This window comes from Promicromonospora iranensis, assembly GCF_028994775.1.
GTDB lineage: Bacteria > Actinomycetota > Actinomycetes > Actinomycetales > Cellulomonadaceae > Promicromonospora > Promicromonospora iranensis_A.
In genome coordinates, this window is record NZ_JAJQMN010000007.1 from 167,275 (window position 1) to 223,317 (window position 56,043).

A 56,043-nucleotide genomic window follows, 5' to 3' on the forward strand; every position below is an offset into this window, starting at 1 on the left:
TCAGGGGGAGGGGTGCAACATATTCGAGATTGATGCATACTGGACACCGACTGGTCGGTCGGTGCCGACCGCCAGCACCGGATCGACAAGTACCGACCAACCAGATCGACGACGATCGGAGGACCGATGACGCTCGCACCCGAGTCGCCCCAGACGGACACGCTGGAGGCTGACTTCTACTCGTTCCAGGACCTGCTCACCCCGGCCGAGCAGAAGAAGGCACTGGCTGTCCGCGAGTTCATGGAGCGCGAGGTGCGCCCCATCGCCGACGACTACTGGGAGCGCGCCGAGTGCCCGGTGCACCTGTTCAAGCCCTACGCACAGCTCGGCACCATCGGCTCGGGCTGGGCCGAGACGCAGGGCGAGGAGACCTCCGCCGTGTTCCGCGGCTGGATCGGCATGGAGACGGCGCGCGTCGACTCGTCCTTCTGCACCTTCATCGGTGTCTCGGGCGGCCTGGCGATGACGTCGATCGGTGTCGGCGGAACGGCCGAGCAGCGCGCGAAGTGGCTGCCGCCCATGGCGAGCGGTGACCTCATCGGCGCGTTCGCGCTCACCGAGCCGCTGGCCGGCTCCGACACCGCCAAGGGCCTGCGCACCACCGCCACCCGCACCGGCGACACCTGGGTGCTCAACGGCGCCAAGCGCTGGATCGGCAACGCCACGTTCGCCGACGTCGTGGTGGTCTGGGCCAAGGACACGGCCGACGACCAGGTCAAGGGCTTCCTGGTGCGCAAGGGCACACCGGGCTTCACCGCCACCAAGATCGAGCGCAAGCAGTCCCTGCGCATCGTGCAGAACGCGGACATCGTGCTCGAGGACGTGCGCGTGCACGAGGCCGACCGGCTGCAGCACATCAACAGCTTCCGCGACCTGGCCAAGGTGCTGCGGATCACCCGCGACGGCGTCTCCTGGCAGGCGCTGGGCACCATGGTCGGCGCGTACGAGGCCGCCGTGGCGTACACCAAGCAGCGCGAGCAGTTCGGCAACCCCATCGCCAGCTATCAGCTGATCCAGGACAAGCTGGCCACCGCGTACGCCAACGTGACCGCGGGTTTCGCCATGTGCGTGCGCGTGGCCCAGCTCCAGGACAAGGGCATCCAGACCGACGCCCACGCCGCGATGGCCAAGGCGTTCGTCACCACGCGCATGCGGGAGACCGTCGCGCTGTGCCGCGAGGCGTGCGGTGGCAACGGCATCACGCTCGACCACGGCGTGGCCCGGTTCTTCGCCGACGCCGAGGCCGTGTACACGTTCGAGGGCACCAAGGACATGAACCAGCTCATCGTGGGCCGTGCGATCACCGGCCACGCCGCGTTCGTCTGAGCCCGGACCGTTCTACGGTCGTATCGCAGCACCGTCGCATCGCAGCACCGTCGCATCGCAGCACCGTCGCACCAGAGCTCAAGGAGGAGCACATGACCGAGGCCTACATCGTCGCGACCGCACGATCGCCCATCGGACGCGCCCACAAAGGGTCGCTGAAGGACGTCCGCCCCGACGACCTCGCCGCCATGATGGTCGCCGCGGCCGTCGAGCAGGTGCCGGGCCTGGACCCGGCACGGATCGACGACCTGCTGCTGGGTTGCGGGCTGCCCGGCGGCAAGCAGGGCATGAACATGGCGCGCATCGTGGCCGTGCTGTGCGGCTGGGACACCGTGCCCGGCGCCACCGTCACGCGCTACTGCAGCTCCAGCCTGCAGACCACCCGCATGGCGTTCCACGCCATCAAGGCGGGCGAGGGCGACGTCTTCGTGTCCGCGGGCGTGGAGTCGGTGAGCTCGATGGCCACCGGCTCGAGCGACTACATCCCGGGCGTCGACCTGAACAACCCCGTCTTCGCCGACGCCCTGGCGCGCACCGAGAAGCGGGCCGGAGCCGGAGCCGGGCTGTGGACCGACCCGCGCCTGGAGGGCGTGCTGCCCGACCCGTACATCAGCATGGGTCAGACGGCGGAGAACGTGGTGGCCCTGCGCAACATCACCCGCGCGGACCAGGACGAGTTCGCCGCCCGCAGCCAGCAGCGCGCGGAGGCCGCCATCGCGGCGGGCTTCTGGGCCAAGGACATCACGCCGGTCACCCTCGCGGACGGCACCGTCGTCTCCGCCGACGACGGCCCGCGCGCCGGCACCACCGTGGAGACGCTCGCCACGCTCGAGCCGGTGTTCCGCCCCGACGGCACGGTCACGGCGGGCAACGCCTGCCCCCTGAACGACGGCGCCGCCGCGCTCGTGATCGTCTCCGGCCGGGTCGTGGACGAGCTGGGCCTGCAGCCGCTCGCCCGCATCGTGTCCACGGGTGTCAGCGGCCTGTCGCCCGAGGTCATGGGTCTCGGCCCCGTCGACGCCAGCCGGCAGGCGCTGCGCCGTGCCGGCCTGACGGTCGACGACATGGACCTCGTGGAGATCAACGAGGCCTTCGCGGCCCAGGTGATCCCCTCGGCGCGCGAGCTCGGCATCGACGAGGAGAGGCTGAACGTCAACGGCGGTGCGATCGCCGTCGGGCACCCGTTCGGGATGACCGGGGCGCGCATCACCTCGACCCTCATCAACGGGCTCGCGGACACCGGAGGCCAGTACGGTCTGGAGACGATGTGCGTGGGTGGCGGCCAGGGCATGGCCATGGTGCTGGAGAAGCTCTGACCCGTGCGGGCGCAGGCTCGCGAGACCTGAGAGGAGCATTCGTGCGGATCACCGGTGCGGTGCTGGAGCGCTGCGGCGCGCCCGCGCCCTACGTGGAGTCCCGGCCGGTCACGGTCGGGACGCTGGAGCTCGGGCCACCGGAGGCGGGTGAGGTCCTGGTCCGGATCGAGGCGGCGGGGCTGTGCCACTCCGACCTGTCGGTGGTGGACGGCAACCGTGTGCGGCCGGTGCCGATGCTGCTCGGCCACGAGGCGGCCGGCATCGTCGAGGTCGCCGGCCCGGGTGCGCGGCTCGCCGTCGGGCAGCGCGTGGTGATGACGTTCCTGCCGCGCTGTGGGCAGTGCGCCGAGTGCGCCACCGACGGGCGCCTGCCCTGCTCGGTGGGGTCGGCGGCCAACGGGGCGGGGACGCTCGTGGGCGGCGGACGGCGGCTGTCGCGTGCTGCTCCGTCCGGCGCTGCTCCGTCCGGCGCTGCTCCGTCCGGCGAGGTCCAGGACGTGCACCACCACCTCGGGGTGAGCGCGTTCGCGAGCCACGCCGTGGTGTCCGAGACCTCCGTGGTACCCGTGGACGACGACGTCCCGCCCGACATCGCCGCCCTGCTCGGCTGTGCCGTCCTGACCGGCGGCGGAGCCGTCGTCAACGCGGGGCGACCCGCACCGGGTGACCGTGTGGCCGTCGTGGGCCTGGGTGGCGTCGGCATGGCGGCGCTCCTGGTGGCCGTCGCGCTCGGGCACGAGGTGATCGGCGTCGACGCGGTGCCCGCCAAGCTGGAGCTGGCTCGCGAGCTGGGCGCGGCGACCGCCGTCGGGCCGCAGGAGGCTGCCGAGCAGGGGCTGCGCGCGCCCGTCGTGGTCGAGGCGGCTGGCTCGGCCCGTGCCTTCGAGACGGCGTACGGGATCACCGCACCGGGCGGCACCACCGTCACCGTGGGGCTGCCCCACCCCGACGCCCGGGCGAGCATCTCGCCGCTCAGCCTCACCGCGGAGGCGCGCACGGTGGTGGGCTCCTACCTCGGGTCGGCTGTGCCGAGCCGCGACATCCCGCGCTACGTGGAGCTGTGGCGGGCCGGGCGGCTGCCCCTGGACCGGCTCGTCTCCGACCGCATCACCCTGGACGATCTGCCCGCCGCGCTCGACCGCCTCGCCTCCGGCGCGGCGCTGCGGCAGCTCGTGACCTTCTGACTTGACGTTCTCATTCGCAACGAGAGGAAACACCTCATGACCCGCACTGCCATCGTCACCGGAGCTGCCCGCGGCATCGGCGCCGCCACCGCCCGCCGGCTGGCGCGGGACGGCTACGCCGTCGCCGTCCTGGACCTCCTGGAGGACCAGGCCAAGGCCACCGCCGAGGCCATCGTGGCCGACGGCGGCCGCGCGCTCGCCGTGGGCGTCGACGTCGCCGACGAGGAGTCGGTAGCCGCCGCCGTCGCGCGCGTCACCGCGGAGCTGGGCGCGCCCACCGTGCTGGTGAACAACGCCGGCATCCTGCGCGACAACCTGCTGTTCAAGATGTCCGTCAGCGACTGGGACGCCGTGCTGAACGTGCACCTGCGGGGAGCGTTCCTGATGACCCGGGCCGTGCAGGCGCACATGGTGGAGGCCAAGTTCGGCCGCATCGTGAACCTCTCCTCGACCTCCGCCCTCGGCAACCGGGGCCAGGCCAACTACTCGGCCGCCAAGGCGGGCATGCAGGGCTTCACCAAGACGCTGGCGATCGAGCTCGGCAAGTTCGGTGTCACCGCGAACGCCGTCGCCCCCGGCGTGATCGAGACCGACATGATCCGCGAGACCGCCGAGCGCATCGGCATGCCGCTGGCCGACTACCTCGGCCTGGCCGCCAAGGACGTCCCCGTGGGGCGCGTGGGCCAGCCCGAGGACATCGCGGGCGCCGTGTCGTTCTTCTGCTCGGAGCAGTCCGGGTTCGTGTCGGGCCAGGTGCTGTACGTGGCAGGCGGGCCGAAGGCATGAGCGACGTCATCACCGTCGAGTCGCCGGCAGCCCTCGCGGACGCCGTGGGCCGGACGGCCACCGGCGAGTGGTTCGAGGTCACCCAGGAGCGGATCGCCGCGTTCGCCGATGCCACCGAGGACCACCAGTGGATCCACCTCGACGCCGAGAAGGCGGCCGCCGGACCGTTCGGTTCCACGGTGGCGCACGGGTACCTCACCCTGTCGCTGCTGCCCCACCTCGCGGCCTCGCTCGTCTCGGTCGGCGGCATCGCGATGGTGATGAACTACGGCCTGGACCGGCTGCGGTTCCTGTCCCCGGTGCCGGCGGGCTCGCGCGTGCGGGCCGTCACCGAGATCCTCTCCGCAGAGCCGACGTCGAACGGCGTGCGTCTCGCCTCGAAGGTCACCGTGGAGATCGAGGGCGCCGAGAAGCCGGCGCTGGTCGCGCACACGCTGTCGCTCTACGTCCCGGAGGGCTGAGCGGGGTCCCGGAGGCCATCCCAGCCGTCTTTTCGAGGTCTAAGTTTCTCCGCTCTGAACCGATTCAGAACGGAGAAACTTAGACCTCGAAGAGGTTGGGGGGTGCCCTCTTCGGGGGTCCGGGTGGCGGGCCAGGTCGCAGTGTTGCGAGGTCGATGGTTTGACAGGCGCGCCTCGCGAGATGTGTACTGGTGTTCTATCGAACAGGCGTTCGATGAGGTGCTCGACCATCCGGTCACCACCGGCAGACACCATCGCTGGAGGGTCATGACCGTTGTAACAGTCTCCTCGAAGACCAACACCGGCGCTGACGTCGACAGCACAGACACTCGGCATGCGCGGGCGCTCGCGGCACTACGGTCCGCCGAGGTGCGCACCGGTGTGCGCAGGCAGGCCACCGGGTCGTCCGCTGGGTCATCTGCCCGGTTGTCCGCTGAGTCGTCCGTTGAGTCGTCCGCGGGGTCGTCCGCCGGGTCCTTTGCCGGACCGTCCGGCGGGTCGTCCGGCGGGTCGTCCGCGGGGTCGTCCGGCGGGTCCTTTGCCGGACCGTCCCACGGGCAGCCCCGGCTGCAGGTCCGGGCACTGCGGGGCGGGCTCGCGACCGGCTCGAGGGCCCAACCTACGACTGAGCCCACGACTCCCACGGCTGAGCCCACGACGGTCTCTGCTCGGGGCAGCCTCGCTGCTGGCAGCCCCACGACTGGCGGGTCCGTGGCCGGCGGCCCGGGCGAGGGCCCTCGTGTCCTGCCCGTGGTCCCGCACCTCGCAGCCCTCCTGCCTGACGGCGGCCTGCGCACCGGCACCACCGTCGGGGTCCGGGGCTCGACGTCGCTCCTGCTCACCCTGCTCGCCGAGGCTTCCCGCGACGGGGCCTGGACGGTGCTGGTCGGATACCCGGCCGCCGGGATGGCCGCGGCTGCCGACGCCGGGTGCGACCTGACGCGCACCCTGGTGGTGCCGCTGCCGGCCAGCTCGGGTGTGGACGCGCCCGCTGTGCTCGCTGCGTTGATCGACGGCATGGACGTGGTGGTGATCGGACCGGAGGTCGCGCTGCTGGAGCAGGACCGCCGCCGTCTGACGATCCGCGCCCGCGACCGGGGAACCGTGCTGGTAGCGGCTCTACCCACCCCTGTGTCGAGTGCTGGTTCATCGAGCGTTCGGCGAGAGACGGGGGATGCCGGCTGGGCCGGGGCGCACGTGGTGCTGGAGGTGACCGAGGGGGCCTGGGCGGGGACCGATCACGGGGCGGGCTGGCTGCGGCGTCGGACCCTGTGGGTGCGGCGTACCGGGCGGGGGAGCGCGGCGCGACCCCTGCACCTGAACGTCGAGGTGCCGGTGTGCCGGGTCGGCGGAGAGGCGGCCGGCAGAGAAGTGGTCGGCGCAGGCGCGGACGGAGAAGGATTTGAGCTGTCCGGCGAGCAGAGCTCCGGGACGAGGGCGCCGGGCGAGGGCTCCGCGAGCCGTCCGCAGCTGGAGCTTGTCGGATGACCGACCGTTCCGGCCCTGCGACGGCAGGAGAGGCGACCCGCACCGCCTGCCTCTGGGTGCCCGACTGGCCGGTCGTCGCGGCCCTCGTCGTTGCCGGTCTGGGCCCGGAGACGCCCGCGGCCGTGACGGGCGGGCCCGGCGGCCGGATCATCGCGGTGTCGGCCCCCGCCCGCAGTGCCGGGGTGCGCCGCGGCATGCGTCGTCGCGAGGCGCAGGGGCGCTGCCCCGACCTGCAGCTCTGGCCCGCCGACGACGCCCGCGACGCCCGTGAGTTCGAGCCGGTCGCGATGGCCGCCGAGACCGTGGTCTCCGGGCTGGAGATCGCCCGCCCCGGCGTGCTCCTGCTGCCGTCGGGTGGTGCGGCGCGGTACCACGGCTCCGAGCGCGACCTGGCCCGTGAGCTGACCGAGCAGGTCGCCGTCCGCACCGGTCACGAGTGCCAGGTCGGGGTAGCCGATGGGTTCCTGGCCGCGGTGCTCGCCGCCCGCGAGGACGCCGTCGTGCCGCCGGGCGCCTCGCGGGACTACCTCGCGTCCCGCCCGGCGGCCGTGCTCGTGCACGCCCGGCCAGGGGACCGGGCACTGACCGAGCTGGTCGACCTGTGGCGTCGCCTCGGCGTGCACACCCTGGCCGAGCTCGCCGCCCTGCCCGACGCCGCCGTCGCCGCCCGCTTCGGCGACCTCGGTGTCTGGGCGCAGCGCCTCGCCAGGGGGCAGGACGTGCGGCCTCCCGCCCGGCGTCGGCTCGAGGAGGACCTGACCGTCGCCGAGGAGCTGGACCCGCCGGCACACCGGGTCGACGTCGCGACCTTCGCCGCCCGCCGCCTGGCCGAACGGCTGCACGACGACCTGAGCCGGCGCGGCCTGGCCTGCGGGCGGCTGCGGATCACCGCGCGCGCCGTGGACCCGGTCACCGGCGAGGCCCGCACGCTGGAGCGCCTGTGGCGCACCGACGACACGCTCGGCGGGCTGTCGGCCGCCCGGATCACCGACCGGGTGCGCTGGCAGCTCGAGGGCTGGCTCACGGCGTCGTCCCTCGGGGAGGGTGTCGCACCGGCCCCGATCGCGGGCCTGGCTCTGGCCGCGGAGGAGGTGGCACCCGCCGGGGCGCTGCAGCCGCGCCTGTGGGGACCGGGCGCGGGCGAGGACCTGCGCGCTCACCGTGCCGTCGAGCGCGTGCAGGCCCTGCTCGGCGGCGACGCCGTGCTCACCGTCCGGCTCCAGGGCGGCCGTGACCCTCGAGACCGTGTCCAGCTCGTCCCCTTCGGCGAGCAGGTCCCGCCGGAGCGTGACCCCGACCGGCCCTGGCCGGGCGCCCTGCCGCCCCCGGCGCCGTCCGTCGTGCTGCCGGAGCCAGTCCCCGCGCACGTGCTCGACGGCGAAGGCCGCCCCGTGGTCGTCGACGTCCGGCTGGGGGTGAGCGGTGACCCGGCGCGCGTCGTCGTGCCCGGGGAGGGGACGTGGAGCGGGCTCGACGCCGCCGTCGTCGACTGGGCGGGGCCGTGGCCGGTCGCCGAGCGGTGGTGGACGCCCCAGGGCAAGCGCCGCGTCTTCCTGCAGGTGGTGGCGGACGGCGTGGCGGCCCCCGCGCTGGGCCTGCTGCTGTCGTCGTCGGCGGGGGAATGGTCGCTGGAGGCGCTCTATGACTAGCGTGCCGTACTCCGAGCTGCACGCCCACTCCGCGTTCAGCTTCCTGGACGGGGCCTCGCACCCCGAGGAGCTCGCGGCCGAGGGCGCGCGTCTCGGGCTGACGTCGCTCGCGATCACCGACCACGACGGGCTGTACGGGGTGGTGCGGTTCTCCGAGGCGGCGAAGAAGGTCGGCCTGAAGACCTCGTTCGGGGCGGAGCTGCACCTGCCGGTGGGCTCGACCGACGGGAGGGGCGCGCCCGTGCTCGACCCGCCCACCGGGACCCCCGACCCCCGCGCCACGCACCTGCTCGTGCTCGCGCGCGGCGAGCACGGTTACCGCAACCTGTCGAGGGCTATCGGCGCCGCGCACCTCGACGCGGGGGTCAAGGGCGCCGCGAGCTACACCCTGGAAGGACTCGGCGAGGAGTCGGGCGGCGAGTGGCTGGTCCTGACGGGCTGCCGCAAGGGCGCCGTCCGCCAGGCCCTCCAACCCTCGTTGAGTGCTGGGTATTTGCGCCCTCAAAACGTTTCGACAGCACAAATACCCAGCACTCAACGGGGCGGGGGGAATCGTACGGATCGGCTCGCCGGCGCGCGGTACGAGGTTGAGCGGCTGGTTGATGTTTTTGGGCGGGACAACGTCGCCGTCGAGATCACCGCCACCGGTGACCCGCGCGACGCCGACCTGCACGACGCGCTCGCCCTGCTGGCCGCCGACGCGCGACTGCCGCTGGTCGCCACCACCGCGGCGCACTACGCGCGCCCCCGGGACGCCGACCTGGCGGGCGCCCTCGCCGCCGTCCGGGCCCGGTCGAGCCTGGACGACCTGGACGGCTGGCTGCCCGGCGCCCCCACCGCCCACCTGCGCAGCGGGACAGAGATGGCGCGCCTGCACCACAGGCACCCGCAGGCCGTGCCGACGGCGGCCGCGCTGGGGGAGGAGTGCGCGTTCGACCTCAAGCTCATCGCCCCTGAGCTGCCGCCCTACGAGGTTCCGGACGGGCACGACGAGACGACCTGGCTGCGCGAGCTCACCTACCAGGGCGCCGAACGGCGTTACGGCCCGCGGGAGGGCAACAGGAAGGCCTGGCGGCAGATCGACCACGAGCTGAAGGTCATCACCGATCTGAACTTTCCCGGGTACTTCCTGGTGGTCTACGACCTGGTGGACTTCTGCCGGCGCAACGGGATCCTCGCGCAGGGACGCGGTAGCGCCGCCAACTCGGCAGTCTGCTACGCGCTGGGCATCACGGCGGTCGACGCCGTCAAGCACGGGCTGCTGTTCGAGCGGTTCCTCGCGCCCGAGCGGGACGGGCCCCCGGACATCGACGTCGACATCGAGTCGGTACGCCGCGAGGAGGTGATCCAGCACGTCTACGAGAAGTTCGGGCGCACGCACGCGGCACAGGTCGCGAACGTCATCTCCTACCGGCCACGCTCCGCGGTGCGTGACGCAGCCCGCGCGCTCGGCTACGACATCGGGCAGCAGGACGCGTGGTCCAAGTCCATCGAGCGCTGGGGAGCGCTCAAGCCGAAGGCGGCCTCGGCGCCGTCGGACGTGCCGGACGTGCCACCGGACGTGCCGCAGAACAAGACCGCGGCCAAGGACGCCCAGGTCGCAGCGCTGTGGGGACCGCGGGAAGCGCGACCGCACGTCGACCATGCCGGGCCGGTCGGGAGCCCCGGCGTCTTCGTCGACGTGCTCGGCGAGGAGCCGCGGGCGCCGGGTGAGCCCCGCCCGACCCGGGCCGACGACACCCACGACGTCGTGCCGTTCCGCACGCCGCCGTCGGCCGCGGAGGAGGGGGAGATCCCCGACGACGTGCTCGACCTCGCCGACCGGATGCTCCGCCTGCCCCGCCACCTGGGCATCCACTCGGGCGGCATGGTCATGTGCGACCGCCCGGTGATCGAGGTCTGCCCCGTGGAGTGGGCCCGTATGGAGGGCCGCACCGTGCTGCAGTGGGACAAGGAGGACTGCGCGGACGCCGGGCTGGTGAAGTTCGACCTGCTGGGCCTGGGCATGCTGACCGCCATCCGGTACGCGTTCGAGTTCATCGAGGAGCACACCGGGGAACGGTTCGAGCTGCACAGCCTGCCGGAGGACGATCCGCTCGTGTACGACCTGCTGTGCGCCGCCGACACCGTCGGCGTGTTCCAGGTGGAGTCCCGTGCCCAGATGGCGACGCTGCCGCGCCTGCAGCCGCGGGAGTTCTACGACATCGTCGTGGAGGTAGCGCTCATCCGGCCCGGCCCCATCCAGGGCGGGTCGGTGCACCCGTACATCGAGCGGGCCCGCGGGCGGCAGAAGGTGGAATACCTGCACCCGCTGCTCGAGAAGTCCCTGAGCCGCACCAAGGGCGTGCCGCTGTTCCAGGAACAGCTCATGCAGATGGCGATCGACGTCGCGGGGTTCACGCCCAAGGAGTCCGACGAGCTGCGGCGCGCCATGGGGTCCAAGCGGTCCCAGGAGCGCATGGAGGCGCTGCGTGACCGCCTCTACGCGGGGATGACGAAGAACAAGATCCCGCCCACGGCACAGGAGAAGATCTTCGAGAAGCTCAGGGCCTTCGCCGACTTCGGCTTCCCCGAGTCGCACGCCTACTCCTTCGCGTACCTCGTGTACACGAGCTCGTGGCTCAAGGTGCACCACCCTGCGGCGTTCTACGCCGGGCTGCTCGCGGCGCAGCCCATGGGGTTCTACTCGCCGCAGTCCCTGGCCGCCGACGCCCGCCGGCACGGCGTGCGCGTGCTGCGGCCCTCGGTGACGCGGTCGCGGGTACTCTCGTCGGTCGAGCGGGTGCCCTCCCCGCCGGTCGAGCCCGCATCCCCGCCGGTCGAACCTGTCGAGACCCGGCAACCCGACGAGTCCGTCCCGTCCGTGGCAGAGCTCGTCCGGGCCGACCCGGCGCTCGCGGTCCGCATGGGCCTGGAGTCCGTGCGCGGCATCGGGAAGGACAAGGCGGAGGAGATCGTCGCGGCACGGGTCTCGACAGGCTCGGCCACCGATGGCTCGACCGCCGGTTTCCGGGACCTGCGGGACCTCGTCCGGCGCGTCGAGCTCTCGACGGCACAGCTCGAGGCGCTCGCCACGGCAGGTGCGCTCGAATCGCTCGGGATCGATCGACGGGAGGGCCTGTGGGCAGCGGGCGCGCTGGGCCAGGAGGGGCCGACGACGCTGCCCGGCGTCAGCGTCGGCGTCGAGGCCCCGATGCTGCCGGGGATGTCCGAGATCGAGCTGACCCAGGCCGACGCGTGGGCCACCGGCGTCACACCCGACTCGTACCCGACGCAGCACGTCCGGCCCGGGCTGGAGGCGGCAGGGGTGCTCACCGTGGCACAGGCGATCGCTACCGAGCCGGGGCGGCGGATCGCCGTCGGCGGGGTGGTGACGCACCGGCAGCGGCCGGGTACCGCCGGGGGAGTGACCTTCCTGTCCCTGGAGGACGAGACGGGACTGCTCAACGTGATCTGCAGCGTCGGGCTGTGGCAGCGGTTCCGGAAGGTCGCGCGGTCGGCGCAGGCCATGGTGGTGCGGGGCCGGATCGAGGCGGCCGACGGCGCCGTGAATCTCGTGGCGGAGCACCTGTCCACGCTGGGCCTGACCGTCCCGGCACGGTCGCGGGACTTCCAGTAGGTGCGAGGAACGCCTGGCAGACTGCGCAGTCTGCGCAGACTGCCGAGGCGGGCGGACCACACGGTCCGCCCGCCCCGGATCTGGAGCCGTGCCTGGTTACGTGACTGGTTACGGGGTGTGGATGTCGGGCCAGGGGTAGCTGGTGACCTCGCTGCCGATGTGGAAGCTCGGGTGCGGCGGCTGGTTGTAGCCGGTGTTCTGCCAGGCGATCGCCACGCGGTACTGCACGTCGTGCATCAGTGTCGCGATGCGCAGGTTCGTCCTGTGCGGTGTGGCATAGATGCGCAGCGCGGAGGAGTCACTGGTCCGCCAGACCACCTCTTCGCGCCAGTCGCCGAACAGGTCGGCCGAGAGCGCCGGGGTCGACTTGGTGCCGTTGTTCGACGCCACGCCCGACCCGGTCAACGCCGTCCCGGAGGGGTAGTCGGTGATCCGGGTGCCGTCGAGCAGCTCGCGCTCGCCGTCGCCGTCCCACCAGGCCAGGAAGTTCGCCGAGGCAGGCTTGGCGCCGATGGAGCTTCCTGCGGCGTTCCGCAGGTCCGACACGTTCGAGGACCAGAACTCGCCCCCGGGATTGGTGGTCGTGACGTTCGCGGCGACGCCACGGCCGTTGTCACCGCTGGGGCTGGTCTGGAACAGGACCGTGCCGTTGGACCCGATGAGGCTGGACGACGGGTCGCTGCTGCTCTCGTGCACCATGAACACCTCCTGACCCGCACGGCTGGGCACGAAGTCCGAGACGTGGAGCGCGTCGCCGTGGCCCATCCGGGAGTTCCACAGCGCGTTGCCGTCCGAACCGACCACCATCGCCCCGTAGACGACGTCCTGGCGTCCGTCGCCGTTCAGGTCGGCGATGGACAGGCTGTGCGCGCCCTGGCCGCGATACTGCGAACCCTTGACGTCGGAGTCGAAGATCCACCGGGTCGAGAGGTTCTGACCGTCGAAGTCCACGGCCCAGATCACCGAGCGCGTGTAGTAGCCGCGCGCGAAGATCATCGACGGCGTGGCACCGTCCAGGTAGGCGGTGCCGGCCAGGAAGCGGTCGACCCGGTTGCCGTAGCTGTCGCCCCAGCTCGACACGTTGCCGCGCGGGGGCTGGTAGTTGACCGTGTCGATCGCGCCGCCGGTGCGACCGTCGAAGATGGTCAGGTACTCGGGTCCCGTCAGGATGTAGCCGTCGCCGTTGCGGTGGTCGGCACTGGCATTGCCGATGACGACGCCCCGGCCGTCGCGCGTGCCGTCGGCGGTCTTCATGGCGATCTCCGCGTCGCCGTCACCGTCGTAGTCGTACACCTGGAACTGGGTGTAGTGCGCCCCCGACCGGATGTTGCGCCCCAGGTCGATCCGCCACAGGCGGGTTCCCTGGAGCGTGTAGGCGTCGATGAAGGTGTTGTCGGTGACGCCGGCCTGCGCGTTGTCCTTGGCGTTGGCGGGGTACCACTTGACGACGTACTCGTAGTCACCGTCGCCGTCCAGGTCGGCGACGCTGGTGTCGTTGGCCTCGTGACTGCTCGTGGGCCGGCTGATCGGGACGTCGAGGTAGCCGCCGGAGCCGAACCTGGCCTCGGCACCCGAGCGCGTCCCCTCGGAGCCGCCGGTGACGGCCGCGACCGTGTAGGTCCCGCTGCCGCTGCTGTCGAGGTAGTTCGTGGCGCCGGTGATCGGCGACGAGTTGAGCTTCTGCCCGTCGCGGTAGACGTTGAAGGCCACGTTCTGGTCGTCGGTGCCCAGCAGTCGCCAGCTGACAAGGTTGCCGCTCCCCGAAGGCACGACGGTCACGCCTCGGGTGAGCGCCTCGACCTCGTAGGCGCCGTCGCCGCCGGGGCCTCCGGTGTCGCCGGTCGTGACGTCCAGGTAGTCGATGTTCGCCAGACCGGCCGCACCGGTGGCCCGCAGGCGGACGGTGTTGACCCCCGGGCTGAGCTGAGCGGTGACGGTCTCGGTCACCCAGCTCGTCCAGGCACCGGTGGCACCGAACTGCGCGGTCCGCACCGAGGTGCCGTTCACGACGACCTCGCCCGGCCTGCTGTCCGTTCCGCCGTTGGCATAGCCGAACGCCAGGGTCGCCGGGCCCGCCGCGGCGGCATCGACCCTGAACTCGAGCGCAGCGCCGACGGCATTGTCGGTGTTGCAGAACCCGCTGCCCGAGTGCCCCGCGTGGTTGGACTCGACCACGCCGTTGCAGACGGCCGGCGCGCTCTCGGCCTCGTGGCGGATCGAGTCGGCGGAGGCGGTGTTCAGCGCCACGACGCTGGATGCGACGACGGCGAGACCGGAGAGCCCGGCCACCAGCGCCACCCTTGTTCTTCCTCTTCTTCGCGTTGACATTGTTTCGCTCCTCTTTGAGCTGGCTCGGCCGTCGGGGAACGGCCGAGGGTCTGGCGAGGCGCGACGACGGCAAACGGGCTCCATCGCCACGATGTCATCGAACACCGAATTGAATCGTTCAAATCGGTGCGGACGACGGTACGGTAAGCGTTTGCCCGGTGTCAAAGGATTGCGCGGACCTAAACGATTAACGGGTCGGGAGAGATGAGCCGTCGGTCGACCTCGCCCGCACGGCGGCACGGGCGCCGTCCCGGCAGGTGCCGGTGGCGGCGTCCCTCACCACAATGGGGTGCATGCCCCAACCAGATCGCCGAAGCCTGTACTCGACGGTGCGCAAGGTCCTGCGCACCGATCCGTCGGAGGGTCCCGAGACCGAGGTCCAGCCCGCCGTCGACGACACGATGGTGATCCGTGCACTGGACCTGGCGATGCGTATCGGTGAGTCGATGTTCGCCGTCGGGGCGTCCGCCCACGAGGTCACCCTGGCGGTCACGCGCGTGGCCGGCGCCTACCAGCTCCAGGGGGTGCACGTGGACGTGACCTACACGTCGATCGCCCTGTCGTACCAGCGCAGCGGCGAGGGCTGGCCGCACACGCTGCTCCGGGTGGTGCGCGTCGCGGCGCCCGACCACATGAAGCTCCAGCGGCTGCAGGCGCTGCTGGTCGAGATCGACGACGGCCTGGACCTCGACGAGGCGCGGACCAGGTTCCGTGCGATCCGCCGCGTGCCGTTCCGGTACCGCCAGCCGGTGGTGGTCGCGGCGCGAGCGCTGCTCGCGGTCGGAGCGGGCATCCTCGCCGGAGGAAGCGTGCTGGCGGTGGCGCTCACGTTCATCGCGGCGCTGGGCGCCGCGGCGACCCAGTCCGGGCTCGCCCGGCTGCGCGTGCCGTCGTTCTTCAGCCAGATCGCGGGTGCCTTCGTCATCACGATCGTCGCGGTCGCCGTGTCAGCCCTCGCCACCGCCGGGGTCGAACCGTTCACCGGGGTGCGGCCCTCCATCATCGTGGCGGCCGGGATCATCCTCATGCTCTCCGGCCTCACGGTGGTAGGCGCGGCACAGGACGCGATCGACGGGTTCGCGCTGACGGCGGCGGGGCGCATCCTCGACCTCACGCTGCAGACGCTCGGCCTGGTGGTGGGAATCCTCGCCGGTCTGGAGCTCGGCAGCGTGCTCGGGTTCCGGATGGCGCTGCCGGAGGGGCCGCCACCGCTCGGCCCGCTGCCGAACCAGGTCGGTGGAGCGATCATCGTCGCCGTCGCGGTGGCGCTGTTCAACGGCGCCGGCGCACGCATCCTCGCCGTCAGCGCCGTGCTGGGAGCGGTCGCGGCGCTGGGCCACGCCGTCGGACAGGCGTCGGGCCTGCACGAGGCGGCTGCCAGCGGCATCGCGGCGCTGCTGGCCAGCTTCGTCGGCGTCCTGATCGCCCACAACCTGCACGTACCGTCCGTCGCCGTGACGACGGCGGCCATCGTGCCGCTCGTACCCGGCGGTGCGGTCTTCTACGGGCTGCTCGGCATGGTGCACGCCGACCCGTCATCGGCCCTGGGAGCCGGGGGCGGGGCCAGCTCCCTCGTCCTCGCGGCGTCCGTCGGGGTCGGGCTGGCGGCGGGCGCGTCGCTGGGGATCTATCTCGGGACGCCCGTACGGGCCACGCTCGCCGGCGTCGCGCGCTCCCGGGCGCGGGTCCGGCGCTGACTTCGGACGCCGGCTGCGGGCCCCTGCGGGCCCCGTCGGCCCAGGCCCTCAGTAGCCCAGCTGCAGCATGGTCGAGTCGGTCGCCCACAGCACCGCAGAACCCACGCCGACGAGCAGCGTCGAGACCACGTAGAACCAGATCCGCATGGCGTGCCGGCAGATACGGAGGAGCGCCGCCAGCCCGAGCGCGGCGACAGCAAGTGCCGGTGCGGCGAGCAACGGGTTGCCCGCCTGCGGATCCCGGGTGACCAGCAAATACACGGCACCCAGGAGCAGCAGTCGGGGAACCCAGCGCAGCAGGGCTCCGAGCAGACGCAGCGGCCACGGCCTCCTGCGGGGCACAGCCGCCGCCTGAGCGGTCGGCCTGACCTGCGCACCTGGTCGCGCCCCCGGCTGCACCCGTGGTTGCGCGACAGGCTGGACGCGAGGCTGTGCCGCAGGCTGGACACCCTGCCGGATGCGCTGCCGGATGCCCTGCTGGATGCTCTGCTGGGTGCTCGGCGGGGCGCTCTGCGGGGCGCTCTGCGGGATGCCCTGCGGGATGCCCTGCTGGATGGCCTGCCGGGCGCCTGGCTGCACGCTCGGCGGGCGGCTCGCGGGCGCCTGCTGTGCGGCAGGCGGTGTCACGGGCATCGGACGGGTGGCGTGCGCGGACTGCTTCGGTCCGGCCGGTTTCGGGGCGGGGCCGAGATGCTTGACCGGGCTCTTGCGCGGTTCGAACGACCGCGGCGCCGGGGCCAGCTTCCGCACGACCTGGGTCGCCGCGGCCGACGCGGGCGTTGCGGATCCGGGCACGACAGCCGGGGGCACGGACTCCGGCCTGTTCCGGGCGGGAACCTGCTCGCTCGCCGGGACGGGCTCGGGGCTGCGGAACGCCCGCCAGCCACGGAGCGTGTCCGCGAGGCCGTCGGGAGGAGAGGCGGTCTGCCAGCGCATCGCCTGCCAGATCCAGTCCTTGATCTCGGCGGGGGTACGACCGTCGGCGACGTGCGCGCCGATCTCCGCGACGTGGTCCGCGACCACCTGTTCCGCCGCCCCGTCGAACCCGTCCGCGTGCACCTCTGCCAGGACGCTCATGAGCGCACGGTCGTACACGAGGGCGTGCCAGGGTTCCGTGACACGTGAGGGCGTGGGGGAGTCCGACGGGTCCGGGTCCCGCTGGAACAGCTTGGTGTGGCCCCGCCCTGGCAGCACGTCGGTCGCCGGGAGGGCTGCCACCTCGGCGGCCGTCACGCCGTCGCTGAGCAGCTGCGAGGTGAGCGTCAGCGTCGGGTCGGGTGTCGTGCTCGCGAGGCGGGCCCGCACCACGCTCGCGATGTTCTCCAACGGCGGGCGGTGGTTCGGCTGGTACCGCGTCATGGCGAGGATCAGCGACTGCAGGTGCCGGTCGACGACGGGCGGCTCGGGCAAGGGATCGTCGTCCGGGACGACATGGGCCGGCTCCTCGTCGACCAGGTCCGTGGGCACCAGGTCGCGGCCCAGGAAGTTCAGGTCGAGCGGCAGCGTGCCCGTGTTCGCGTACAGGAGCAGCAGCCCGAGGCTGTACACGTCGGAGCGTGGGTGCACCCGGCGTCCGAAGAGCTCCGGCGCCATGTAGGAGACGGTCCCGGCCGGCTGCGTCGACGTCGCGGCGTCGAAGACCTTGGCGATGCCCAGGTCGATGAGCACCGCGCGGTCGCCGTCGACCATGATGTTCGCGGGCTTGAGGTCGCGGTGCAGGACGCGCTCCTCCTGCAGCACGAGCAGCGCGTCGACCAGCTGCTCGGCGAGGCCCAGCGCCTCGCGCCCGGACAGCGGTCCCTCCTCGCGCACCCGGTCCCGCAGCGTCGTGCCGGGAACGAGCTCCATCGCGAACCAGGGCTGGTCCGCGTCCAGGCCGGCCTCCACGAAGCGTGGGAAGCCCCGGCCGTCCAGGCGCTCCAGGAGATGCGCCTCCTGGGCGAACCGATCCTTGGCGTCGTCGTGCAGGCCGGTCAGGACCTTGAGGGCCACCTCGGTGTCGTCGTCGGCCACCGCGCGGTACACGTGTGCGAAGCCGCCGTGGCCCAGTGCCTCGGCGAGGGTGAACCGGCCCATGCGTTCCCCGCTGGCGGGGATACGCCGGACAGGGCGGACGGGGAGTGCCGCCGCCAGCGGGGAACGCCGGACGGGTGCCGGCTGGGGTGCCGGCTCGGGTGCCGGCTCGGGTGCAGGAGGCGGGGCATCGTCGGTCGCGGGAACCGGGTCGGACGCCGAAACCGGGTCGGACGCCGAAACCGGGTCGGACGGCGGGGCCGGAACGGGCGGCGGGACCGGGACGGGCACCGGAGCCTCATCGCTGACCGGGACCGGGTGGGGCGCCGGGACGTCGACCGACGGCGGGGCCGACTCGTCGGGCACGGGGGCCTGCTCGGACGACGGGGCAGGTTCTTCGGCTGCCGGGGCCTGGTCGACCGGCGGAGCCGGCGAGGGCTCCGCAGCTGTCCGGGAGCCGGCCGGTTCGGGGTCCAGAACTGAGGTGGGCGCGGCGGTGGCTGCGGGCTCAGGATCGGGTAACGGGACCGGACCGGGGCCGACGGTCGCTGGCGCGACCTCGCCGACGCCTGTCGCTGGTGACGTCATACCGGGCAACCTACCAGCGCGTCCGTGCCGGTCCCAGAAAAGTCCCAGCCTGTCGCCGACGGGAATTTCTGTCAGCGGTGGCCGGTATCCGACTCTTTGCCTCGTGAGGGCACAAGCCCGGCGGTACCAGCCAAACCTTCGACCTCGACTTGAACCTGGACCTCAACCTGAGGTTGAGCCTTGTGTTCGGCGCCACCGCGCGCAGTGCCTCAGACACCCTGCTCCCGGTACCACGCGATCTTCTCCCGCAGCCGCTCCTGCTGGCGGCGGAGCGCGTCGATCGACTCCTGCACGCGTCGGTCGTGCTCCTCGAGCAGGGCGACCCGTGCGGCCAGGGTCGCCTCGTCGAGCGACAGCTCGGCGTAGCGCTTGAGATCGGCGATCGGCATACCGGTGTCCCGCAGGCAGTGGACGAGGTCGAGCCAGCCCAGGTCGGCGTCGGTGTAGGCGCGGTGCCCGCTCGACGTGCGCGCGATCGGGCGCAGGATGCCCTCCCGCTCGTAGTACCGCAGGGTGTCGATGCTGAAGCCCGACACCTCGGCAGCCTGCGCGGGCGAATAAGTGGCCATGGACAGATCCTGCCCTTGACCTGGAGCGCGCTCCAGGGTTTTCGCTCGTCCCATGACCACATCGCAGACCACGAGCACGCAGCCCGAGAAGCCGACGACCCCACCCGCCGAACGCCTGGTCCTCGGCGCCATGATGTTCGGCACCGCGGTGGACGAGGCCACCTCGTTCTCGGTCCTGGACCGCTTCGTCGAGGCGGGCGGCCGATGGATCGACACCGCCGACTGCTACGCCTTCTGGGCGAGCGAGTCCGGCTACGGCGGGCAGAGCGAGGAACTGCTCGGCCGCTGGTTCGCCGCACGTCCGGGCGTCCGCGACCGGATCCTGCTCGCCACCAAGTTCGGGGCCGAGCCGCGCGACGCCGCCGACTGGCCCGCGTCCCGTACCGGCCTGTCACCCGAGGCGATCCGCGAGCAGATCACCGGCAGCCTGCGCCGCCTCGGCACCGACCACGTGGACCTCGTCTGGGGGCACATGGAGGACCGCTCGGTTCCCGTCGAGGAGACCGCCGACGCCTGCGCGGCCCTCGTGTCCGACGGCGTCGCGGCCCGCATCGGCCTCTCCAACCACCCGGCGTGGCGGGTCGATCGGGCACGCCGCCACGCCGTCGCGCAGGGAGCGGAGCCGTTCAGCGTGCTCCAGCACGCCTACACCTACCTCCAGCCCCGCCCCGGCGCGCGCGGCGGGAATCACCGGTTCGGCTGGCTGAGTGACGAGCTGGCCGACCTCGCCGCCGTCGAAGGCCTGGACGTCTGGGCGTACACGCCGCTGCTGTCCGGGGCGTACGACAACCCGGACAAGCAGATTCCCGAGGTCTTCGACCACCCGGGCAACACCCGGCGTCTCGCGGCGCTCGACGACGTCGCGGCGCAGGTCGGGGCGTCGCGCGGCCAGGTGGTGCTCGCCTGGCTCGTCGCCCGTGGGATCCGCCCGATGCTCGGCGGCAGCAAGGTGCACCAGCTCGACGCCGCCATCGCGGGCGTGGGGCTGGAGCTTCCGCCAGAGCTGCTGGAGCGCCTGGACGGTGTCGACGTCGCCCCGCCCGCCACCTGATCGTTGAGTGCTGGGTATTTGTGGTGTCGGAACGTTCCGAGACCACAAATACCCAGCACTCAACGAGGGGGGTCAGGAGAGGTTGATCGTCACCGGCTCGAAGGGGGTGCCTGTCGGGTAGCTGCCGCCCCAGAGCTTCGCACCGTCGTCGGTCAGCTCGACCTGCTGCCAGGTGAGCCGCGTGCCGTCGTCGGACCGCTCGGGGGCGCCCGCCAGCCGGAACGCGGCGGTGCGCACGTCGGCGTCGCGGTCCCGGATGGACATGGCCCAGTCGAGGTCGCCGTCGGCGGGCGCGGTGACCTCGATGTCGGCGACCTCGCCGACGAACGAGCCGAAGTGCCCGATGAAGACCACGGAACCCGTGAACGCGAACAGCCCGGAATCGGGCGCCGGGTCCGGGCTGCGTCCCGGGTCGAGCGGGAAGTGGAACGCGGCGCCGGTGCCGCCGACGGCGTCGTCCTGCACGATGCGGCCGCCCGGCGCTCCCATCACGTACATCAGCAGGCTTGCCTTGATCTCCCAGTCCAGATGAGCCACCTGAGAACCGTACTCCCACGTGAGGGCTCACCAGGTTCCGCGTCCGGGGCGGCGTCGGGAGACCGTGCCGAGAGGCGGCGCCGGGGACGGTCGACGCCCGTTCACGTGGGCGTCGACCGGCCGACGGCGTGGCGCCACGCCGCGGCCACCGGACGTGACCAGGCTCGGTCGCATGAGGACCACCCCACGTCGCACCACCGCAGCACTCGCCGTGACCCTTGCCGGCGCGCTGGCCCTGGGAGCCGTACCGGCGTCCGCGTTGCCGGCGTCCGCCGGACCCGAGGGCCACCCCCGCGCCTTCGACCTGCAGGCACACCGTGGCGGCGTCGCGCTCACCGTCGAGAACACGCTCCCTGCCTTCGACAACGCCCTCGCGCTGGGAGTCAGCACGCTCGAGCTCGACGTGCAGATCACGCAGGACGGGTACGCCGTCGTCACGCACGACCGCGACCCCAACCCGGCCAAGTGCGTCGACACCGAGCCCGCGTTCCCGGGCGACCCCGAGTTCCCGTATGTCCCCAACAAGACGTACATCAAGGACCTCACGCTCGCGCAGGTCCGCACCATCGACTGCGGCTCGCTGCGGCAGCCCCAGTTCCCCGGGCAGGAGCTGCACCCGGGCGAGCGCATGCCGCTGCTGTCCGAGGTGCTGAACCTCGTGAACCGCCACCGGGCGCACCAGGTCACGCTCAACATCGAGACCAAGGTCGAGGCCGGCGCCCCCGAGCAGACGGCGCCCCGCGAGCAGTTCGTGCAGGTCGTCGCCCGCGAGGTCCGCAAGGCCCGCCTCGTCGACCAGGTCACGATCCAGAGCTTCGACTGGGGCGCGCTCATGCGTATGAGCGAGGTCGAGCCGCGGTTCCCGCTGGTGGCGTTGACCAACGGCCAGCAGTTCCTCCAGGTCGGCGCGCCTGGCGCTTCACCGTGGCTCGGCGGGCTCGACATCGACGACTTCCCGGGCTCGATCCAGGAGAAGTTCGTCGCGGCCAGCGCCTCGTTCGGGGCCGACGCCGTGTCGCCCGTGCACGGTGACCCCCAGGGCGGCGGCGTGACCGACCCCGGCTACGTCCCGTTCACCACGCCCGAGCTGGTCGACGCCGCGCACGACGCCGGCCTCGCCGTCATCCCGTGGACCATCGACGACCGCGCCACCATCGAGTCCTTGATGGACATGGGCGTGGACGGCCTGATCACCGACCGCCCGGACCTGCTGCGCGCGGTCATGGCGGAACGCCACCTGAAGCTCCCCAAGCGCTACTGACCGGCGGCGGCGTGGAGCAGCGCGCGCCGTGTGATCGGCAATAGGTCAGGAGATCGGCAACCCAAGTCGCCGATCTTCTGACCTATTGCCGATCATCCGGCCTCGGGAGTCAGCCCGCTGCCTCGTCGCGCGCGGTCCGCTCCTCTGGCGCTGCCCGACGGCGTTCCCGGCGTCCGCGGACCAGCTCCGTCGCCAGGGCGTCGAGCGGCTGGGCGAAGGTGTCCTCGAAGCGGGCGAGCCACGCACCGGCGGCAGCCGTCCCGGCGTCGTCCACGGCGTAGAGGCGGCGGGTGCCCTCGGCGCGCACCCGCACCAGCCCCGCCTCTCGCAGCACCTTGAGGTGCTGCGAGACCGCGGGCTGGGTGATGCGCACGCGGGCCTGCAGCGCGGTGACCAGGGCGCCTGCCGGCTGCTCGCCCGGGGCCAGGAGCTCCAGCAGCCGACGCCGCACCGGGTCGCCGAGCGCCTCGAACACGCCGGCACGTGCGGAGTCGAGGGTGCTGTCACCCGGCACTGCCGACGTGTTCGGTGCCGTAAGCGCATCCGGCGCGTCGGGTACCGCCGGCACTCAGGACTCCGGCGGTGTCGTGTAAAAGGCCAGGGTTCGTTCGCCCGCGGCCCGCGCCTGGTCGGCGTCCTCCCCGGCGGCGACGGCGGCGTCGGCCCAGCCCGTGCTGGCGAGCCGCGCGAACTCGACACCCTCCGGGGAGGTCGACCACGACTCGACCTCCGCGGGGTTCAGACCGGCACCACTGGCGAGGTGCAGGCCGAGCCCCATGAGGCTGAGGTCCCAGCCGACACCGGTGGCACCCGGGCCGTACTGCGTCCAGAAGTCGGGGTCGACCGGAGCCTCGTGGACCAGCTCGAGCGTGGTGCCGTCGTCGGCCGGGGTGAGGTGGACGGTGAGCCACGAGACCGTCTCGCCGAACTCCCAGGTGACCGCGAACTCCTCGGGTGCGGCGCAGCGCTCGACGATGCCGCCCGCGTTGCCCTCGAGCTGGTAGCGGCCGCCGACGGTGAGATCGCCGCTGACCGGCAGGAACCAGCGGGGGAGGCGGTCGGCGGAGGTAAGGGCGTCCCAGAGGTCGGCGCGCTCGGCGGCATAGGTGCGGCGGGCGACGGCGATCTTGGTCGGGACGCCGTCGCGACTGCTGTCGCGGACCTCGCGGGTCACGAGGCCGGCGGTGGTGGCTGGGTCGATCACGGGGGCCATGTTCTCTCCTTCTATAAGTGACTACTTATGTTATGCCATAAGTCTGGGTCGGAGGCAACCGGCGGCACGGGCCCTGGGACGGGCCGGAACGGGCAGTGAGGCACCACATAAAAAGTGTGCCAAGCGGCCTGGCGTACGAGTGTCAGTGAGGCGGAGTAGGTTCCGAACATGGCCCAGATCGCCGTGGTCCCCGCGACTGCCGACCGGTTCGACGACATCGCCCGCGTCATCAACCCGACCGGGCGTGAGCAGGCGTGCTGGTGCATGCACTGGCGGGCCCCCGCCAAGGAGGACATCACGACGCGCGGGGCCCGGCTGCGCGAGCTGACCGAGCGGGAGCCGGCCCCGGGGATGCTCGCGTACCTGGAAGGCTCGGACACAGGGCGCTCCGGCATGCCGGATTCCGGTGCTGTGGGATCCGGTGCCGTGGGATCCGGCGCGGAGGTGGCGGGCTGGCTCGGTTTCTCGCGCCGGTCGGACGCCAGATCGCTGCAGCGGTCCCGTGTGCTGCCCGCGGGCGATCCGGAGACCTGGTCGACCACCTGGGTGTTCATGTGCGTGACGGTGCGCGCGGGCTTCCGCCGGCAGGGGATCGCCCAGGCCCTGCTCGGCGCCGGGGTCGACTACGCCGCCGGCCACGGGGCGACGGCGCTCGACGCGTTCCCGGTCGAAACCGAGCCCGGTCACCGGGTGCCGGTGAGCGCCGCCTTCGTCGGTACCGTCGGCATGTTCGAGCGGGCGGGGTTCGACCGGCTGGCGCCCACGGGCGCCACGAGCGGCCGACTGCCCCGCTGGCACATGCGGCGGGAGCTCACGCTCAGCTGATCGCCGCGTACGCGGCGGGTCCTACTCCTCGACCGGTACGACCACGCACAGCTCGAACGTCTCGCGGCCACGGCGGAGCAGGTACCGCACGCGCTCCGCAGTCTCCTCCGCTGCGTTCTCGTCCTTGTAGCTCCAGCGCACGTCGACCCACAGCAACGCGTCGCCGACCTGCTCGACGGCGCGCACGTCCGGCACGGCGGCGACCAGTCCCTGCTCCCGGTAGGCGGCGAGCATGCTGCCGAGCGCCTCGCGCGCCGCCTCGGCGTCGGGCACGACGAGGGACCGTTCAGCCTCCACCACCACCGACGGGTACGCGAGGCTCTCGGTCACGGTCTCCAGGTCGCCCGACCCGAGCGCGACACCGTAGTCGACGAAGAACGTGACCAGGTCGTCCTGGTCGTACGGAGTACTGGGCATGCCTTCACCGTAGGCGGACACCACGCTCCGCACCATGCCACGTCGTCGAGCCACGTCGTCGAGCCACGTCGTCGAGCCACGTCGTCGCGTGCCGGGCGCACGGCGGCCGGTCGCCGACCTGCCTGCGCCCGACACGGTCTCAGCGCGAGGAGTGCACGAGCGCCTCGGACAGGTCGGTCCAGAGGTCCTCGACGTCCTCCAGGCCTACCGACAGGCGAACGAGGTCGGGGGAGATGCCCGCGTCCTTGCGGGCGACCTCGTCCATGATCCGGTGCGTCAGGGAGGCCGGGTGCTGGATGAGGCTGTCCACGCTGCCCAGGCTCACCGCGGGGGTGATCAGGCGGACGGCGGAGACCAGGGCCACCGGGTCCGCGGACGTCTCGAACGAGACCATCGCCCCGCCCAGGCTCGGGTAGTGCACCCGCGTCACCCGGGGGTGCTCGGCCAGGCGGCGTGCCAGCTCCGATGCCGTGGCCGACGCCGCGCGCACTCGTACCGGAAGCGTCGCCAGTCCTCGCAAGAGCTCGTAGCCCGCCATCGGGTGCAGCATCCCACCGGTGACGAACCGGACCTGCCGCAGCCGCCGGGCGAACTCCTCGTCGCAGGCGATGACGCCGCCCATCACGTCGCCGTGCCCGCCCAGGTACTTGGTGGCGCTGTGCAGCACCAGGCTCGCCCCGAGCGTCAGCGGTCGCTGCAGCACCGGTGTGGCGAACGTGTTGTCCACCAGGAGCGGCACCGGGCCGCAGGCGTCGGCCAGCGTGCGCAGGTCCACCTCGGTGAGTGTGGGGTTGGCCGGGCTCTCGACGACGACCAGCCCGGTCCGGTCAGTGATGGCCGACGCCGCTTCGTCGGGCGTCGCCCACGTCACCGAGTTGCCGAGCAGGCCGGACTCGAGCAGGTGATCCGTGGTGCCGTACAGCGGTCGGACTCCGACCACCTCCGGCTTGCCCGCCGCGACCTGAGCCAGCAGGGCGGCCGACAGGGCGGCCATGCCGCTCGCGAACGCGACGGCGGACTCCGCGCCCTCGAGCTCGGCGAGCGCGGTCTCGAAGCGGCGCACCGTGGGGTTCGCGACGCGGCCGTAGACGGGTGGGCCGCCGTCGTCGTGCCCGGCCGCGAACTCGTCCAGGCGCTCGGCCTCGCCGACCACGTCGTACGACGGGTAGGTGGTGGACAGGTCGATGGGCGGGGCGTGCAGGCCCAGGGCGGCCAGGTCGTCCTTGCCGGCGTGGACGGCGCGCGTGTTCCAGGAGTGCGTGTTCCGGGAGTGCGTGCTCCCTGAATGCATGGTCATGGAGGACTATCGGCACCCGAGAGGGCCTGTACCGGTCTGGCGTGCTAGAAATTCGGCCTATGGGCCAGAACGTGATCCTGGATTCGGTAGATCGTGCACTGCTGGACGAGCTGCAGAAGGACGGGCGCCTCTCCAACAAGGCGCTCGCGCAGCGGGTGGGCGTCGCGCCGTCGACCTGCCTGGCCCGGACGCAGCGGCTGCAGAACACCGGGGTGATCCGCGGGTACCGCGCCGAGATCGACCCGGCCGCCGTCGGCCGCGGGCTGCAGGCCATGCTGATGGTGCGGCTCACGACCCACTCCCGGCCGCTGCTGGGCCCGTTCGTCGAGTGGATCCGACGGCTCCCGCAGACGCGAGCAGTGCACCACGTGTCCGGTCCCGACGACTTCCTGATCCACGTGGCCTGTGTCGACACCGACGAGCTGCAGCGCCTGGTCCTCGACCTCACGGCTCGTGGCGAGGTGGGCCGCGTGCAGACCGACCTCGTGTTCTCCTCCTGGACCTGCGGCCCGGTCACCCCCGCGGAGTGACCGACCCGGCGCGCCGGGTCGGGGCCGCGCAGGCGGAGGCGGTCGGCCGAGGGCGGCCGGAGGCGATCAGCCGACGGCGAAGCGCCTACCACTTTGAGGTCTAAGTTTCTCCGCTCTGAATCGCTTCAGAGCGGAGAAACTTAGACCTCGAAGGGGGTTCCCAGGTGGGGTGGGAGTCGGCGTCAGAAGGCCTGCGCCAGCAGGTCGGCGAACAGCGCGTCCGCGTCGACGTCCAGGCCGCGGGCCGTGAACCAGTCACACACGGTGCGGCAGTCCCGCAGCAGCACCTCGCTCGCGAACGGGTTGGACGCCAGGTCCACGACCTGCGGAAGATCGATGATGACCAGCCGCTCGCCGTCGGCCAGGATGTTGTACGGCGACAGGTCGCCGTGCGCGAAGCCGAGCCGAGCCAGCACGCCCATCCCGTCCGTCAGCTGCTCCCAGTACGACTCGAGCAGATCGCCCGACGGGCGTTCCCGGGTCAGTCGCGGTGCGGCGACGGCCTGGACACGGCCGGCCTCGTCGGCCACCTCGGTACCGATGAACTCCATCAGAACCTCGGTGCCGTCGATCTGCACCGGATAGGGCACCGGTGCACCGGCCGACCAGAGATCGCGCAGGGCGACGAACTCGGCGTCGGCCCACTGGGTGGCCGAGACCGCGCGACCCCACGCGGACTTGCGGTCCTCCATGGCGCGCTGGTCACGGGTGCGGCGCGTCCGGCGCCCCTCGGTGTACTCCGTGCCGCGGTGGAACTGCCCGTGCTCGAGGCTGCGGTACCGCTTGGCCACCAGGAGACAGCGCTCGGCGTGCTCCGCCGGCGCGTCGCCAGCAGAGGGGCCGCTGCCGGGCCCGCCCTCGGACGGCAGGACCGCGCCCGGCGGTACCGCACGTTCCAGCAGGTACGCGTCCGCTTCCTTGCCGGTCTTGAGGATGCCGAGCTCGGTGTCGAGCGCGGCGTCCCGGGTGACCACCCACCCGGGGACGGGATCGGGCCCACGCTGGCCCTTGGCGACGGATCGCCAGGTGGACCAGCGCTGCCCCGGTCCGGGCTTGGGGTCGACCTGGGTGGAGTCAGACGGGTCGGAGCCAGACCGGCCGGGATCGGCGTGCGCGAGACCGCTGTCGACGGCGTCTGCCCCGAGCGTGCTCGGGTGCGGTCCCTCCAGGTCCTCACGGCGGACCCGGGCGCGTCGGTCCGCGCGCAGCTCGTCAGCGGGCGGGCGGGTGCTGTACTGCTTGGTGCTCCTGTTCGGGGCGTGGACCAGGAGGCGCTTCGGTGCTTCGGGAAAACGGGGCAAGACAGTGCTCCTTGATGCTGGAGCACTACCGGGTCAGTTCCGGGTGCTCCTGATGGCAGTGGCGTCTGCTGCCGCGGAGGCAGCTGCGCGAACGACGTCGTCCATGACTGCCTCCTTTCCTGTCCGCACTCCCCGAGTGCCCGGCCCCGACCGTGTCGACCGGGGTCCTGTTACCTGTGTTGGCCGGTCATCAAGCCGCCTCGAAGTGCAGGCTCGGTGACCGTGCGACGAGCATGGCACGGCCGCGCGGCGGACCGCACCTGTTTTTTCCGCCAGCTCTGGTCAGCTCCAGGGCAGAGCGTTCTCTATCGACTCCCAGACCGAGTCGCGCACGTCCTCGGTGGTGTCCTGGACGCCCTGCTCGAGATCGTCCTGGATCTGCTCCCGCTGCTGCTCGAACGAGTCGCGCGCGTTCTGCGTCATCTGCTGGGCGTAGCCGACAGCGCCCTGCACGGCGATCACGATCACCCACACCACGACGACGAGCCAGAACGGCCACGTACGTCCACCACGGCGCGTCCGAACCGCCCGGAAGAGGTTCACGAAGGCAGAGGTCACGATGCCGAGCAGCGGGATCGACAGCTCGGCCATGCGTGGCAGCCAGACCGGGTCGAGGCTGAGCGTCGACACCGCGAGGCCACCGAGCGCCGCGAACAGCGGCAGCCCGGCCGCGCTGGGCATCGCGTCGAAGCCGGGGACGAGACGCACCAGCTGGTAGAGCGCGAGGGCGAGCAGCACGCGCGGGACCCAGCCGATGATCGTCGCCACGACGCCCAGGCCACCGCCGGAGCCGCGTTGGTCCCCGTCCTGGCTCTTGCTGCCCCGGCCGGTGTCGTTGCGGCCGGCACCGTCGTCGCGCCGAGGTGTCGGCCCGGCAGGCTGGGCCGGGGGCTGTGCGGGCGACTGCGGGGCGATCGGCTGCGTGCCCGTGGGAGACGTCGGCCGCTGCGCCGGGGCAGGGGTGGGCACCGGCGCGACGCGTGTGCCGGGCGCTGGGCCCGGGCGGAACGCGGGTGCCACCTGCGTGGCCTGCTGGTTCGTCACGGGTGCCATGCGCTGGGCGGGGTGGCTCGACTGTCGCCGGGGCGGGGGAGTCGCCGTCGGGCTGCCCGGGAGCGGCAGGCCGTGGCGCTGGCGGTAGGCGATCCAGCCGTCGAAGGTGTCCTGGTAGCCCTCGGGAGTGAACGCGGGAGCCCAGCGCATCGCCGCCCACAGGTAGTCCTTGATCTCGGCGGGCGCGCGCCCACCGGCCCGCTGCGGTCCGACGGCGGCCAGGTACGTGGAGATGACCTCTTCCGCGGCCCCGTCGAACCCGTCGGCGTGCACCTGGTGCAGGCGGCCCATGAGCTGCTGGTCGTAGACCAGGTTGGTGATGGGCTCGCCCTGTCGCACGGGGTTGCTCACGAGCACGCTGGTCGGTGCGACGGTGGCCGCGGCGGCCCCGCTGCCGGTGAGCACCTCGGTGACGAGGCCGCGCTCGATGGTCGTGACGCCCGCGGCGGCGAGCAGCGCAGGGTCCAGTGCGGCGCTGTCGGTCGCGAGCTGGGCCACGGTGCGGGACAGGTTGTGCAGCGGCGGGCGGTCCTCGGGCTGGTGCCGGGTCATGGCCAGGACGAGCGGGAGCAGCCGCTGGTCGACCGGTCCGACGTCGGCCGCGGTCAGGTCGCGCCCCGCGAAGTTGAGGTCGTTGGGCAGCACGCCCGTGGCGAGGAAGATCAGCAGCAGGCCGAGGCTGTAGACGTCGGAGCGGGCGTGCGGCTTGCGCACGAACAGCTCGGGCGCCATGTACGAGATGGTGCCGGCGGCGTGCGTCGAGGTGGTGGTGCCGTGCCCCTTGGCGATGCCGAGGTCGATGAGTACGTACCGGTCGGGTGCGGCGATGATGTTGGCCGGCTTCACGTCCCGGTGCAGGAAGTGCTCCTCCTGGAGCACCGCGAGGGCGTCGAGCACGTCGTCGGCCACCCGCAGCACGTCCCGCAACGGCAGCGGCCCGTCCGTGGCCACCCGCTGGGCCAGGGTGGGACCTGGTACGAGCTCCATGGCGAACCACGGCGTCGGCGACTGCAGGTCGGCCGTGACGAGCCGGGGGAACCCGCGTCCGCCCAGCCGCTCCAGCAGCGCTGCCTCGCCGACGAACCGGTCCAGCGAGCCGGACTCGGAGTTGGTGAGCACCTTGAGGGCCACCTCGCCGCCCGGGCCCATGGCCCGGTAGACGTGCGCGAAGCCGCCGTGGCCGAGCGAGCCGACGAGCTGGAACGGGCCGAGGACCTCACCGGTGGCCGGGATGCGCTGGGCGGTCCCGTGCCCGGCACCTGCGTGCCCGGAACCCTGCCCGGCGGTGCCCTGCCCCGTACGGGAACCAGCAGCGCCAGATCCGGCCGAGGGTGACCCGACGGCGTGCGACCCGGCTGTGTGACCAGCTCCCGAGGGCTGCACGACCTGCGTCGGCGCCGTCGGCGGTGGCGCCATCATCGTCGGCGCGGCGTGCGGCGGCGTCATCCGCGTGGGCGCCGGCGGCGGAGGGACGGAAGCGGTGTGATCGCCACCCCGGGCCGGTGGGCCGGCGGGGTGTGCGGCCGTCGTGCGGGTGGTCTCGTCGGACAAGCAAGGACTCCTCAGCAGGGCGCCGGAACTACCGGCTGGACCAGAGAAAATCTATCAGCGACCCGCCGCGCCGTTCCGCAAGGAGCCCAAGCTGTGACGTGTTAGCCGTTCCCGCCGGGCAGGGCGTCCTCGAGCTGCTCGGTCGCGTTCTGCCTGGCGTCCTCCACGCCCTGCTCGACCTCCTTCTCGACCGATTCCCGGGCGTCCTGCTTCGCGTCCTCGACGCTCTCGTCCACCGAGTTCTGGACGTCCTGCTGGATGTTCGCGGTCGCGTCCTGGGCGTACCCGACGATGCCGCCGACGGCGAACACCACGATCCAGGCGATGATCGCGAGCCCGTAGGGCCAGACCGCGAGCGACGTGTTCAGCGAACGGATCGTGTTGAGGATCCCGGCGAGCGCGATACCGAGCGCCGGGATCGTCAGGTTGGCTGCCTGGTCGGACCACTCGGGGTTGAGGTTGAGCATGCCGAGCACACCGTCGCCGATGCCGCGGAACAGCGGGAACTGCGAGACGTCGGGCATGACGTCGAACCCGGGGATCAGCCGGACGAGCTGATAGACGCTCAGCGCGAGCAGGATCCGGGGGATCCACGCCAGGATCGCGCCCGCTGCCGAGCCACCACCGGGGGAGTCGGCGTCCCGGCCCCGCTCCCGGCGCGGCGCCGGCGGCTGGGGTGCCTGGGCGCCGTAGCCCTGGTCGAAGGGTGCCTGGCTACCCGGCAGCTGCCCCGGCTGGTGCTGACCCGGCTGACCGTAGCCAGGCTGGCCGTAGCTGGGCTGCTGGCCGTAGCCAGGCTGCTGGCCGTAGGGAGCCTGCGTCGGCTGTCCGTAGGCGGCCTGGCCCTGCCCCTGCCCGTAGCCCGGATCGCCCGGGAACGCGCCCGGCGCATGCGCCTGCGTGGGCTGTGCGGTCTCGTACGGGCGGTACGGCCGGGCGGGTGGCGGCGTGGCGGCCCGGTAGTCCCGCCCCGGGTCGGCGCCCTGCTGGGGCACTCCCGACGGCGGCAGCACCTGTGTCTGGTCGCCGTACCCCGCGTTGCCCTGCGGAGCGCCGCCCAGGGGTGCGCCCGACGGCGGCATGACCTGCGTGTGGTCCCCGTACCCCGTGTTGCCCTGGGGTGTGCCGGCCGGGGGCATCATCTGCGTCCGGTCGCCGGAGCCCGCGCCGCCCTGACCAGGCCATCCTGTCTGTCCTGGACGGCCCGCCTGCCCGCCCTGCCCGGGAACCTGGTCGTCCTGGACCGCGTCCATCCGCTGCGTGGAGGCATACGATGACGGAGCGCCCGGCTGCGTACCCGGGCGACCCGGGCGAGCGGGCGGCCGCTGGACCTGCGTGGGGTCGTCCGCCGGAGGAATTCGGCGGGTGGGCTCGTCGGACACGCGGAGGCTCCTCGGTTGTGGTCCCGGTTTCGACACCTGTTTGCGCGTGAACCTACCAGGTGGGGTGAATGCCCCGTTGGGCTGGCCAGGCGGGCGAACATGTCCGACCCTTGCTTCGGGGGCGAACCACGCGATGCCGCCTACCCAGGAACTTCGGAGGAAACGCATGAGCTCTGACACCGTGCCCCGCTGGCCTCGGATCGACGCGATCGTCCGGGAAGACGGTTCCGGCGAGGTGACGATCGACGGGACGTTCCATCCCATCACCACGGGCAGCCTGGAAGAGGCGCGGGTGGAGGTGCTGCGCCGGGTGACGGAGAACGCCGCGAAGGTCGGCCGGCCCGTGCGCGCGTCCGCGACCGGGCCGGAGGGACTGTGGAACCTGATCGTGCACCCGGACGGGACGGTGGTGCCGGAGGAGGACGAGCTCGCGCCGCCGTCGACCCCGACGCCGCAGACGCCCGACGCGGTGCCCGGCTCCGCACCGGCCACGACGCACGGCGGGATGCCCGGCGGAGCGCCGGAGGCCACGCCGGGTGCGACATCGAGCCCGACGTCGGCACCGGGACCGGTGTTCGAAGGCACGCCGGTGGTGGACCTGCCTCCCCGCAGTGAGCAGGCCGACCCGTTCGGTTCGGCGGACCCGCTCGACACGACGCATCCGGCCGGCACGACCGGAGTGCCAGGCACGAACGGAGCGCCAGGCAGCACCGGTGGCGCGGGTGCGGGCTCCGACCCGCTCGCGTCCGCGGTCGAGATCGACCCGGAGGACACGGTGCGGCGCGTGCCGCGAACGCCCGCGGCGCCGGACGCCGGGGAACCGGGCTCCGCAACACCCGACTCCGCGACGCGCGACTCCGCCACACCCGGTCCTGCGACGACCGGCTCAGCGACACTCGGGTACACCTCGTCCGGATCCGCGACCGCCTACGCGCCGAACGGTGCCACGCCCGAGGCCGACGGCGGCTCCCCGGTCGCCGACTGGGTGCGCGAGAACGCGTCGGACGACACCCGGATCCGGCCGGCGGCAGGCGAGCCCGGCGGCATGCCGATCGGTACGCCGGGCAGCACCATGAGCGGCGCGCCGGGCGGCCTGGCGACCCCCGTGTCCGGACCGGTCGACGCGGTGCCGACCGCTGGATACAGCGGCGGCGGTCTGTCCGCGCCGCCGTCGGACCCGACGCCGGTGACCGACGGGGACGCACCGCGCTCCCGGCGTGAGGCGCGTCAGTCGTTCCTGACGCACCAGCAGGACGAGGACCCGGCCACGCGTGGTTTCCGCGGGATGCTCACCAAGGTCGGTATCCGGGTGGGGCCGAGCGAGTCGGAACGGGCCGAGCGCGCCGACGAGCGCGCCGTCAGCCAGCACTGGCCCGGGCCACGCACCATCTCGATCGTGAACGGCAAGGGCGGCGCCGGAAAGACGCCGTCGACGGTGCTGCTCGCGGCGGTCTTCGCGCAGTTCGGTGGTGCGGGCGTCGTGACGTGGGACAACAACCAGACGCGCGGCACGCTGGGCTGGCGCACGGAGCAGGGGCCGCACGAGGCCACGCTGCTGGACCTGCTGCCGCAGGCGGACCGCCTCCTGGGCCCGTCGGCGCAGGCCGCCGACCTGGCACGGTACGTGCACCACCAGACTCGCGACCGGTTCGACGTGCTGCGGTCCAAGCCGATCGCCATGGCGAACGAGCAGCGGATCGAGCCGCGGGACGTGGACGCCATCCACTCCGTGCTGTCGAAGTACTACCGGATGATCCTGATCGACTCCGGCAACGACGAGTCCGATCCCATGTGGCAGCGCATGATCGACCTGACCGACCAGCTCGTGGTGGCCACCACGACGCGCGACGACCACGCGGAGGCTGGTGCGCTGCTCCTGGAGGCACTCTCGACCCGGGACGGCCGGTCGGCGTACCTGGCGCAGCAGGCGGTCGTGGTGGTGAGTCAGGCCGACCAGAAGGAGCCCGCGAGCGAGCTGGAGAAGGTCGCCGACGGGTACCGGTCGCTGGCCCGTGAGGTGGTCACCATCCCGTTCGACCCCGCGATGGTCGACGGTCACCTGCGGTACGGCGCGCTGCGCACGGACACCCGGCGGGCCTGGCTCAAGGCGGGGGCTGCGGTGGCCGGCGGCCTGTGACCGACCGACGTCGCGGTTCCTGTGCGAGTGGGTGCCATTCGTCGGATGCTGGACGTGCCGATCGACGTCGACAGGGAGTTGCACATGTCGGACCAGACCACGCCACAGGACCCCACCACCCAGCAGCCGCAACCGGAGCAGCCGGCCGACGACCTGCAGCCGCCGGGCCGCACGGGTGACATGTCGCAGGAGCCCGACCACGGAGAATCCACCTATGAGGGGTCCGGCCGGCTGGACGGTAAGCGGGCGCTGATCACGGGCGGCGACTCCGGGATCGGGCGTGCCGTCGCGATCGCCTTCGCGCGCGAGGGCGCCGACGTCGCGATCTCCTACCTGCCCGAGGAGGAACCGGATGCGCGGACGACGGCGCGCTGGGTCGAGGACGCGGGCCGTAAGGCAGTGCTGCTCCCCGGTGACATCCGGGACGAGGAGTTCTGCGGACGGCTCGTCGCCGACGCGGTGGACGGCCTCGGGGGCCTGGACATCCTCGTGAACAACGCCGCGTACCAGATGTCCCAGGACGACGGGCTGCGCGGCATCACGACCGACCAGCTCGACCGGGTGCTGAAGACCAACGTCTACGCGCTGTTCTGGATCACCAGGGCGGCGCTGGACCACCTGCCGGAGGGCGGGACGATCATCAACACGACGTCCGTCCAGGCGTTCGAACCGAGTCCCCAGCTGCTCGACTACGCCACGACGAAGGCCGCGATCCTCAACTTCACGAAGGGGCTGGCGCAACAGCTGGCACCCGAAGGCATCCGTGTCAACGCGGTGGCGCCTGGACCGATCTGGACACCGCTCATCCCTGCCACGCTGCCTGACAGCAAGGTGGAGCAGTTCGGCGCCGACACGCCGTTGGGCCGCGCCGGCCAGCCCGCCGAGCTGGCGCCGGCGTACGTGTTCTTCGCCTCCCAGGAGTCGAGCTACATCACCGGCGACCGCATCGGGGTGACAGGCGGCCGGCTGCTGTAGCTAGCCGGGGAAGAACGCCAGTACCTGGTACCAGACCGCCATGGTGTCGTAGCCCATCTGGTTCAGGAGCGCCCACACGATGCCGACGATCGCGTAGAGCGAGATCGGGACGAGCAGGATCCACTCACGCACGGAGCCGGCGTCGCCGATGATCGGGACCGAGAGGTTGCCACCGGTGCGCCACATCCAGTCGAGCTCGATGCCTCGCTTGTTCCGCATCCAGTAGGGGGACCGGAACTTCAGCGGCCACAGCAGCGGCACCCCGGCGGTCGTGATCAGGTCGCCGATGACGTGCACGATGCAGCCGAGCGCCACGCTGAACGGCATCCAGTACCACTCCTCGGGCGCGAAGATGGCGATGAGGACCGCCAGGGTGACGGACATCGTCCATGGGAAGATCTTCGTGTCCCGCGTGATCTTGAGCGCCTTGAGGGCGAACGCGACGAGCAGCACGCACATGATGCCCGGGCCGATCAGGATCGCGCCGAACTCCTCGGTGCCGGTGTCGATGCTCAGGAAGCTGAGCGCCCAGGCGATCGCCGTGAACACCGCGATGCCGAGGATCGAGTGCGTGCCCTTGCGGTGCCCGCCCGAGACCGCCTCGATGCCCTTCACCACCACGTTCGAGACCGGCTTCAGCGAGTTCGCGATGGTGCCCGAGTGGTGGTCGGCGTCGGGCAGCAGCGCCGCACCCGCACAGACCAGGGCCCCGGTGAACACGCTCGCGTCCGATACCGGGTACCAGCCGAAGGCGATCGGCGTCGATGCCGTGACTGCGACCCAGGCCGCGGCTCCCGACGCGGCGTGGTGGCCTCCCATCATGGTGGTGTGCGCTCCAGTTCCCGGGTCTCCCCGACGTGGTTCGGCGGCCCGGCCGACGGCGTTCCGGCGTCCTGCCGGAGGTGCGGTGGGCGTGCCCGTCTGACCGGGTTTGTCCCCGGCCGGAGGAAACCCTAGCGCGGGGGACCGACACCCACGGCGACGGCGCGCCCAGTCGTCCGGGCACGGTTCGCGCACAGGCCTGGTACTGCCGCAGCAGCGCCCTGAGCAGGCCGGACGCGCTCCCCGCTCACGCGACAGACCCCCAGGCCACCGGAGTGTCCTGAGGGTCTGACAGGCCGGCTCTCACCGGTCGACGAGGGGTGCGGTCAGGCGCCCGTCACGTACGCGTAGTGGTGGAAGTGCTGGTCGCGCACGAAGCCCTCCGACTCGTACAGCCCCTGCGCCGCGACGTTGTCCCACGCGGTGGCCAGCGACACCCGGATGGCCCCGGCGTCCTTGGCCCGACGGCACGTGTCCTGAACGAGCGCACGCGCCGCGCCCGTCCCGCGCGCGGCGGGCGCGACGAACAGATCGTTGAGGACCCACGACCGGCTCAGACTCACGGACGACCAGGTGGGGTAGCTCTGGGCGAAGCCGACCACCTCCTGGCCGGCGCCCGAACCCGAGGGCTCGGCGCCCTCCGGTCGGAGCACTGCCACCAGCAGCAGGCTGTCGCCCGCGTCGCGGCGGGCGGTCAGATAATCGCGCGCTTCGGCGTCGGGCACCTCCTGGTCGTAGAACCTGAGGTACTGACGGAACAGGTCGACCACGGCGTCGACATCGTCGTCGGTCGCGGGACGCACATCAACAGACACCTCGCGATCATGTCAGGCCCGAGGGGGTCCGCGCCATGGCCTTCGGCGATAACGCCACCGTCCCGCGGGTGGTAAGCGCGTGCGACCCGCGAGCCCACCTCGGAACACGCCGGACCCCGGAACGGTTGACAGAGGCGATGAATACCCAGCCACGCTTGTCCGTCCTTGACCTCGTGCCCGTCCGTTCGGGCCAGACCAGCGCCCAGGCCCTGTCGGCCTCGCTCGAGCTGGTGGCGCTCGCCGACCGCCTCGGCTTCGAGCGCTACTGGTTCGCCGAGCACCACAACATGGCCGCCGTCGCGGCGTCGTCGCCGCCGGTCATGATCGCCGCCGCCGCCGCGCGCACGTCTCGCATCCGGGTCGGGTCCGGCGGTGTGATGCTGCCGAACCACGCTCCGCTCGTGGTCGCGGAGCAGTTCGCGGCGCTGGAGGCCGTCGCGCCCGGCCGGATCGACCTGGGCATCGGCCGTGCGCCCGGCAGCGACCCCGTGGTCACGTCCCTCCTGCGGGCCACCGGTCCGACGGCGGACGTGGACCGGTTCCCGCAGCACGTCACCGACATCCTGAGCCTCATGGGACCCGACGGCGCTCGTCTGCGGCTCGTCTCCGGCGAGATCTACGACGTGCGGGCCACGCCCGCCGCCGCGAGCGTGCCGACCGTGTGGCTGCTCGGCTCCAGCGACTACTCCGCGCGCCTCGCCGCGGAGCTCGGCCTGCCGTACGTGTTCGCCAACCACTTCTCCGGCCAGGGCATGGACCAGATCCTCGCGCTGTACCGGGACGGCTACCGCCCGTCGGAGGAGCACCCGGAGCCGCGCACCTTCCTCACGGCCAACGCGGTGGTCGCGCCGACGGCGGACGAGGCGCACGACCGCGCCCTGCCGCAGCTGCGGCAGATGGCCAAGCTGCGCTCGGGTCAGAGGCTCGGCCCGCTCGAGACCGTCGAGGACGCGGTGCGCGCGACCGCCGACGAGCCGGCCGACGGCCTGCTCGCCCAGTCGATCGAGGGCATGCGGACACGCTGGCTGATCGGCGACGCCGGGCACGTGGCCGCCGAGGTGCGTGGCCTGGCCGACCGGCACGGCGTCGAGGAGGTCATGCTCGTACCGGTCGCCGGTTCGCCTGCCGACGAGCCCCTGGACGCGACACCGGGCCGGACGCAGACCCTGGAGCTCCTGGCGGCTGAGCTGAACGGCTGAGCTGAACGGCTGAGCTGTACGACCTGCCGGGCACCGGCAGCTGAGAGAGGGTCAGGTGATCGGCACTCGAGTTGCCGATCACCTGACCCTTTGCCGACCTCACCGTGCCCGGGCTACGCCGCTCGAGCCGCCCGGTGCCGGATGGCGCGCGCGTACTCCGCTCGCGGGACGTGTGGCGTCACGTGGAGCACCATGCCGGCCTCGGCCGGCGTGCGGTTCGCCTTGAGCGAGTTGCACTCGTAGCAGGCGGCCACGAGGTTCATCCACGTCGAGGGGCCCCCGCGCGACCGCGGCAGGATGTGGTCCACGGTCTCGGCGGGGCCGCCGCAGTACGCGCACAAGCCGTCGCGCCGCTTCACGCCCTGCTTGGTGCATGCGGGCGCCCCGCCCGACTTGTAGAGCCACCGCATCGTGACGTACCGGACCAGCCGCAGCACGCGCGGTAAGGGGAACGGTCCGAAGGAGCGGCCGTCGACCGCCTCCTCCACAACCGCTACCTCGCGCACGAGCATGTGGATGGCGTGCCGGACCGATACCCGGTGCAGCGGCTCGTAGCCGGCATTGAGGACTAGGACGTCGGCCACGGGCCTGCTCCTTCCGGTGAGCTTGTCGTTCTCGTTCTTCTCGTGATCTCTCGGTGTGGCTGTTCTGGGTGGTGCTGGGTCGTGCTCCGCCGCCGTCGTGCCGGACGGTCCGAACTGCTCCCGAGACGACAAGAGCCGCCCGGGAAAGGCATCCCGAGGCGGCTCACGTTCACTGGTCCGGCAGAACCGGATCAGCGGCGTATGGCGCCTCGTATGGCCTCACGGCCGTCCCGCAGGTGCATGGCAGTGGTCGGGTAGGACGAAGCGGTGGCAGCACTGACCTTGCACAGGTCTGACGCCTGGAGCGCAACGCTGGTGCGGACCATCGTGGTTCTCGTCCTTCCGTCTCGTTCTGATCTGGCCGACTGATCTGACTAGCTGGTCTGACTGTGTTCTCTGACTGCATGAATGCGTCTCAATATCGTGCTCCGGCAGGGATCACAGGCACACAACCTGCCGCCACGGCGCGAGTCCGTGTGTGAAGAAAGGTACAACGAGGACTTGGCGTCGTCTATGGCTTTTCCGGAACTGCAACCCAAGGATGCATCAAGTTCCTGGCGTGGCGTGGCACGACGGCGTGTCGCGACAGTGTCCCGGCAGGGAACCCGAAGGGAACATCGAAGTTCAACCCAGGGGTGGCATCGCCGGCCCTCGGCCGCTCCGTAGCGTCGATGCAACTAGTCCGTGGACCGGAGGTTGTCGATGGGTATTCAGGTGCAGTCGCTGGGCAAGCAGTACGGACGCACGTGGGCTGTCCGTGATCTGACGTTCGAGGTGCAACCGGGGAAGGTGACCGGGTTCCTCGGGCCGAACGGGGCGGGCAAGTCCACGACGATGCGCTCGATCGTCGGGCTCGACCGCCCCACCACGGGTACGGCGCTGATCGACGGCGTGCGGTACGCACGGCTGCGCGCCCCTCTGCGAGAGGTCGGGACGGTACTGGACGCGAGGTCCGCGCACCGGTCCCGCCGCGCCGTCGACCACCTGCGGACCGTCGCGGCGACGCACGGGTTCCCGAGGAGGCGGGTCGACGAGGTGATCGGGCTGGCGGGGCTGGAGAGCGTGGCCCACCGCAGGGCAGGGCAGTTCTCCCTCGGGATGGGGCAGCGGCTGGGAATCGCCGTCGCGCTGCTGGGTGACCCGCACACGCTGATCCTCGACGAGCCGGTCAACGGGTTGGACCCGGAGGGCGTGACGTGGATCCGGCGGCTGCTGGGCTCGCTCGCCGCCGAGGGCCGCACGGTCTTCCTCTCGTCGCACCTCCTCAGCGAGCTGGCACTCGTCGCGGAGCACGTGATCGTGATCGGGCGGGGCGAGCTGATCGCCGATTCTCCGATCGACACGCTGACCGCCGACGCCGAGCGGGTGCGGGTGCGCACCGAGGAGGTCGACGCGCTGGTCCGACTGGTCTCGGCCGAGGGGGTGACCACGGCCTCGCTGGACAACGGCACCGTGGAGATCACCGGCCTGCCGGTCGAGGCCGTCGCCCGGCGTGCGGCGGAGGTCGGGATCGTGCTGCTGGAGGTCACGCCGATCCACCGGACGCTCGAGGAGGCGTACACCGAGCTGACCCGGGACGCCGTCGAGTATCGCGCCGGCGATGCGGACGGGGGCAGGCCATGAGCGCCGCTGCGGCAGGTGCCGCGAGGTACGCGGCTCCGGGCAACGGCTCGTTGTCCGCGGCACGCGCGGTGCGCGCCGAGTGGACGAAGTTCCGCACGCTCCCGTCGAACCTGGTCACCATGACCATCACGTTCGTCACGATCATCGGGCTCGCCGGCGTGCTCCTGGCAGCCTTGGCCGGCGAGGGCAGGGTCCCCGCGACGACCGAGCTGCTGGCCGGGGTGTCGTGGGCCCAGTTCGTGCCTGCGGTGCTCGGCGTCGTGATGATCTGCTCGGAGTGGGCCTCGGGCACGAGCAAGGTCACGTTCCTGGCCGTACCGACCCGGTGGCCGGTCCTGGCCGGCAAGGTCGCGGTCGTGGGCGTCGCCACCTTCGTCGCCGGGGCCGCAGGAGCCGCCGGAGCCCTCGTCATGGGAGCCACCACGGGGGTCGACGTCGGCGGGGACCCGGCGCTCGTGATCCGGCTCGTCGTCGGCACCGGACTGTATCTGGGCACCATCGCGGTGCTCGCGCTCGGTCTCGGTGCGATCGTTCGCAACCTCGTGGGTTCGATCCTCACCGTGATCGGCCTCCTGTGGATCATGCCGTTCGCCGCAGCCATGGTCCCGGTGCCGGAGGTGCAGGAGCTGACGCTCTACCTGCCCACTTCCGCGGGCGTGCTGCTCATCACGCCCGACAACCCCGCCGTCGGGCTCACGCCATGGGGCGGCTACGCCGTCCTGCTCGCCTGGGCGGCGGCAGCGCTCGCCGGCGCCGTCCTCACCCTGCGCACACGAGATGTCTGACCCGCTCCACCACCCAGGAGGGACCCGATGAACGGGCCTAGCACCGCTTTCCAGATCCGCCCGACACTGATCGGCGCACTCGCGTCGGAGACCGTGAAGCTGTGGACGCTGCGATCCAACCAGGTTCTCGCCGCTGTCGCCCTGCTCGTCATCAGCGGCAGCGGTGCGCTGTTCTCGCTCAGCCTGCGGTCCCGGAGCACCGATCCCCGGTTCGCCGGGCAGGCGACCACCGCCGAACCGATGCAGCTCGTGGACAGCGTGCTGTGGGCGCAGATCGTCGTCGCCGTGATCGCCGTCCTCGCGGTCACCGGTGAGTACACGTCGGGACAGGCCAAGCTGTCGCTGCTGGCGCTGCCGACACGGCTGCCCTGGCTCGCGGCCAAGGCCGTCGTGCTGGGCGCGCTCGGATTCGTGATCGGCATGACGGGCGCGGCGATCAGCCTCGGTCTCTCGGTCCTGATCCTCTCGGGTTCTGCGGTCGTGTACACGCCTGAGCCCGGCGAGACCGTCTCGCTCGCGCTCCGCTCCGGTGCGTACCTCGCGGCCGTCGCGGTACTGGCCATGGGTGTGGCCGCCGCGCTGCGCCACGTGGTCGCCGCGCTCGTCGCCGTCCTCGGGCTGATGATCGTTGCGCCGCCACTGCTGTCCTCGATCGCCGGCATCCGAGAGGCCGCCGACTACACCCCGACCTACGCGGGGCGCCGGCTCATCTCCGACTTCCCGACCTTCGCGGAGCTCGGTCCGTGGACCGGGTACGCCGTCCTGGTCGGGTGGGCGGTCGTAGCGCTGGTCGTCGCGGGCCTCGCGCTCCGTGCCCGCGACGCCTGATGCCGCGACGCCTGATGCCGGCGGCATCCGTTGTCAGCGACGTCTGACGCGCGGCGTCGCGCAGAATGGACCGGGACATGAAGCGGCGCAGGCCGGGAGGGCGGGGACGATGACGACGGGGAGCCTGCGGGTCGACGCCGCGGACCTGAGGCGCCCGCCGTCGAGCGCGGCGACCTGGCTGCGCCGGCACCCGGTCGTGGTGGACGTCATCGTCGTGGTCACCGCGGGTGTGCCGCACCTGCTCGTGCTGCTGCTCTGGTCCGGAGCGGTTGCCTGGTGGGGCTACCTGCTGCTCGTGGCGGCGGCCGGGGCCCTGCTGGCGCGCCGCCGGCGGCCGCTCACGGTACTGCTCGTGGTCGCCGTCACGTGTGCCCTCAGCGAGCTGACCCTCCCAGGCGTACCGGTCCCGACGTTCTCGTTCGCCTTCGCCCTGTACACGGTCGCCTCCCGCGAGAGCACGATCCGGGCGCTGGTCGGCTATGGCGCGGCGGTGGCCGTGACCATGCTCGCGACGGTCCCCGAGTCGCTCCAGGGCATCCGCCCGGACGCGGTCTCGCTGACGGATCCCCTCTCGTTGCTGGCCTTCGTCACCGGGATCGTGGTCAAGAGCCGCCGCGACCACACGCGCTGGCTCACCGAGACCGTGAACCAGCGGATCGAGAACGCCGCCCTGACCGAACGCACCCGCATCGCGGCCGAGATGCACGATCTCGTCGCCCACTCGCTCACCGTCATCGTCACCCTCGCGAACGGCGCGAGCAGCGCCGCGGAGAAGCACCCCGAGCGGTCGCGCGCTGCCGTGGAACAGATCGCCGCGGTCGGCCGCGACGCGCTCGGCGACATGCACCGCACCCTGGCGCTGCTTCGCGACGCCGACACCGGGCTCGACGCCAACCTCCACCGCTCCGGCGACAACCTCCCGACCCTGGAGGAGCTGGCCGAAGGGTGCCGGCTCGCAGGGCTACCCGTCACGCTGACGCGCACCGGGCCCGCCCTCCCGGCCGACGCCGCTCTCCGGCAGGCCGTCTACCGCATCGCCCAGGAGTCCCTGACCAACACGCTCCGCCATGCGCACGGTCCTTCCGAGGCGACTGTGGTGATCGACCATGGCGACGGCGCCGTCGTCCTCACCATCACGGACGACGGTGGGCCGGTGACCCTGCCGGGACCGCCCGGGCACGGGCTGGTCGGCATCCGGGAGCGTGCCGCGGCCCACGGGGGTGACGCCGAGTCCGGGCCCCGGCCGGGCGGAGGGTGGCGCACCCGCGTCGTCCTGGGCACGGGCGGGGCGCGTGCCGCCGGCGAGAAGCGGCTCGAGGGGCGCGACCGTGTCGACGACTGAGTCCCGCCCGCCGATCCGCGTGCTCCTCGTCGACGACCACGCCCTCATCCGCACCGGCAACTCGCTGGTGCTCGCCGCGACCGACGACATCACCGTCGCCGGCGAGGCCGGCACCGGGGAGGATGCCGTCGCCCTTGCTCGCGCCCTCCGGCCGGACGTGGTGCTCATGGACGTGCGGATGCCCGGGATCGGCGGCATCGAGGCCACCCGTCTCGTCACCAGCGCCGTGCCCGGGACGAAGGTCGTCGTGCTCACCACGTTCGACCTCGACGTCTACGCGTTCGAGAGCATGCGGGCCGGCGCCAGCGCGTTCCTCCTGAAGAGCGCCACACCCGGCGCGCTCACCGCAACGATCCGTACCGTCGCGGCCGGGGACGCCGTCCCCGGCGCCCGGGACACCGGACGCCTCATCGAGGCCCACGTCGAGACCCTGGGCCGTGCCGCCGCCGGCCCGCGGCTCCGGACCCTGCTCTCACCGCGGGAGTACGACGTCTTCCTCGGTATCGCGCGAGGGCTGTCCAACCCTGAGATCGCCGCCGAGCTCACCCTCGCGCTGCCCACGATCAAGACCCACGTCAACCGCATCCTCGCCAAGCTCGGCGCTCGCGACCGGGTGCACCTCGTGATCCTCGCCTACCAGCACGGCATCGTGCGGGCCGGCCGAGCGGCGCGGGGTACCTAGATACCGTTCAGCGGCGCTCAGCGACGTTGCTCATGGCGCTACCGCGACCGGCGACGCCTCGGGCTCCGGGCGTTCGGCCCGTGAGGCGGCGAGCTCGGCCTGGAGGGTCACGAGCTGCGCCCGGATGGCGCGCAGCTCGTTCATGACCTCGGCGTCGGACCTCTCCTCGTGCTCGGCGAGCTCGTCGATGCTCTCCATGCCGCTCACGACCACCGCGATGAAGAGGTTCAGCACGGCGAACGAGACCACCAGGATGAAGACGACGAAGAAGAGCCACGCCGACGGCTCCTGTCGCATGACGTCCTCCGCGATCTCGGGCCAGGCCTCGCCCGTCATGACCTGGAAGAGCGTGAACGCCGTGGTGCCGAGGTCGCCGAAGTGGTCGGGTGCGACCGCCCCGTAGAGGTTGGTCGCGATCACCACGGACACGTACATCACCAGCACCAGGAGTGCTCCGACGGATCCCATGCCCGGCACCGCGGCGACCAGGCCGTTGACGACCCGCTTCATTGACGGCACGGAGTCCGCCAGCCGCAGTACGCGCAGGATCCGCAGGGCGCGCAGCACGGACATCGGGCCCGTCGCCGGGATCAGGGCGATCCCGACCACGACCAGGTCGAAGACGCTCCAGGGGTCGCGGAAGAACCGCGGACCGTGGGCGACCAGGCGCAGCAGGATCTCGGCGACGAAGAACCACAGCATGGCGTCGTCGACGACCTGGAGCACCTGGTCGGCGGGTCCGGCGACGAACGCGGTCTCCAGCCCGAGGACGACGGCGTTGGCGATGATCACGCCGAGCACCGCCCGCTGGAACCAGCGGTGCTCGACCAACCTGCGCAAGCGTTCGCGCACCGTCCCGCCACCGACCGACATCCGGACTCCTTTCAGGGTTTTTGTCCGGGATGCAGGGTAACGGCCGTGACGACCTCTACCAGCTGACGGGGTCCCTGATGATCGGGCAGGTCATGCAGTGCCCGCCGCCTCTGCCGCGGCCCAGCTCGCCGCCTGCGATCTCGATCACCTCGACGCCGGCCTTGCGCAGCAGGTCGTTGGTCGTGGTGTTGCGGTCGTAGGTGAACACCACGCCGGGCTCGACCGCCACCGAGTTGTTTCCGCTGTCCCACTGCTGGCGCTCGGACTCGTAGACGTCGCCGCCGGTCTCGATGACCCGCAGCTCGCCCAGCCCGGAGGTCCGCCCCACGACGTCGAGGAAGGAGGAGCCGCCGGCGTCGGTCACCGAGACGCCGAGCGGGCCCGAGTCCGGGCGCAGCACGAACGGGTGCACACGGTCCACGATCCGCGGGTACACGGTGACGGTGTCGACGTCGACGAAGGTCATGATCGTGTCCAGGTGCATGGCCGCGCGCAGTCGCGGCATGCCGGCCACCACGATCTGCTCGGCCGCGCCCTGCTCGAACAGGGACGCCGCCACCTGGGTGATCGCCTGGCGCGATGTGCGCTCGCTCATGCCCATCAGGACGGTGCCGTTGCCGATCGGCATGATGTCGCCGCCCTCGAAGGTCGCCTCACCGTGGCTCGCCTCCGGGTCGCCCCACCACACGCGGCTGCCCACGAAGTCGGGATGGAACGCGTAGACCGCCTTCATGAGCAGGGTCTCGTCGCGGCGCGCCTGCCAGTACAGCGGGTTCAGCGTGAGGCCGCCGTAGATCCAGCAGGTGGTGTCCCGCGTGAAGAGCGTGTTCGGCAGCGGCGGCATGAGGTACTCACGGGCGTCCGGGCTCATGTCCGCCAGAGCGCGGAAGCCCGGCGGCAGCTCGGGTACGTCGGCGACCGCGAGGCCGCCGATCAGGTACCGGGCCAGCTCGTGCTCGGGCAGCGACTCCAGGTACTCGCGCGTCGCCTCGACCAGGCCGTTGCCCACGATCTCCGGCACGATCTTGCGGTCCAGGAGCCAGTCCCGCGCGCCGGGCACGCGGAGCGTCTCCGCCAGCAGGGCGTGCAGCTCGACGACGTCGACGTCGCGGCTGCGCAGCTCGGCCACGAAGTCGGCGTGGTCCTGCTGGGCGCGTTCCACCCACAGGACGTCGTCGAACAGCAGGTCGGCCGAGTTGGACGGGGTGAGGCGCTGGTGTGCCAGGCCCGGCGCGCAGACCAGGACCTTGCGCAGGCGGCCGACCTCGGAATGGACGCCATAGGCCGACGAGGGTGCGTCGGCGGGGGGCGGTGTGATGTCGATGGTGTTCATCGGGCGCTAACGGTACTCATCCCGCCGCCGTCGTGCCGAGCAGGGAGCCGACCGCGAAGGTCGCGCCGAGAGCGAGCGCCCCGCCGACGACCACGCGCGCCGTGGCGCGCACCCGCGGTGCCGCACCGATCCAGGCGGCGATCCAGCCCGTCCCGGCGAGCGCCACCAGCACGACGGCGAAGGTGGTGCCGACCCGCCACGGCTCGGGGATGAGGAGCACCGCGGCGAGCGGAAGCGCTGCGCCCAGGGTGAAGGCCACCGCCGACGCGAGCGCGGCGTTCCACGGGCTCACCACCTCGTCCTCGTCGATGTTGAGCTCGGCCTCCAGGTGCGCCGAGAGGGCGTCGTGCTCGGTGAGCTCGACGGCGACCTGGCGGGCGGTGGTGGGGGAGAGGCCCTTGGCCTCGTAGAGCTCGGCCAGCTCGGCGAGCTCCTCCTCGGGCATCTCCGCGAGCTCGGTCCTCTCCTTGGCGATGAGCGCCTTCTGCGTGTCGGACTGGCTGGAGACGGAGACGTACTCGCCCAGCGCCATCGAGATCGCGCCGCCCACGAGGGCGGCGAGCCCCGCGGTGAGGATGGGGGCGGTCTGGGCGGTCGCCGCCGCGACGCCGACGGTGACCGCGGCGACCGACACGATCCCGTCGTTCGCGCCCAGGACGCCGGCGCGCAGCCAGTTCATTCGCTCGGCGAGTCCTTCGGCGTGCGGTTCGCCGGCGTGCCCGGCGGATCGGCTGGCGCCAGGACGGCCCGTGCCAGGGAGCCCGGTGCCAGGGCGCCCGGCACCGGGGATGTCCCGCTCAGACGGTTCGGCGGCCATGGGCTATGCGCTCTTGGCCGGGGTGCGCTCGCCCACCGGAACCTCGACGTCGAGCGTGTTGCCGGGCTGTGCGAGCGGGCACGTCCATGCCGGGTCGTAGGCGCAGGACGGGTTGTACGCGAAGTTGAGGTCGAGAACCAGGTCGCCGACGCCGGCGTCGTAGCCGCTCGCGTGGCCGTCCGTGCTGCTCTCGTGGCCCAGCCAGGCGCCCTTGATGGTGTCGAGGAGGTAGCGGCCGCCGCCGTAGGTGCCGCCGGGGGCACCGGCGAGCGCGTCCTTGATCGGCACGAACAGGCCGCCGCCATAGGAGGCGAGACGCCAGATGTCGAGCGTGCCCAGCCCGGGCAGGACCACCTTGCCGAGCAGCTCGAACGGCACGACGCCGTCGGTGCCGGTAGGGACGTCGAGGCGGCGCGGGGCGCCGTCGGACCCGGGTTCGGCGGGCACCACCGGGGCCGTCAGGCGCCACGCCGGGTCGTACGGGGCGACTGACAGCCCCGTGAAGCCGGGCTTGTCCTCAGGGAGGACGGGCGAGGCCGGGTGGGTGGCGAAGAGCTCGTCGCGGGTCATCGTCCAGTAGGCGTGCGCGGCGGCCGGGTCCTCGGCCGCGCGGACCCGGACGCCCGCGTACAGCGCGAAGACGCGCCGCCGCCAGTCGGCGGTCTGCAGGGCTGTGGTGACCGGCGAGGTGGTGGCGGCGTGCGTCATGCGTCCGACACTACCGACCGCGGTGGTGACCGGCGCTCGAACAGCTCGTGGACGCCGGACACGGTTCAGGTGGTGGGTGTCAGCCTGATGACGGGGATCTCCCGGTCGGTCGTCTCCTGGTACTTGCCGAACTGTGCGGTCGTGGTGACGATCTGCTGCCAGGCTCGCTCGCGCTCGGCGCCGTGCAGCTCCTCGGCGGTCACGGCGACCCTGCGGCCGCCGTGTTCGACGGAGACCTGGTCCGGGTGGGCGGCCAGGTTGAGGTACCAGGCGGGGTTGGCGGGGGCGCCACCCGCGGACGCCACGACCAGCCAGCTGTCGTCCGGGCCGGGGAACCACGCGAGCGGCGTCTGGCGAGGCTGCCCGCTCTTGCGGCCGACGGTGGTCAGGACCAGGAGGTTCATTCCCATGGTCGTTCCGCCGGCGCGCCGGGCACGGCCCATGATCAGCCGGTTCATCCAGCGGAACATGCGGCCCGGCTGCTTGGCGCCGCGCGTGCCTGTGGGGTGGCTGAAGCTCATGGCGCTGTGCCTTCCGGAGACGGATGGATCGTGATGTCCACGACAGGAGCGACTATAGATGTGAGTCCGAGCGTGGTGGCCGCGGCAGGCCGGGTCTGAGGCAAGGCCTCTCTCGGCCTACGATCGCGGGATGCTTCGACTCTCCGATGTCACCTACCTCGTCCTCGACCACGACGAGGCGATCGCGTTCTTCGTCGACGCCCTCGGGTTCGTCGTCCGGCACGACGAGACCAGGGAGTCCGGCCGGCGCCGGGTGGTGGTGGGTCCGGCTGACGGCGGAACCGGTCTCGTGCTCGCGCTGTCCGGCGGGCCTGATACCGCGGGCGCCGTCGGGCAGCAGGCCGGTGGCAAGGTCGCGTTCTTCCTGGAGACCGACGACTTCGCCGCGCAGCACGCGCGGATGACGGCGGCCGGCGTGCGGTTCCGTGAGGAGCCCCGCCACGAGCCCTACGGGACGGTGGCGGTCTTCGAGGACCTCTACGGCATGCCGTGGGACCTGATCCAGCCGCCGGCCCAGGCCTGACGGCGTGGCCCGTCGCGCTGAGCAACGGCAGGGGTGATGAGAGGTCCGCTCGGAGGAAGCGGTCGCGCATGCTCTCGCATCGGAGGGCATGCGCGACCGCCGGCTGGAAGGGACCTCGTTCGGGGTGGGGTCAGCCGCAGTGCTCGAACGGGCTGGTGTAGGTAGCGCTGCCCACCGAGCCGCCCCACTTGACGCAGGTGGCGGGTGCGGACCGCTTGACCGGGCCGGCGTAGTACGAGTAGCTGCCGGAGTCGGTCGTGCGGGTGGAACCCTGAGGCTCCAGGAAGGCCGATACCGCGCTCGGCGTGCCGAGGTTCGTGGACTTCAGCGTGACGACGCAGTTCGCGCCGGTGCCTGAGTTGTACAGGAGGTAGGTCCGGCCCACTGTGCCGAGCGCTGCCTGGTCGATCACCGAGAAGCCGCTGCCGCAGACCTCGGTGGGGGTGTACGGGTTGCTCGAGCCGCTACAGCCGTTGGTGCTGGTGACCGCCTTCTTCTGGCCCACCGACACCGTCACGCCCTCCACCGTCGGGGAGGTGTCGACGACGCCGGACGAGCTGCGCTGCTCGTAGTGCAGGTGCGGTGCCGTCGAGCCGCCGGTGGATCCGACGGTCCCGATGACGGTGCCCTGGCTGACCGACATGGTCTGACCGGGAGCCCGCACCATGGTGGCCAGGTGGGCGTAGCGGGTACGGCTGCCGTCGCTGTGCACGATCTGCACCCACTGGCCGTAGCTGGTGCTCCCCTCGTTGTCGAAGGTGGCGGTGCCCGCGGCGGTGGCCCGGACGGTCTCGCCGTTGATGGCGTCGCTGCCGTAGCTCTGCCAGTCGATGGAGCCGTTGGGGCTGTGGCCGCCGCTCCAGTTGTTCGCGTAGAAGGTCTTGCTGCAGTTGAACGGCGACCTGTGTGCGGTCGCCAGCACGCCGACGTCGTCCGACGCCGTGACCGAGGTGGTGTCCGAGGCGAGGGCGGACGGTGCCGCCGATGCGGCCGGTGCCGCGACGAGGGTGAGGGCGGCCATGGCCGCGAGCGCCCAGTACGTGGTGGTTCTTCTGCGGAACGGGGAGATGACTGACATTGGTGCTCTCCATCCAGGTGGTCCGACTCTTGGTCTGACGCTGGAAGGCTGGCACGACCGGTATGCGGTGCCCATGGGCAGTGCTGCCCCTGGACAGCGACGGGTCCGGATGCTGTCGACCCGCTGCCGGTCTCCTACCGGTCCGTCCTGGCGCTCCTCCGGCGGAGGCTGGAGCTCACGCCGTGACCCGCCCGGCGGAGCCGTCCACCGTGACGGTCTCGCCGTCGCGCAGCGCGGTCATGGCGCCGGGGACCGCGAGCACCGCGGGGATGCCGTACTCGCGCGCCACGATCGCGGCGTGCGAGAGCACGCCGCCGGTCTCGGTGACGACGGCGGCCACGACGCCGAACAGGGCCGTCCAGGCAGGTTCGGTGAACCGGCACACGAGCACGTCGCCGGGCTGGACCCGCCCGAAGTCGTCCGGGCCGTGCACCACCCGGGCCGGTCCGGACGTGCGGCCCGGGCTGCCGGGTGTCCCCGCGATGCTCGCGGCGGCTGAGCTGTCCGACATCTCTTCCTCCCTGGGCGTACCCACCTGCGTTGACATCGGCCACCGGGACGATGCACGGTGCGAAATATGACGCATAACCCGGTGCTCGGCCGATCCTCTCAGCCCGAGCTGCTCGTGCTCCACTCGGTCCGGATCCAGGGCATGGCGGACGACGACGCCGTCGCCGTGCGGTTCGGTCTGGACGAGGCGGACACCCGCGAGCTCCTGCTCGACAACGAGGCCTACGGCTGGATCAGGCAGGCGGCGTTCGGCAGCACGGCGGGCTGGTCCATGACCGACCGTGGCCGCGCCGAGGACGACCGGCGGCTGGCCGAGGAGCTGGCCGACGCGGGCGCCCGGCCCGTCGTCGAGCAGGTCCACGAGGCGTTCGGACCGCTGAACGCGCGGCTGCTGCAGGTGTGCACCGACTGGCAGCTGCGCCCGGAGGACGGCGACCGACTGGCCCCGAACACCCACACGGACCCGGACTGGGACGCGGCGGTGCTCGCGGAGCTCGAGACGCTGGACGACGAGCTGGCGCCGCTCGTCGGTGAGCTGTCCGCGCAGCTCGCGCGGTTCGAGGGGTACGACGAACGTTTCTCCACGGCGCTCGGCCATGCTCGGTCCGGGCGCGGCGAGTGGGTGGCCGGGACGGGCATCGGGTCCTGCCACACCGTGTGGATGGAGCTGCACGAGGATCTGATCTCGACCCTCGGTATCCAGCGGGGCGCGTGACCGCAGTAGGTTCGGGGGCATGGCGACCAGACACCTTTACCTTGCCCGGCACGGCGCGGCGGACGCGTTCGGCGAGCTGACCGACGTCGGCCGCCAGCAGGCGGGGCTCCTGGGCGAGCGGCTCGCCGGGCTGCCGGTCGACGCCGTCTGGCACTCCCCGCTGCCGCGTGCGGCGGCGAGCGCACGCGTGATCGGTGAGCGCCTCCCGGGTGTTCCCGTCGCCGAGGCCGCCGAGCTCGTCGACCACGTGCCGTACCTCCCCGCCGCTGCCGACATGCCGCCGGCCTGGGCGGGGTTCTTCGACGGGTACGACGACGCCGAGCGCGCCCCGGGCGAGCGGCTCGCCGGGGCACTGGTCGACCGGTTCGCGAAGCCCGGCGCGACCGAGACGCACGAGGTCCTGGTGACCCACGCGTTCCAGGTCGCCTGGCTGCTGCGGCACGCGCTGGACGCGCCGCCCGCCCGCTGGCTGGGCCTGAACAGCGGCAACGCGGCGCTGACGGTGATCGAGTACCGCGACGGCCTGCCGCCGACCGTCGTGCTGTTCAACGACATGGGGCACCTGCCGCAGGACCTGCGCTGGACGGGCTTCCCACCCTCGGCGTACCCCTGAGCGGCCGCGCTACGCGATGAGGCCCGCCCAGCGGCGGGACAGGTCCACGAGCGACACCCGTTCCAGCGCGTCGACCTCAGCGGGTGTGTGCCAGGCGACGCCGTCGGTGGTGCCGTCCTCCTCGACGCGCAGGTCCCCGCCGGTGACGTGCGCGCGGTACACGATCCGTAGCGCCTGCATCGGGCGGCCCGACTCGTGCACGCGTTCCGCACCGGGGATCACGAAGCTGTCGACGCCGAGCACGCCGTCCAGCTCGACGTGATAGCCCGTCTCCTCGAAGACCTCGCGGACGGCGGCGTCGTCCGGGTGCTCGCCGGGGTCGACCCCGCCGCCGGGCATCGTCCAGCCACGGTGCGGGGGCTCGTTCCAGTGGGGCAGCAGCATGCGGCCCTGGTCGTCGGTGATCACGGCGTAGGCGGCGACCCGCAGGTCGAGCCCGGCTTCTGTGCTGGTGAACATGGTGCTCATCATCCCGCCCGCAGGCATGTGCCGACCAGGATGACGGCCGGGCCATCCGGAGCTGGTACCCAGCACTTTTTCGCGTACCCAGCGATTGGGCCCGAAACCGTGCAGGTTTCGGGCCCAATCGCTGGGTACGCGGATCGGCGAGGTGGGGCGGGGGCGGGGAGAGGGAGGGGGCGGGAGGGGAGGGGAGGGGCAGGGGGGCGACGGGCCGCGCGGCCCTCGGTCAGTCTGCCGAGCGGACCATCGCACGTACGCCCACCACGAGGCCGAGCACCGCCGTGGCCACGGCGGCCACCCAGCCCCAGGCCACCGCCGAGGACATCAGGTCACCGGCGAAGGCCGCCCGACCCGAGTCGACGACATAGCGCAGCGGGTTCACGGACGACGCCGCCTGCATCCACGCCGGGCCGTTCTCCAGGGGCAGCAGCATCCCGGAGAGCATCATGACCGGGAACAGGAAGGTCTGCTGCACCACCCAGAACATCCACTCCTGCTTGCGCACCGCCAGCGCCAGCGCGTACGACAGCGAGCCGACGCCGATGCCGAGCACCGCGAGCTGCAGCAGCGTGAGCACCGTCCCGATGGGGTCCGGACGCAGGCCGAACGGCAGCATGACCAGGACCACGATCGCCGACTGGACGACGATCGGCACCATCTCCTTGAGCGCCCGGCCCACGAGCTGCGCGGGCCGGGACAGCGGGGTGACGAGCATCCGCTCGTGCACGCCCGAGGAGAGGTCGAGCTGCAGGTTGGAACCCGTCACCGACGTGCCGAACAGCGTGGTCATCGCCAGCACGGCGGGGACGAACCACAGCCAGACGTCGCCGCCGAGCGCCTCGCCCGCCGAGCCGGCCAGCAGCGGGCCGAACAGTCCGAGGAACACCAGCGGCTGCACCAGGCCGAAGACGAGCGAGAACGGGTCGCGCACCACGGGCTGGAGCTCGCGGACCAGGACGATCCGGGTGTCCCGCAGGAAGCTGCGGCGGGGGAGCGGTCGGGCCGAGGGCCGGGTGGTGGTGCCGGGGGTCAGGGTCGCGGCGCTCATGCCAGGACCTCCTTCTTGTCCGAGCTGTCGCTGTCCGAGCTGTTGTTGGTCGAGCTGTTGTTGGTCAAGTTCGTCGAGCCGCCGCCGGTCGAGCCGGTCGCGACCGTGCCCTGCCCGCCGTCCGGCGCGTCGACGACCGCCGTCTCCCGCAGGCTGCGGCCGGTGAGGCCCAGGAACACGTCGTCGAGCGTGGGCCGCGTGACGTCCACGCGGCTCACCGGGACGCCGGCGGCGTCCGCGGCGCGGAGCAGCCCGGGAGCGGCACCCGGACCGTCCGCGGTGCGGATCTCGACGGTGCTCACCCCGCCCGCCCTCAGGACCCGGACCGACCGCGTGCCGGACGCGCGTTCGGCGATGCCGGCCAGCGGCGCCGCGTGCTCGGGCGGTACCCGGAGCGTCACGAGGTCGCCCGCCAGCTCGGCCTTCAGGGCGTCGGCGGTGTCGTCCGCGATGACCTGCCCGTGGTCCACCACGATCACGCGCTCGGCGAAGGTGTCCGCCTCGTCCAGGTAGTGCGTGGTGAGCACGATCGTCATGGGCTCGGCCGCGGCGGTCCGCATCCGGAGGATGTGCTGCCACAGGTTGGCGCGGTTGTGCGGGTCCAGGCCCGTGGAGGGCTCGTCGAGGAACAGGAGAGACGGCTCGTGGACCAGCCCGACGGCCACGTCGAGGCGGCGCTTCTGCCCGCCCGACAGGCTCTCGATCTTGCGGTCGGCCTGCTCGGTCAGGTCCAGGGCCTCGGTCAGCTCCCCGGCGCGGCTCCTGGCGGTGCGCCGGTCGAGACCGTAGATCTCGCCCTGGGTGACCAGCTCGTCGCGCACCCGCTGGGAGGCGCCGCCGGCGCCGCCCTGGCCCACGTAGCCGATGGCCGCGCGGACCCGGTCCGGGTGGGTGACGACGTCGTACCCGGCGACCTCCGCGGTGCCCGACGTCGGCGGGATGAGCGTGGTCAGCATGCGCAGGGTGGTGGTCTTCCCGGCTCCGTTGGGGCCGAGGACGGCCACCAGCTCGCCGGGCTCGACGTCGAGCGAGATGCCACGCACGGCATGCACTGTGCGGCTGCGGCTCACCACGAAGTCCTTGGTGAGCGCTTGGGTGCGGATCACGGTGTCTCCTTCTTGCGGTCTGGATCGTCTGCTGGTTCCTGCTGGCTTCTGCCTGGCTACGGGTCCCACTCTCGCGGTAGTAGCGGTCAGCTCCTGGCCTCTACCACATGCGATCCTGAATTCATGCTCGAGACCTCCGGACGCCTCCTCGCTCTCCTCTCGCTCCTCCAGGCGCGCCGCGACTGGCCGGGCGCACTCCTCGCCGACCGGCTGGGCGTGAGCCCTCGCACGGTGCGGCGCGACGTCGACCGCCTGCGCGAGCTCGGCTACCCCGTCAACGCCACCAAGGGGCCCGACGGCGGCTACCGCCTCGATGCGGGCGCCGAGCTTCCGCCGCTGCTCTTCGACGACGAGCAGGCGGTCGCCGTCGCCGTCGCGCTGCGCACCGGGACCATCCCCGGCGCCGAGGAAGGCGCGCTGCGCGCGCTGGCCACCATCCGGCAGGTCATGCCGGCTCGGCTGCGGGCGCGGCTGGACGCGCTCGAGGTGACCACCGTGCGACGTCGGACCGGGACGGCGGGCGCCGCGGAGCCGGTCGTGGATCCCGACGTGCTCCTCGCGCTCGGTTCCGCGTGCCAGGCCCGCGAGGTCGTGCGGTTCGACTACGAGGGCGGCACGATGGCCGCCATCGGCGAGGGCGAGAACGCGTTCCGGCCGCCGCGGCGGGTCGAGCCGCACCACCTCGTGACCTCGGACGGGCGGTGGTACCTCGTCGCGTTCGACCTCGACCGCGACGACTGGCGCCTCTTCCGGGTGGACCGGATCAGGCTGCGCACCGGGACCGGCCCTCGGTTCACGTTCCGGGAGGTGCCCGGCGGGGACGTCGCAGGCTTCGTCGGTTCCCGGATCAGCGGGTCGCCGTCACCGGTGCGTGGCGAGGTCGTGCTCCATGCGCGGGCCGAGCATGTCGCGCCCTGGGTCGGGGCCCAGGGCCTGTGCGAGCCGCTGCCGGACGTCGACGGCGAGCCCCGGTGCCGGGTGGTGCTGGGCTCGTGGTCGTGGGGCGGCCTGGCCGGCCGGTTCGGTGCCTTCGACGTGCCCTTCGAGGCGGTGGGTCCGCCCGAGCTGGTCGAGGCGGTCCAGGTGCTGGCCACCCGGTACGGGGCGGCGGTGCCGGACGTCACCGCCACGCAGTAGGTTGTGCGCGTCTCCCCGGAGACACAGCAGGCAGAACGGGCAGCACAGGCATGCCCTCGACACACACCCCGACACACACCGAGACCCAGACGGCACAACAGAGAGCGTGCGCATGACGAACCTGTCCGACTTCAGCGAGGACGAGCTCACCCAGATCCTGGACGCCCCCGGAGCGGTGCTGAAGGGTGCCACCCTCGCCGACGGCAGGCCCGGGGCGATCCGGTTCATCCGGGAGACCGCGAGTGGTGCCAAGGTGTTCCGGGAGGCCCAGGAGCACGAGAACGACTTCATCCGGTCGGTGGCGGTCGCGCTGCGGGACAGGCTCAAGGAGCAGGAAGCGGCCGAGGCGTCCCCGGCCGCGAAGGTCGGCACGCCGGAAGGGGTGGCCGTGCCGGAGGACCCGCGCCCGGACCCGGAGCGCGACACGGCGAAGGCCGTGGCGCTGACGGCCGCCGCGATCGCCGTGCTGCGCGAGCGGGCGGCCCCGAAGGACCTGGACGCGTACGGCGAGTGGCTGCTCCGGATCGCGACGGAGGTCGCCAGGGCCACCAGCTCCAAGGAGGGCGGCTTCTTCAGCAAGCGGGTGGCGGTCAGCGAGGGCGAGCGGGACTACCTCGACCGGCTCACGGCGGCGATCGGCGGCTGAGCCACCGGTGACGCGCCCGGGGCAGGGGGCTGGCCCTGCCCCGGACGCGGGTCGGAGGTGGCGGTCAGCCGACGCGGATAAACGTCGGGTTGGACTGCCAGATGGACGAGTACCGGACGCTCTGCCCCGGTACGGGGGCCTCGACCTGCATGCCGTCGCCCGCGTAGATGGCGATGTGCCCGGGGCTCCAGATCAGGTCGCCCGGCTGCGCCTCGGACCACGGGACGGCCGTCCCGGCGTACCGCTGCTCCGAGGACGTGCGCGGCAGGTCGATGCCGAGCTGCGCGAACACGTACGACGTGAACCCGGAGCAGTCGAAGCCCGAGGGCGTGCTGCCCGCCCACAGGTACGGCACGCCGAGGTACCGCATCGCGATGGACACCACGGCGGAGCCCGCCGCGGACTCGGGGATCGCGGCGGCCGCCGCCTCGGCCTCTGCTGCCGCCTCGGCCTCCGCCTCGGCGGCGAGCTCGGCCTGGTACTCCTCGTTCTCGGCGGCCGAGACGACGGACACCGCCGCCGACTCGGTCTTCAGCCGGGCGTCCGCGGCGACGGTGACCATCGGCGCGGCGGCGACCGCCTCCCGGGCCTGCGCGGTCAGCGCGTCGAGGTGGGCGACGTCGAGCTTCGCCGAGACGACGTCGGTGCTCGGCGCGGCCTGCGCCGGGGTGCCGACCAGGGACATCAGCAGGCCGGAGCCCGCAGCGGCCACGGCGCCG

51 protein-coding genes (1 of these 51 only partly in view) are annotated in these 56,043 nt (G+C 72.2%); 26 read left to right on the forward strand and 25 right to left on the reverse strand.

What is annotated here, in order from left to right; all coding sequences use genetic code 11:
* The first annotated feature begins 126 nt into the window (after positions 1 to 126).
* The 8 genes from LUU90_RS14840 (at position 127) to LUU90_RS14875 (ending at position 11,829) form a co-directional block, all read left to right on the forward strand.
* On the forward strand, positions 127 to 1,326 hold the full coding sequence (locus LUU90_RS14840) for an acyl-CoA dehydrogenase family protein (RefSeq protein WP_275004214.1): 1,200 nt from the start codon (positions 127 to 129) through the stop codon (positions 1,324 to 1,326).
* Positions 1,327 to 1,418: 92 nt separating this feature from the next.
* Positions 1,419 to 2,642, forward strand: coding sequence for an acetyl-CoA C-acetyltransferase (locus LUU90_RS14845; RefSeq protein WP_275004216.1), 1,224 nt, complete (start codon positions 1,419 to 1,421; stop codon positions 2,640 to 2,642).
* A gap of 41 nt (positions 2,643 to 2,683) precedes the next feature.
* Complete coding sequence (locus LUU90_RS14850; protein ID WP_275004218.1) at positions 2,684 to 3,826, forward strand: zinc-binding dehydrogenase; 1,143 nt, start codon at positions 2,684 to 2,686, stop codon at positions 3,824 to 3,826.
* Between the two features lie 36 nt (positions 3,827 to 3,862).
* A complete protein-coding gene (fabG, locus tag LUU90_RS14855) occupies positions 3,863 to 4,612 on the forward strand; it encodes a 3-oxoacyl-ACP reductase FabG (RefSeq protein WP_275004219.1) in 750 nt (249 codons plus the stop codon).
* Positions 4,609 to 5,073: a MaoC family dehydratase gene (locus LUU90_RS14860; RefSeq protein WP_275004221.1), complete on the forward strand. Its 465-nt coding sequence runs from the start codon at positions 4,609 to 4,611 to the stop codon at positions 5,071 to 5,073. Before fabG ends, LUU90_RS14860 begins: the two co-directional genes overlap by 4 nt.
* Before the next feature lie 750 nt (positions 5,074 to 5,823).
* Positions 5,824 to 6,561 (forward strand): hypothetical protein, encoded by a 738-nt coding sequence (locus tag LUU90_RS14865; RefSeq protein ID WP_275004222.1) that lies wholly within the window; start codon positions 5,824 to 5,826, stop codon positions 6,559 to 6,561.
* Positions 6,558 to 8,210 (forward strand): Y-family DNA polymerase, encoded by a 1,653-nt coding sequence (locus tag LUU90_RS14870; RefSeq protein ID WP_275004223.1) that lies wholly within the window; start codon positions 6,558 to 6,560, stop codon positions 8,208 to 8,210. Before LUU90_RS14865 ends, LUU90_RS14870 begins: the two co-directional genes overlap by 4 nt.
* Positions 8,203 to 11,829: an error-prone DNA polymerase gene (locus LUU90_RS14875; RefSeq protein WP_275004225.1), complete on the forward strand. Its 3,627-nt coding sequence runs from the start codon at positions 8,203 to 8,205 to the stop codon at positions 11,827 to 11,829. The genes LUU90_RS14870 and LUU90_RS14875 overlap by 8 nt, the downstream gene beginning before the upstream one ends.
* Before the next feature lie 108 nt (positions 11,830 to 11,937).
* Here the strand turns inward: LUU90_RS14875 and LUU90_RS14880 are convergent, their stop codons facing one another.
* Entirely contained in the window at positions 11,938 to 14,118 is a 2,181-nt protein-coding gene (locus tag LUU90_RS14880; RefSeq protein ID WP_275004227.1) for a carbohydrate-binding protein, read from the reverse strand.
* Positions 14,119 to 14,450: 332 nt separating this feature from the next.
* Between LUU90_RS14880 and LUU90_RS14885 the strand changes: the two genes are divergently transcribed.
* Complete coding sequence (locus tag LUU90_RS14885) at positions 14,451 to 15,854, forward strand: threonine/serine ThrE exporter family protein (RefSeq protein ID WP_275004228.1); 1,404 nt, start codon at positions 14,451 to 14,453, stop codon at positions 15,852 to 15,854.
* Between the two features lie 48 nt (positions 15,855 to 15,902).
* Here LUU90_RS14885 and LUU90_RS14890 read toward each other — a convergent pair whose 3' ends face one another.
* Both LUU90_RS14890 and LUU90_RS14895 read right to left on the reverse strand, forming a co-directional pair.
* Positions 15,903 to 18,233 carry a serine/threonine protein kinase gene (locus LUU90_RS14890; protein ID WP_275004230.1) on the reverse strand — a complete coding sequence of 777 codons (2,331 nt, stop codon included), beginning with the start codon at positions 18,231 to 18,233 and terminating at the stop codon, positions 15,903 to 15,905.
* A gap of 431 nt (positions 18,234 to 18,664) precedes the next feature.
* Positions 18,665 to 19,024: a MerR family transcriptional regulator gene (locus LUU90_RS14895; RefSeq protein WP_275004232.1), complete on the reverse strand. Its 360-nt coding sequence runs from the start codon at positions 19,022 to 19,024 to the stop codon at positions 18,665 to 18,667.
* A 52-nt stretch (positions 19,025 to 19,076) separates the two neighbouring features.
* On the opposite strand from LUU90_RS14895, the gene LUU90_RS14900 reads away from it, so the two are divergent.
* The gene (locus LUU90_RS14900; RefSeq protein WP_275004233.1) at positions 19,077 to 20,075 is read left to right on the forward strand and encodes an aldo/keto reductase; all 999 of its coding nucleotides are present in this window, start codon (positions 19,077 to 19,079) and stop codon (positions 20,073 to 20,075) included.
* Between the two features lie 72 nt (positions 20,076 to 20,147).
* On the opposite strand, the gene LUU90_RS14905 is transcribed toward LUU90_RS14900, so the two are convergent.
* Positions 20,148 to 20,612, reverse strand: a complete 465-nt coding sequence (locus tag LUU90_RS14905; RefSeq protein ID WP_275004234.1) for an HtaA domain-containing protein — start codon at positions 20,610 to 20,612, stop codon at positions 20,148 to 20,150.
* A 172-nt stretch (positions 20,613 to 20,784) separates the two neighbouring features.
* On the opposite strand from LUU90_RS14905, the gene LUU90_RS14910 reads away from it, so the two are divergent.
* Complete coding sequence (locus LUU90_RS14910; protein WP_275004235.1) at positions 20,785 to 21,873, forward strand: glycerophosphodiester phosphodiesterase family protein; 1,089 nt, start codon at positions 20,785 to 20,787, stop codon at positions 21,871 to 21,873.
* A 109-nt stretch (positions 21,874 to 21,982) separates the two neighbouring features.
* On the opposite strand, the gene LUU90_RS14915 is transcribed toward LUU90_RS14910, so the two are convergent.
* Positions 21,983 to 22,441, reverse strand: coding sequence for a metalloregulator ArsR/SmtB family transcription factor (locus LUU90_RS14915; RefSeq protein ID WP_342470344.1), 459 nt, complete (start codon positions 22,439 to 22,441; stop codon positions 21,983 to 21,985).
* Positions 22,442 to 23,086 carry an SRPBCC family protein gene (locus LUU90_RS14920; protein WP_275004236.1) on the reverse strand — a complete coding sequence of 215 codons (645 nt, stop codon included), beginning with the start codon at positions 23,084 to 23,086 and terminating at the stop codon, positions 22,442 to 22,444. It abuts the gene before it with no gap.
* Positions 23,087 to 23,254: 168 nt separating this feature from the next.
* Here LUU90_RS14920 and LUU90_RS14925 point away from each other — a divergent pair, with 168 nt between their 5' ends.
* Entirely contained in the window at positions 23,255 to 23,911 is a 657-nt protein-coding gene (locus LUU90_RS14925; RefSeq protein WP_275004238.1) for a GNAT family N-acetyltransferase, read from the forward strand.
* Positions 23,912 to 23,932: 21 nt separating this feature from the next.
* Here the strand turns inward: LUU90_RS14925 and LUU90_RS14930 are convergent, their stop codons facing one another.
* A complete protein-coding gene (locus LUU90_RS14930; RefSeq protein WP_275004240.1) occupies positions 23,933 to 24,328 on the reverse strand; it encodes a hypothetical protein in 396 nt (131 codons plus the stop codon).
* 139 nt (positions 24,329 to 24,467) lie between these two features.
* Entirely contained in the window at positions 24,468 to 25,625 is a 1,158-nt protein-coding gene (locus LUU90_RS14935; protein ID WP_275004241.1) for a trans-sulfuration enzyme family protein, read from the reverse strand.
* Positions 25,626 to 25,684: 59 nt separating this feature from the next.
* On the opposite strand from LUU90_RS14935, the gene LUU90_RS14940 reads away from it, so the two are divergent.
* Complete coding sequence (locus LUU90_RS14940; RefSeq protein ID WP_275004243.1) at positions 25,685 to 26,155, forward strand: Lrp/AsnC family transcriptional regulator; 471 nt, start codon at positions 25,685 to 25,687, stop codon at positions 26,153 to 26,155.
* Positions 26,156 to 26,337: 182 nt separating this feature from the next.
* Here the strand turns inward: LUU90_RS14940 and LUU90_RS14945 are convergent, their stop codons facing one another.
* The 3 genes from LUU90_RS14945 to LUU90_RS14955 form a co-directional block, all read right to left on the reverse strand.
* Positions 26,338 to 27,456, reverse strand: a complete 1,119-nt coding sequence (locus LUU90_RS14945; protein ID WP_275004245.1) for a serine protein kinase RIO — start codon at positions 27,454 to 27,456, stop codon at positions 26,338 to 26,340.
* Between the two features lie 282 nt (positions 27,457 to 27,738).
* Positions 27,739 to 30,060 carry a serine/threonine protein kinase gene (locus LUU90_RS14950; RefSeq protein ID WP_275004246.1) on the reverse strand — a complete coding sequence of 774 codons (2,322 nt, stop codon included), beginning with the start codon at positions 30,058 to 30,060 and terminating at the stop codon, positions 27,739 to 27,741.
* A gap of 101 nt (positions 30,061 to 30,161) precedes the next feature.
* Positions 30,162 to 31,313: a hypothetical protein gene (locus tag LUU90_RS14955; RefSeq protein WP_275004248.1), complete on the reverse strand. Its 1,152-nt coding sequence runs from the start codon at positions 31,311 to 31,313 to the stop codon at positions 30,162 to 30,164.
* A 295-nt stretch (positions 31,314 to 31,608) separates the two neighbouring features.
* On the opposite strand from LUU90_RS14955, the gene LUU90_RS14960 reads away from it, so the two are divergent.
* Positions 31,609 to 33,579 (forward strand): hypothetical protein, encoded by a 1,971-nt coding sequence (locus tag LUU90_RS14960; RefSeq protein WP_275004250.1) that lies wholly within the window; start codon positions 31,609 to 31,611, stop codon positions 33,577 to 33,579.
* An 84-nt stretch (positions 33,580 to 33,663) separates the two neighbouring features.
* Complete coding sequence (locus LUU90_RS14965) at positions 33,664 to 34,554, forward strand: SDR family oxidoreductase (RefSeq protein ID WP_275004251.1); 891 nt, start codon at positions 33,664 to 33,666, stop codon at positions 34,552 to 34,554.
* On the opposite strand, the gene LUU90_RS14970 is transcribed toward LUU90_RS14965, so the two are convergent.
* Together LUU90_RS14970 and LUU90_RS14975 are read right to left on the reverse strand one after the other, a co-directional pair.
* Complete coding sequence (locus LUU90_RS14970; protein WP_275004252.1) at positions 34,555 to 35,376, reverse strand: metal-dependent hydrolase; 822 nt, start codon at positions 35,374 to 35,376, stop codon at positions 34,555 to 34,557. It lies immediately after the preceding gene.
* A 326-nt stretch (positions 35,377 to 35,702) separates the two neighbouring features.
* On the reverse strand, positions 35,703 to 36,191 hold the full coding sequence (locus tag LUU90_RS14975) for a GNAT family N-acetyltransferase (protein ID WP_275004253.1): 489 nt from the start codon (positions 36,189 to 36,191) through the stop codon (positions 35,703 to 35,705).
* Between the two features lie 137 nt (positions 36,192 to 36,328).
* Between LUU90_RS14975 and LUU90_RS14980 the strand changes: the two genes are divergently transcribed.
* Entirely contained in the window at positions 36,329 to 37,390 is a 1,062-nt protein-coding gene (locus tag LUU90_RS14980; RefSeq protein ID WP_275004254.1) for an LLM class flavin-dependent oxidoreductase, read from the forward strand.
* Positions 37,391 to 37,503: 113 nt separating this feature from the next.
* Here the strand turns inward: LUU90_RS14980 and LUU90_RS14985 are convergent, their stop codons facing one another.
* Positions 37,504 to 37,974, reverse strand: a complete 471-nt coding sequence (locus tag LUU90_RS14985; protein WP_274992298.1) for an HNH endonuclease — start codon at positions 37,972 to 37,974, stop codon at positions 37,504 to 37,506.
* A gap of 702 nt (positions 37,975 to 38,676) precedes the next feature.
* Here LUU90_RS14985 and LUU90_RS14990 point away from each other — a divergent pair.
* From LUU90_RS14990 to LUU90_RS15010, 5 genes are all read left to right on the forward strand, one after another.
* Positions 38,677 to 39,597: an ABC transporter ATP-binding protein gene (locus LUU90_RS14990; RefSeq protein ID WP_275004256.1), complete on the forward strand. Its 921-nt coding sequence runs from the start codon at positions 38,677 to 38,679 to the stop codon at positions 39,595 to 39,597.
* Positions 39,594 to 40,382, forward strand: coding sequence for an ABC transporter permease (locus LUU90_RS14995; protein WP_275004258.1), 789 nt, complete (start codon positions 39,594 to 39,596; stop codon positions 40,380 to 40,382). The genes LUU90_RS14990 and LUU90_RS14995 overlap by 4 nt, the downstream gene beginning before the upstream one ends.
* Before the next feature lie 27 nt (positions 40,383 to 40,409).
* Positions 40,410 to 41,210 carry a hypothetical protein gene (locus tag LUU90_RS15000; RefSeq protein WP_275004259.1) on the forward strand — a complete coding sequence of 267 codons (801 nt, stop codon included), beginning with the start codon at positions 40,410 to 40,412 and terminating at the stop codon, positions 41,208 to 41,210.
* Between the two features lie 109 nt (positions 41,211 to 41,319).
* Positions 41,320 to 42,552, forward strand: coding sequence for a sensor histidine kinase (locus LUU90_RS15005; RefSeq protein ID WP_275004260.1), 1,233 nt, complete (start codon positions 41,320 to 41,322; stop codon positions 42,550 to 42,552).
* Positions 42,539 to 43,234: a response regulator transcription factor gene (locus LUU90_RS15010; protein ID WP_275004261.1), complete on the forward strand. Its 696-nt coding sequence runs from the start codon at positions 42,539 to 42,541 to the stop codon at positions 43,232 to 43,234. The genes LUU90_RS15005 and LUU90_RS15010 overlap by 14 nt, the downstream gene beginning before the upstream one ends.
* Before the next feature lie 30 nt (positions 43,235 to 43,264).
* Here the strand turns inward: LUU90_RS15010 and LUU90_RS15015 are convergent, their stop codons facing one another.
* The 5 genes from LUU90_RS15015 to LUU90_RS15035 all read right to left on the reverse strand — a co-directional run bounded on the left by LUU90_RS15015 (position 43,265) and on the right by LUU90_RS15035 (position 47,486).
* On the reverse strand, positions 43,265 to 44,107 hold the full coding sequence (locus LUU90_RS15015; RefSeq protein ID WP_275004263.1) for an ion transporter: 843 nt from the start codon (positions 44,105 to 44,107) through the stop codon (positions 43,265 to 43,267).
* 55 nt (positions 44,108 to 44,162) lie between these two features.
* On the reverse strand, positions 44,163 to 45,440 hold the full coding sequence (locus tag LUU90_RS15020; RefSeq protein WP_274992300.1) for an arginine deiminase: 1,278 nt from the start codon (positions 45,438 to 45,440) through the stop codon (positions 44,163 to 44,165).
* A 16-nt stretch (positions 45,441 to 45,456) separates the two neighbouring features.
* Positions 45,457 to 46,119, reverse strand: coding sequence for a VIT1/CCC1 transporter family protein (locus LUU90_RS15025; RefSeq protein ID WP_275004265.1), 663 nt, complete (start codon positions 46,117 to 46,119; stop codon positions 45,457 to 45,459).
* A gap of 141 nt (positions 46,120 to 46,260) precedes the next feature.
* Positions 46,261 to 46,965: a DUF1684 domain-containing protein gene (locus tag LUU90_RS15030; RefSeq protein ID WP_275004266.1), complete on the reverse strand. Its 705-nt coding sequence runs from the start codon at positions 46,963 to 46,965 to the stop codon at positions 46,261 to 46,263.
* A gap of 65 nt (positions 46,966 to 47,030) precedes the next feature.
* The gene (locus LUU90_RS15035; RefSeq protein WP_275004268.1) at positions 47,031 to 47,486 is read right to left on the reverse strand and encodes a nitroreductase/quinone reductase family protein; all 456 of its coding nucleotides are present in this window, start codon (positions 47,484 to 47,486) and stop codon (positions 47,031 to 47,033) included.
* 130 nt (positions 47,487 to 47,616) lie between these two features.
* Here LUU90_RS15035 and LUU90_RS15040 point away from each other — a divergent pair, with 130 nt between their 5' ends.
* Complete coding sequence (locus tag LUU90_RS15040) at positions 47,617 to 48,009, forward strand: VOC family protein (RefSeq protein WP_275004269.1); 393 nt, start codon at positions 47,617 to 47,619, stop codon at positions 48,007 to 48,009.
* A 130-nt stretch (positions 48,010 to 48,139) separates the two neighbouring features.
* Here the strand turns inward: LUU90_RS15040 and LUU90_RS15045 are convergent, their stop codons facing one another.
* Both LUU90_RS15045 and LUU90_RS15050 read right to left on the reverse strand, forming a co-directional pair.
* A complete protein-coding gene (locus tag LUU90_RS15045) occupies positions 48,140 to 49,087 on the reverse strand; it encodes a M23 family metallopeptidase (protein ID WP_275004271.1) in 948 nt (315 codons plus the stop codon).
* A 175-nt stretch (positions 49,088 to 49,262) separates the two neighbouring features.
* Positions 49,263 to 49,598 (reverse strand): PEP-utilizing enzyme, encoded by a 336-nt coding sequence (locus LUU90_RS15050; protein ID WP_275004272.1) that lies wholly within the window; start codon positions 49,596 to 49,598, stop codon positions 49,263 to 49,265.
* 66 nt (positions 49,599 to 49,664) lie between these two features.
* Between LUU90_RS15050 and LUU90_RS15055 the strand changes: the two genes are divergently transcribed.
* Positions 49,665 to 50,312 (forward strand): transcriptional regulator, encoded by a 648-nt coding sequence (locus LUU90_RS15055; RefSeq protein WP_275004273.1) that lies wholly within the window; start codon positions 49,665 to 49,667, stop codon positions 50,310 to 50,312.
* A 19-nt stretch (positions 50,313 to 50,331) separates the two neighbouring features.
* Complete coding sequence (locus tag LUU90_RS15060) at positions 50,332 to 50,925, forward strand: histidine phosphatase family protein (RefSeq protein WP_275004275.1); 594 nt, start codon at positions 50,332 to 50,334, stop codon at positions 50,923 to 50,925.
* Positions 50,926 to 50,934: 9 nt separating this feature from the next.
* Here LUU90_RS15060 and LUU90_RS15065 read toward each other — a convergent pair whose 3' ends face one another.
* From LUU90_RS15065 to LUU90_RS15075, 3 genes are all read right to left on the reverse strand, one after another.
* On the reverse strand, positions 50,935 to 51,384 hold the full coding sequence (locus tag LUU90_RS15065) for an NUDIX hydrolase (protein WP_275004277.1): 450 nt from the start codon (positions 51,382 to 51,384) through the stop codon (positions 50,935 to 50,937).
* Positions 51,385 to 51,613: 229 nt separating this feature from the next.
* Positions 51,614 to 52,435, reverse strand: a complete 822-nt coding sequence (locus LUU90_RS15070) for an ABC transporter permease (protein WP_275004278.1) — start codon at positions 52,433 to 52,435, stop codon at positions 51,614 to 51,616.
* On the reverse strand, positions 52,432 to 53,541 hold the full coding sequence (locus tag LUU90_RS15075) for an ATP-binding cassette domain-containing protein (protein WP_275004279.1): 1,110 nt from the start codon (positions 53,539 to 53,541) through the stop codon (positions 52,432 to 52,434). Before LUU90_RS15075 ends, LUU90_RS15070 begins: the two co-directional genes overlap by 4 nt.
* Before the next feature lie 123 nt (positions 53,542 to 53,664).
* Here LUU90_RS15075 and LUU90_RS15080 point away from each other — a divergent pair, with 123 nt between their 5' ends.
* Together LUU90_RS15080 and LUU90_RS15085 are read left to right on the forward strand one after the other, a co-directional pair.
* Positions 53,665 to 54,678: a helix-turn-helix transcriptional regulator gene (locus LUU90_RS15080; RefSeq protein ID WP_275004280.1), complete on the forward strand. Its 1,014-nt coding sequence runs from the start codon at positions 53,665 to 53,667 to the stop codon at positions 54,676 to 54,678.
* Positions 54,679 to 54,790: 112 nt separating this feature from the next.
* Positions 54,791 to 55,324, forward strand: coding sequence for a hypothetical protein (locus LUU90_RS15085; RefSeq protein ID WP_275004282.1), 534 nt, complete (start codon positions 54,791 to 54,793; stop codon positions 55,322 to 55,324).
* Positions 55,325 to 55,388: 64 nt separating this feature from the next.
* Here the strand turns inward: LUU90_RS15085 and LUU90_RS15090 are convergent, their stop codons facing one another.
* Positions 55,389 to 56,043, reverse strand: the 3' portion of a protein-coding gene (locus tag LUU90_RS15090; protein ID WP_275004284.1) for a C40 family peptidase. The gene runs 197 nt beyond the window's last position; 655 of the gene's 852 nt are visible here — the last part of the coding sequence; its start codon lies beyond the right edge, outside the window; it ends in the stop codon at positions 55,389 to 55,391.

Coding starts and splice junctions, on each gene's coding strand:
- LUU90_RS14840 (WP_275004214.1), top strand. CDS start 127: ATGACGCTCGCACCCGAGTCGCCCCAGACGGACACGCTGGAGGCTGAC.
- LUU90_RS14845 (WP_275004216.1), top strand. CDS start 1,419: ATGACCGAGGCCTACATCGTCGCGACCGCACGATCGCCCATCGGACGC.
- fabG (WP_275004219.1), top strand. CDS start 3,863: ATGACCCGCACTGCCATCGTCACCGGAGCTGCCCGCGGCATCGGCGCC.
- LUU90_RS14860 (WP_275004221.1), top strand. CDS start 4,609: ATGAGCGACGTCATCACCGTCGAGTCGCCGGCAGCCCTCGCGGACGCC.
- LUU90_RS14870 (WP_275004223.1), top strand. CDS start 6,558: ATGACCGACCGTTCCGGCCCTGCGACGGCAGGAGAGGCGACCCGCACC.
- LUU90_RS14875 (WP_275004225.1), top strand. CDS start 8,203: ATGACTAGCGTGCCGTACTCCGAGCTGCACGCCCACTCCGCGTTCAGC.
- LUU90_RS14885 (WP_275004228.1), top strand. CDS start 14,451: ATGCCCCAACCAGATCGCCGAAGCCTGTACTCGACGGTGCGCAAGGTC.
- LUU90_RS14895 (WP_275004232.1), bottom strand. CDS start 19,024: ATGGCCACTTATTCGCCCGCGCAGGCTGCCGAGGTGTCGGGCTTCAGC.
- LUU90_RS14900 (WP_275004233.1), top strand. CDS start 19,077: ATGACCACATCGCAGACCACGAGCACGCAGCCCGAGAAGCCGACGACC.
- LUU90_RS14910 (WP_275004235.1), top strand. CDS start 20,785: ATGAGGACCACCCCACGTCGCACCACCGCAGCACTCGCCGTGACCCTT.
- LUU90_RS14920 (WP_275004236.1), bottom strand. CDS start 23,086: ATGGCCCCCGTGATCGACCCAGCCACCACCGCCGGCCTCGTGACCCGC.
- LUU90_RS14925 (WP_275004238.1), top strand. CDS start 23,255: ATGGCCCAGATCGCCGTGGTCCCCGCGACTGCCGACCGGTTCGACGAC.
- LUU90_RS14930 (WP_275004240.1), bottom strand. CDS start 24,328: ATGCCCAGTACTCCGTACGACCAGGACGACCTGGTCACGTTCTTCGTC.
- LUU90_RS14935 (WP_275004241.1), bottom strand. CDS start 25,625: ATGACCATGCATTCAGGGAGCACGCACTCCCGGAACACGCACTCCTGG.
- LUU90_RS14940 (WP_275004243.1), top strand. CDS start 25,685: ATGGGCCAGAACGTGATCCTGGATTCGGTAGATCGTGCACTGCTGGAC.
- LUU90_RS14955 (WP_275004248.1), bottom strand. CDS start 31,313: ATGGACGCGGTCCAGGACGACCAGGTTCCCGGGCAGGGCGGGCAGGCG.
- LUU90_RS14960 (WP_275004250.1), top strand. CDS start 31,609: ATGAGCTCTGACACCGTGCCCCGCTGGCCTCGGATCGACGCGATCGTC.
- LUU90_RS14965 (WP_275004251.1), top strand. CDS start 33,664: ATGTCGGACCAGACCACGCCACAGGACCCCACCACCCAGCAGCCGCAA.
- LUU90_RS14970 (WP_275004252.1), bottom strand. CDS start 35,376: ATGATGGGAGGCCACCACGCCGCGTCGGGAGCCGCGGCCTGGGTCGCA.
- LUU90_RS14980 (WP_275004254.1), top strand. CDS start 36,329: ATGAATACCCAGCCACGCTTGTCCGTCCTTGACCTCGTGCCCGTCCGT.
- LUU90_RS14990 (WP_275004256.1), top strand. CDS start 38,677: ATGGGTATTCAGGTGCAGTCGCTGGGCAAGCAGTACGGACGCACGTGG.
- LUU90_RS14995 (WP_275004258.1), top strand. CDS start 39,594: ATGAGCGCCGCTGCGGCAGGTGCCGCGAGGTACGCGGCTCCGGGCAAC.
- LUU90_RS15000 (WP_275004259.1), top strand. CDS start 40,410: ATGAACGGGCCTAGCACCGCTTTCCAGATCCGCCCGACACTGATCGGC.
- LUU90_RS15005 (WP_275004260.1), top strand. CDS start 41,320: ATGACGACGGGGAGCCTGCGGGTCGACGCCGCGGACCTGAGGCGCCCG.
- LUU90_RS15015 (WP_275004263.1), bottom strand. CDS start 44,107: ATGTCGGTCGGTGGCGGGACGGTGCGCGAACGCTTGCGCAGGTTGGTC.
- LUU90_RS15020 (WP_274992300.1), bottom strand. CDS start 45,440: ATGAACACCATCGACATCACACCGCCCCCCGCCGACGCACCCTCGTCG.
- LUU90_RS15025 (WP_275004265.1), bottom strand. CDS start 46,119: ATGAACTGGCTGCGCGCCGGCGTCCTGGGCGCGAACGACGGGATCGTG.
- LUU90_RS15030 (WP_275004266.1), bottom strand. CDS start 46,965: ATGACGCACGCCGCCACCACCTCGCCGGTCACCACAGCCCTGCAGACC.
- LUU90_RS15035 (WP_275004268.1), bottom strand. CDS start 47,486: ATGAGCTTCAGCCACCCCACAGGCACGCGCGGCGCCAAGCAGCCGGGC.
- LUU90_RS15040 (WP_275004269.1), top strand. CDS start 47,617: ATGCTTCGACTCTCCGATGTCACCTACCTCGTCCTCGACCACGACGAG.
- LUU90_RS15045 (WP_275004271.1), bottom strand. CDS start 49,087: ATGTCAGTCATCTCCCCGTTCCGCAGAAGAACCACCACGTACTGGGCG.
- LUU90_RS15050 (WP_275004272.1), bottom strand. CDS start 49,598: ATGTCGGACAGCTCAGCCGCCGCGAGCATCGCGGGGACACCCGGCAGC.
- LUU90_RS15055 (WP_275004273.1), top strand. CDS start 49,665: ATGACGCATAACCCGGTGCTCGGCCGATCCTCTCAGCCCGAGCTGCTC.
- LUU90_RS15060 (WP_275004275.1), top strand. CDS start 50,332: ATGGCGACCAGACACCTTTACCTTGCCCGGCACGGCGCGGCGGACGCG.
- LUU90_RS15065 (WP_275004277.1), bottom strand. CDS start 51,384: ATGTTCACCAGCACAGAAGCCGGGCTCGACCTGCGGGTCGCCGCCTAC.
- LUU90_RS15070 (WP_275004278.1), bottom strand. CDS start 52,435: ATGAGCGCCGCGACCCTGACCCCCGGCACCACCACCCGGCCCTCGGCC.
- LUU90_RS15080 (WP_275004280.1), top strand. CDS start 53,665: ATGCTCGAGACCTCCGGACGCCTCCTCGCTCTCCTCTCGCTCCTCCAG.
- LUU90_RS15085 (WP_275004282.1), top strand. CDS start 54,791: ATGACGAACCTGTCCGACTTCAGCGAGGACGAGCTCACCCAGATCCTG.